52 protein-coding genes, 1 tRNA gene and 1 pseudogene (1 of these 54 only partly in view) are annotated in these 57,671 nt (G+C 56.7%); 28 read left to right on the top strand and 26 right to left on the bottom strand.

Annotated elements, in window-relative coordinates:
- The 3 genes from GOV53_RS02520 to aspT (GOV53_RS02510) all read left to right on the top strand — a co-directional run.
- Positions 1-2,068, top strand: partial view of a DUF3772 domain-containing protein gene (locus tag GOV53_RS02520; protein ID WP_170464054.1) — the 3' portion only. It extends 362 nt beyond the left edge of the window; 2,068 of the gene's 2,430 nt are visible here — the last part of the coding sequence; its start codon lies beyond the left edge, outside the window; the stop codon is at positions 2,066-2,068.
- A gap of 90 nt (positions 2,069-2,158) precedes the next feature.
- Positions 2,159-2,248, top strand: a tRNA-Ser gene (locus GOV53_RS02515).
- Between the two features lie 226 nt (positions 2,249-2,474).
- A complete protein-coding gene (gene aspT / locus GOV53_RS02510; protein WP_170464053.1) occupies positions 2,475-4,175 on the top strand; it encodes an aspartate-alanine antiporter in 1,701 nt (566 codons plus the stop codon).
- A 3-nt stretch (positions 4,176-4,178) separates the two neighbouring features.
- Here aspT (GOV53_RS02510) and aspT (GOV53_RS02505) read toward each other — a convergent pair whose 3' ends face one another.
- The 3 genes from aspT (GOV53_RS02505) to GOV53_RS02495 form a co-directional block, all read right to left on the bottom strand.
- Positions 4,179-5,852 (bottom strand): aspartate-alanine antiporter, encoded by a 1,674-nt coding sequence (gene aspT / locus GOV53_RS02505; RefSeq protein WP_170464051.1) that lies wholly within the window; start codon positions 5,850-5,852, stop codon positions 4,179-4,181.
- A gap of 29 nt (positions 5,853-5,881) precedes the next feature.
- Positions 5,882-7,513 (bottom strand): bifunctional aspartate transaminase/aspartate 4-decarboxylase, encoded by a 1,632-nt coding sequence (locus tag GOV53_RS02500; protein ID WP_170464049.1) that lies wholly within the window; start codon positions 7,511-7,513, stop codon positions 5,882-5,884.
- Between the two features lie 152 nt (positions 7,514-7,665).
- Positions 7,666-8,742: an AbrB family transcriptional regulator gene (locus GOV53_RS02495; protein WP_170464046.1), complete on the bottom strand. Its 1,077-nt coding sequence runs from the start codon at positions 8,740-8,742 to the stop codon at positions 7,666-7,668.
- 248 nt (positions 8,743-8,990) lie between these two features.
- Here GOV53_RS02495 and GOV53_RS02490 point away from each other — a divergent pair, with 248 nt between their 5' ends.
- Both GOV53_RS02490 and GOV53_RS02485 read left to right on the top strand, forming a co-directional pair.
- Complete coding sequence (locus GOV53_RS02490; RefSeq protein ID WP_170464044.1) at positions 8,991-9,596, top strand: YrbL family protein; 606 nt, start codon at positions 8,991-8,993, stop codon at positions 9,594-9,596.
- A 73-nt stretch (positions 9,597-9,669) separates the two neighbouring features.
- A complete protein-coding gene (locus GOV53_RS02485) occupies positions 9,670-10,674 on the top strand; it encodes a GlxA family transcriptional regulator (RefSeq protein ID WP_170464042.1) in 1,005 nt (334 codons plus the stop codon).
- Positions 10,675-10,682: 8 nt separating this feature from the next.
- Here GOV53_RS02485 and GOV53_RS02480 read toward each other — a convergent pair whose 3' ends face one another.
- The 5 genes from GOV53_RS02480 to GOV53_RS02460 all read right to left on the bottom strand — a co-directional run bounded on the left by GOV53_RS02480 (position 10,683) and on the right by GOV53_RS02460 (position 16,670).
- Positions 10,683-11,243, bottom strand: a complete 561-nt coding sequence (locus GOV53_RS02480) for a sarcosine oxidase subunit gamma (RefSeq protein WP_170464040.1) — start codon at positions 11,241-11,243, stop codon at positions 10,683-10,685.
- A complete protein-coding gene (locus tag GOV53_RS02475) occupies positions 11,236-14,181 on the bottom strand; it encodes a sarcosine oxidase subunit alpha family protein (RefSeq protein ID WP_170464038.1) in 2,946 nt (981 codons plus the stop codon). Before GOV53_RS02475 ends, GOV53_RS02480 begins: the two co-directional genes overlap by 8 nt.
- Positions 14,178-14,465 (bottom strand): sarcosine oxidase subunit delta, encoded by a 288-nt coding sequence (locus GOV53_RS02470; RefSeq protein ID WP_170464036.1) that lies wholly within the window; start codon positions 14,463-14,465, stop codon positions 14,178-14,180. The genes GOV53_RS02475 and GOV53_RS02470 overlap by 4 nt, the downstream gene beginning before the upstream one ends.
- 13 nt (positions 14,466-14,478) lie before the next feature.
- Positions 14,479-15,729, bottom strand: a complete 1,251-nt coding sequence (locus tag GOV53_RS02465; RefSeq protein ID WP_170464035.1) for a sarcosine oxidase subunit beta family protein — start codon at positions 15,727-15,729, stop codon at positions 14,479-14,481.
- 77 nt (positions 15,730-15,806) lie between these two features.
- A complete protein-coding gene (locus GOV53_RS02460; protein ID WP_170464033.1) occupies positions 15,807-16,670 on the bottom strand; it encodes a LysR family transcriptional regulator in 864 nt (287 codons plus the stop codon).
- A gap of 107 nt (positions 16,671-16,777) precedes the next feature.
- On the opposite strand from GOV53_RS02460, the gene GOV53_RS02455 reads away from it, so the two are divergent.
- The 6 genes from GOV53_RS02455 to GOV53_RS02430 are packed head-to-tail and all read left to right on the top strand — an operon-like array spanning position 16,778 to position 22,477.
- Positions 16,778-17,377, top strand: coding sequence for an amino acid synthesis family protein (locus GOV53_RS02455; protein WP_170464031.1), 600 nt, complete (start codon positions 16,778-16,780; stop codon positions 17,375-17,377).
- A complete protein-coding gene (locus tag GOV53_RS02450) occupies positions 17,349-18,128 on the top strand; it encodes an alpha/beta fold hydrolase (protein ID WP_170464029.1) in 780 nt (259 codons plus the stop codon). Before GOV53_RS02455 ends, GOV53_RS02450 begins: the two co-directional genes overlap by 29 nt.
- Positions 18,125-19,033 (top strand): flavin reductase family protein, encoded by a 909-nt coding sequence (locus tag GOV53_RS02445; protein ID WP_170464028.1) that lies wholly within the window; start codon positions 18,125-18,127, stop codon positions 19,031-19,033. Before GOV53_RS02450 ends, GOV53_RS02445 begins: the two co-directional genes overlap by 4 nt.
- 12 nt (positions 19,034-19,045) lie before the next feature.
- The gene (locus GOV53_RS02440) at positions 19,046-20,080 is read left to right on the top strand and encodes an LLM class flavin-dependent oxidoreductase (protein WP_170464026.1); all 1,035 of its coding nucleotides are present in this window, start codon (positions 19,046-19,048) and stop codon (positions 20,078-20,080) included.
- An 8-nt stretch (positions 20,081-20,088) separates the two neighbouring features.
- Positions 20,089-21,567: an aldehyde dehydrogenase gene (locus GOV53_RS02435; protein WP_170464024.1), complete on the top strand. Its 1,479-nt coding sequence runs from the start codon at positions 20,089-20,091 to the stop codon at positions 21,565-21,567.
- A gap of 43 nt (positions 21,568-21,610) precedes the next feature.
- Entirely contained in the window at positions 21,611-22,477 is an 867-nt protein-coding gene (locus GOV53_RS02430; protein ID WP_170464022.1) for an urea carboxylase-associated family protein, read from the top strand.
- Here the strand turns inward: GOV53_RS02430 and argE are convergent.
- Positions 22,474-23,631, bottom strand: a complete 1,158-nt coding sequence (gene argE / locus GOV53_RS02425) for an acetylornithine deacetylase (RefSeq protein ID WP_170464020.1) — start codon at positions 23,629-23,631, stop codon at positions 22,474-22,476. The two genes, GOV53_RS02430 and argE, sit on opposite strands and share 4 nt — an antisense overlap.
- On the bottom strand, positions 23,628-24,812 hold the full coding sequence (locus GOV53_RS02420) for a M24 family metallopeptidase (protein ID WP_170464018.1): 1,185 nt from the start codon (positions 24,810-24,812) through the stop codon (positions 23,628-23,630). Before GOV53_RS02420 ends, argE begins: the two co-directional genes overlap by 4 nt.
- An 85-nt stretch (positions 24,813-24,897) precedes the next feature.
- On the opposite strand from GOV53_RS02420, the gene GOV53_RS02415 reads away from it, so the two are divergent.
- From GOV53_RS02415 to GOV53_RS02380, 8 genes are all read left to right on the top strand, one after another.
- A complete protein-coding gene (locus GOV53_RS02415) occupies positions 24,898-25,941 on the top strand; it encodes a pyridoxal-phosphate dependent enzyme (protein WP_170464524.1) in 1,044 nt (347 codons plus the stop codon).
- Complete coding sequence (locus GOV53_RS02410) at positions 25,938-27,083, top strand: M24 family metallopeptidase (RefSeq protein ID WP_170464016.1); 1,146 nt, start codon at positions 25,938-25,940, stop codon at positions 27,081-27,083. Before GOV53_RS02415 ends, GOV53_RS02410 begins: the two co-directional genes overlap by 4 nt.
- Positions 27,084-27,382: 299 nt before the next feature.
- Complete coding sequence (locus GOV53_RS21580; RefSeq protein ID WP_437436784.1) at positions 27,383-27,787, top strand: hypothetical protein; 405 nt, start codon at positions 27,383-27,385, stop codon at positions 27,785-27,787.
- A gap of 149 nt (positions 27,788-27,936) precedes the next feature.
- Entirely contained in the window at positions 27,937-29,028 is a 1,092-nt protein-coding gene (locus GOV53_RS02400; RefSeq protein ID WP_170464011.1) for an ABC transporter ATP-binding protein, read from the top strand.
- Positions 29,029-29,142: 114 nt separating this feature from the next.
- Entirely contained in the window at positions 29,143-30,234 is a 1,092-nt protein-coding gene (locus GOV53_RS02395) for an extracellular solute-binding protein (RefSeq protein WP_170464009.1), read from the top strand.
- A gap of 70 nt (positions 30,235-30,304) precedes the next feature.
- Positions 30,305-31,582 (top strand): ABC transporter permease, encoded by a 1,278-nt coding sequence (locus GOV53_RS02390; RefSeq protein ID WP_170464007.1) that lies wholly within the window; start codon positions 30,305-30,307, stop codon positions 31,580-31,582.
- 4 nt (positions 31,583-31,586) lie between these two features.
- Positions 31,587-32,798, top strand: a complete 1,212-nt coding sequence (locus GOV53_RS02385) for an ABC transporter permease (protein WP_170464005.1) — start codon at positions 31,587-31,589, stop codon at positions 32,796-32,798.
- Between the two features lie 160 nt (positions 32,799-32,958).
- Positions 32,959-34,179, top strand: coding sequence for an aminopeptidase P family protein (locus GOV53_RS02380; protein ID WP_170464003.1), 1,221 nt, complete (start codon positions 32,959-32,961; stop codon positions 34,177-34,179).
- Positions 34,180-34,200: 21 nt separating this feature from the next.
- Here the strand turns inward: GOV53_RS02380 and speB are convergent, their stop codons facing one another.
- Positions 34,201-35,175 (bottom strand): agmatinase, encoded by a 975-nt coding sequence (speB, locus tag GOV53_RS02375; protein ID WP_170464001.1) that lies wholly within the window; start codon positions 35,173-35,175, stop codon positions 34,201-34,203.
- Positions 35,176-35,309: 134 nt separating this feature from the next.
- Between speB and GOV53_RS02370 the strand changes: the two genes are divergently transcribed.
- The 3 genes from GOV53_RS02370 (at position 35,310) to GOV53_RS02360 (ending at position 37,682) form a co-directional block, all read left to right on the top strand.
- Entirely contained in the window at positions 35,310-36,167 is an 858-nt protein-coding gene (locus GOV53_RS02370; RefSeq protein ID WP_170463999.1) for a glycosyltransferase family 25 protein, read from the top strand.
- A gap of 91 nt (positions 36,168-36,258) precedes the next feature.
- Entirely contained in the window at positions 36,259-36,627 is a 369-nt protein-coding gene (locus tag GOV53_RS02365) for a group I truncated hemoglobin (RefSeq protein WP_170425423.1), read from the top strand.
- Positions 36,624-37,682 carry an adenylate/guanylate cyclase domain-containing protein gene (locus GOV53_RS02360; protein WP_170425420.1) on the top strand — a complete coding sequence of 353 codons (1,059 nt, stop codon included), beginning with the start codon at positions 36,624-36,626 and terminating at the stop codon, positions 37,680-37,682. The genes GOV53_RS02365 and GOV53_RS02360 overlap by 4 nt, the downstream gene beginning before the upstream one ends.
- Positions 37,683-37,689: 7 nt before the next feature.
- Here the strand turns inward: GOV53_RS02360 and GOV53_RS02355 are convergent, their stop codons facing one another.
- From GOV53_RS02355 to guaA, 11 genes are all read right to left on the bottom strand, one after another.
- Positions 37,690-38,304 (bottom strand): TetR/AcrR family transcriptional regulator, encoded by a 615-nt coding sequence (locus tag GOV53_RS02355; RefSeq protein ID WP_170425417.1) that lies wholly within the window; start codon positions 38,302-38,304, stop codon positions 37,690-37,692.
- Between the two features lie 104 nt (positions 38,305-38,408).
- Positions 38,409-39,278, bottom strand: coding sequence for a polyphosphate kinase 2 (ppk2, locus tag GOV53_RS02350; protein ID WP_170463997.1), 870 nt, complete (start codon positions 39,276-39,278; stop codon positions 38,409-38,411).
- Positions 39,279-39,327: 49 nt separating this feature from the next.
- Entirely contained in the window at positions 39,328-40,281 is a 954-nt protein-coding gene (locus GOV53_RS02345) for an alpha/beta fold hydrolase (protein WP_254439145.1), read from the bottom strand.
- Positions 40,271-41,188, bottom strand: a complete 918-nt coding sequence (gene metA / locus GOV53_RS02340) for a homoserine O-acetyltransferase MetA (protein ID WP_170463993.1) — start codon at positions 41,186-41,188, stop codon at positions 40,271-40,273. The genes GOV53_RS02345 and metA overlap by 11 nt, the downstream gene beginning before the upstream one ends.
- A 39-nt stretch (positions 41,189-41,227) precedes the next feature.
- Positions 41,228-42,100, bottom strand: coding sequence for an ATPase (locus GOV53_RS02335; RefSeq protein WP_170463991.1), 873 nt, complete (start codon positions 42,098-42,100; stop codon positions 41,228-41,230).
- Between the two features lie 49 nt (positions 42,101-42,149).
- The gene (locus GOV53_RS02330; protein ID WP_170463989.1) at positions 42,150-43,046 is read right to left on the bottom strand and encodes a DMT family transporter; all 897 of its coding nucleotides are present in this window, start codon (positions 43,044-43,046) and stop codon (positions 42,150-42,152) included.
- A gap of 101 nt (positions 43,047-43,147) precedes the next feature.
- On the bottom strand, positions 43,148-44,272 hold the full coding sequence (locus GOV53_RS02325; RefSeq protein WP_170463988.1) for an OmpP1/FadL family transporter: 1,125 nt from the start codon (positions 44,270-44,272) through the stop codon (positions 43,148-43,150).
- A 121-nt stretch (positions 44,273-44,393) separates the two neighbouring features.
- Positions 44,394-45,299 carry a DMT family transporter gene (locus GOV53_RS02320; RefSeq protein ID WP_302477673.1) on the bottom strand — a complete coding sequence of 302 codons (906 nt, stop codon included), beginning with the start codon at positions 45,297-45,299 and terminating at the stop codon, positions 44,394-44,396.
- A gap of 90 nt (positions 45,300-45,389) precedes the next feature.
- Positions 45,390-46,091, bottom strand: a complete 702-nt coding sequence (locus GOV53_RS02315) for an FkbM family methyltransferase (RefSeq protein WP_170463984.1) — start codon at positions 46,089-46,091, stop codon at positions 45,390-45,392.
- A 45-nt stretch (positions 46,092-46,136) separates the two neighbouring features.
- Positions 46,137-46,847 (bottom strand): hypothetical protein, encoded by a 711-nt coding sequence (locus GOV53_RS02310; RefSeq protein ID WP_170463983.1) that lies wholly within the window; start codon positions 46,845-46,847, stop codon positions 46,137-46,139.
- Between the two features lie 68 nt (positions 46,848-46,915).
- Positions 46,916-48,475, bottom strand: coding sequence for a glutamine-hydrolyzing GMP synthase (gene guaA, locus GOV53_RS02305; protein ID WP_170463980.1), 1,560 nt, complete (start codon positions 48,473-48,475; stop codon positions 46,916-46,918).
- Between the two features lie 160 nt (positions 48,476-48,635).
- Here guaA and GOV53_RS02300 point away from each other — a divergent pair, with 160 nt between their 5' ends.
- Together GOV53_RS02300 and GOV53_RS02295 are read left to right on the top strand one after the other, a co-directional pair.
- Positions 48,636-49,331 (top strand): MgtC/SapB family protein, encoded by a 696-nt coding sequence (locus GOV53_RS02300; protein ID WP_170463979.1) that lies wholly within the window; start codon positions 48,636-48,638, stop codon positions 49,329-49,331.
- A gap of 137 nt (positions 49,332-49,468) precedes the next feature.
- Complete coding sequence (locus GOV53_RS02295) at positions 49,469-51,013, top strand: trimethylamine methyltransferase family protein (protein WP_170463976.1); 1,545 nt, start codon at positions 49,469-49,471, stop codon at positions 51,011-51,013.
- Here the strand turns inward: GOV53_RS02295 and GOV53_RS02290 are convergent.
- Positions 51,014-51,295, bottom strand: a pseudogene (locus tag GOV53_RS02290) (DUF6477 family protein).
- 258 nt (positions 51,296-51,553) lie between these two features.
- On the opposite strand from GOV53_RS02290, the gene GOV53_RS02285 reads away from it, so the two are divergent.
- Together GOV53_RS02285 and GOV53_RS02280 are read left to right on the top strand one after the other, a co-directional pair.
- The gene (locus tag GOV53_RS02285) at positions 51,554-52,657 is read left to right on the top strand and encodes a DUF6456 domain-containing protein (protein ID WP_170463974.1); all 1,104 of its coding nucleotides are present in this window, start codon (positions 51,554-51,556) and stop codon (positions 52,655-52,657) included.
- A gap of 53 nt (positions 52,658-52,710) precedes the next feature.
- Positions 52,711-53,634 (top strand): hydrogen peroxide-inducible genes activator, encoded by a 924-nt coding sequence (locus GOV53_RS02280; RefSeq protein WP_170463972.1) that lies wholly within the window; start codon positions 52,711-52,713, stop codon positions 53,632-53,634.
- Positions 53,635-53,682: 48 nt separating this feature from the next.
- Here the strand turns inward: GOV53_RS02280 and GOV53_RS02275 are convergent, their stop codons facing one another.
- Complete coding sequence (locus GOV53_RS02275) at positions 53,683-54,231, bottom strand: peroxiredoxin (protein WP_170463970.1); 549 nt, start codon at positions 54,229-54,231, stop codon at positions 53,683-53,685.
- A 265-nt stretch (positions 54,232-54,496) separates the two neighbouring features.
- Here GOV53_RS02275 and lipA point away from each other — a divergent pair, with 265 nt between their 5' ends.
- On the top strand, positions 54,497-55,447 hold the full coding sequence (lipA, locus tag GOV53_RS02270; protein WP_170463968.1) for a lipoyl synthase: 951 nt from the start codon (positions 54,497-54,499) through the stop codon (positions 55,445-55,447).
- Positions 55,444-56,586 carry an amidohydrolase gene (locus GOV53_RS02265; protein ID WP_170463966.1) on the top strand — a complete coding sequence of 381 codons (1,143 nt, stop codon included), beginning with the start codon at positions 55,444-55,446 and terminating at the stop codon, positions 56,584-56,586. Before lipA ends, GOV53_RS02265 begins: the two co-directional genes overlap by 4 nt.
- Before the next feature lie 4 nt (positions 56,587-56,590).
- Here the strand turns inward: GOV53_RS02265 and GOV53_RS02260 are convergent, their stop codons facing one another.
- Together GOV53_RS02260 and hpt are read right to left on the bottom strand one after the other, a co-directional pair.
- Positions 56,591-56,950: a hypothetical protein gene (locus GOV53_RS02260; protein WP_170463964.1), complete on the bottom strand. Its 360-nt coding sequence runs from the start codon at positions 56,948-56,950 to the stop codon at positions 56,591-56,593.
- A 131-nt stretch (positions 56,951-57,081) separates the two neighbouring features.
- Entirely contained in the window at positions 57,082-57,624 is a 543-nt protein-coding gene (hpt, locus tag GOV53_RS02255; RefSeq protein WP_170425365.1) for a hypoxanthine phosphoribosyltransferase, read from the bottom strand.
- Positions 57,625-57,671: the final 47 nt, after the last annotated feature.

The raw sequence follows: 57,671 nt of genomic DNA, 5'->3' as shown, positions 1-57,671 counted from the left end.
TTTGCGTGTTCCGCAGATCATCTCGGAAGAGGCATTCAGCCGTGCAAACGGTTTGATCTTTGAAATCGATAAGCTGATCCGCGACCGTCAAGCAAAAGAGCTGTTGGAACGTGGCCCGTCGCCCTTGAACCCTGCCCATTGGGGACCAGCCTGGGTCGACGTGAATGAAGCCGCGCAGGCGTTGTTCAATGAAGCCCGGCGCAACCTAAGAACTGACGTTGTTCACGAACGTTTGCGTACCCGAGGTTTGGGTATTCTGGCTTTGGTGGTCGTTGCCGGTATCCTTCTGTTCTATGGCAAACGTTGGTCCGAAGCGGCTGGCGAGCGCATGCGTTCTCTGGGAGGGCAGGGCAGCGGTGTCTGGGCGTTTCTGACGTCACTTCTGCGTATTATTCTTCCCTGGATCGGTGTGTGGATTCTGGTACAGGCCGTTGTGATGACCGGGGTCCTTGGGCTGCGTGGAACGCTGCTGATGGAGAACGTGCCGTATTGGGCCGCGATCATATTGTACTACGACTGGATCGGCCGACAGGTTTATGTGCTGCAAGAGGCGCAGGGTTTCCAAAAGCTCTCACGGCAAAAAGTTACCGAGCTGCGCGTCTATCTGGACCTTCTTGCGGCGTTTCTGATCCTGCATGAATTGGTGAACCTGTTCGAGCAGATCGAAAATATCTCGGACGCAACACGCGCCGTTGTTGCCTTTCCGGTCATCGTCGCCACCGCACTGGTGTTGCTGCGGGTCCGCCGGGTTCGCAGTGTCGATGTGCCGGTCGATGCTGATGAGCCTTCGGCCACGGCGCGCGCTGCCGGGTTCAGCCAGTTGGTCGAGTTCATTCGGCGGGCGCTGTTCCTGCTGGGCATCGCCAGTCCGATCCTGGCCATTCTTGGGTACACCAACGCCGCGGAAGCCATTGTTTTCCCCGCCGTACGTTCGCTGGTTCTGATTGCTGCTCTGGTTATCGTTCAGCGATTCCTGACGTCTGTTTACGGTTGGATCAGCGGACAGGGCGACAAAGCAAAAGACTCGCTGTTTGCAGTACTTATTGGGTTTGCGATGGCCATTCTGGCCATGCCGGTCCTGGCCCTTTACTGGGGCGCGCGTGAAACCGACCTGCAAGAGGTCTGGTCGCGCCTGCTGCAAGGGTTCGATATTGGCGGGGTCACAATCTCCCCTAGCAACTTTTTCACCTTCCTCGTCATCTTTGCCGTTGGTTATGGCCTGACGCGAATGTTGCAAAGCGGGCTGCGCAACTCTCTGCTGCCTAAAACCAGCATTGATCCGGGCGGGCAGAACGCGATTGTGTCGGGCACTGGCTATGTTGGGATTTTCCTTGCTGCTCTGATCGCGATCACTATCGCCGGGTTCAACCTCTCATCACTGGCGATTGTCGCGGGCGCTCTGTCAGTCGGGATCGGCTTCGGTTTGCAGACGATCGTGTCCAACTTTGTGTCGGGCATTATTCTTTTGGTCGAGCGCCCGATCTCAAAAGGTGACTGGATCGACGTGAATGGGATGATGGGCTACGTGCGCGACATTTCCGTCCGGTCCACACGGATTGAGACTTTTGACCGAACAGATGTGATCGTTCCGAACTCGGACCTGATCAGCGGAGTGGTCACAAACTATACCCGCGGCAATACAATTGGTCGCGTGATTGTTCCGGTGGGCGTCGCATATGGCACAGACACGCGGAAAGTCGAAAAGATCCTGGGCGAAATTGCGAATGCGCATCCGATGGTTCTGGCTGTCCCTGCACCGAGCGTGGTGTTTCAGGGGTTCGGCGCGGACTCGCTCGACTTTGAGATCCGCGCGATTCTGCGGGACGTGAACTGGGTCTTGTCGGTCAAGTCTGACATGAACCATGAAATCAACCGCCGCTTTGTCGAAGAAGGGATCGAAATTCCGTTTGCTCAGCGCGATGTCTGGCTGCGTAATCCCGAGACCTTGCAATCAGGCAAGGGACAACCCGCGATCACCCCGATCGATCCGTCCGAGACTCGGCCGTCAACCGAACCTGTTGAGATGACCGAAGGCGATTTGCCGGATGGTGACGGGGACGAGGTTTAGCGGCCTTAACAGGGCTTTCGATCAGAGGTGAAAATTCGCTCTAATCGGGCCTTGCAAATCCCCCGGCGATAGTCCAAATATCCCGCTCACGGAGAGGTGGCCGAGTGGTCGAAGGCGCACGCCTGGAAAGTGTGTAGGCGGGAAACCGTCTCCAGGGTTCGAATCCCTGTCTCTCCGCCACAATCCCCTTTGTTGCATCAGAGCTATCCCGGAAGGCCGATGCCAGACAGGCTGAATCCACAAACACGGATTCAACTATCGAGCATGTCCAAGATTGACTAAATCAAAAATCTAATTGTTTACTTGTTATTGAAATGCTGAGACATGCCCCGGCTTTTTCCGTCGGGTTCTGATTTTTTCTCTTTTGTCGTGTGGCTTACACGACGAACAGGCAAGGGATTTGAATATGGAACTTCTCGCTGATCAATTGCGGACCTATCCGATCATGGCTTTGTTTTTGTGTTTGGGCCTCGGGTACGGGGTCGGCAAATTCAGGGTCGGGAAGTTCGAACTTGGTGGCATTGCGGGGACGCTGCTTGTCGCCGTGTTCGTGGGTCAGATAGGCGGAATCAACCTCAGTACTGATGTTCAGAATGTTTTCTTTTCGCTGTTCATTTTCATGGTCGGCTATAATGGCGGGCCACAGTTTTTTGCGGCCCTGAACCGAACGGCGCTGACGAAGCTGCTGGCGGCCTTCATGATGACCCTGTGGGGGCTGTTCTTCGTGATTGTCGTCGCCAGATGGGCAGGGCTGGATAAGGGGCTGGCGGCCGGGCTTGCGGCCGGAGGGCTTACGCAGTCGGCTATCATCGGAACCGCCGGGAACGCTATCGATTTGCTTGGGTTGGCAGCTGACGAGGCAGAGAAGCTGAAAACCAACATCGCAGTCGGGTACTCGGTGACGTATATCTTTGGCTCGATTGGCCCAATTCTGGCGGTCAGTGTTATTCCGATCATCATGAAATGGAACCTTCGGGAAGAGGCGTTGAAACTTGCCCAAAAACTCAGCGGTGGCGGGCGTAATCTGGAAGAGGGTGAGTTCCTGCCGATGAACCGCTTTGACGCACGGGCTTATCGTGTTCAGGACGGAGCCCAGATCGTCGGTCAGTCGGTCAAAGAGATCGAGGCGGGGTTTGATGAGGACATACTGGTCGAACGTCTTCTGCAGGATGGCGTGGCCGTGGATGCGGCCCCTGATACGAAGGTCAATGCCGGTGATCTGGTTGTTGTTTCAGGCCTCGTTTCCGGGCTGGCCAAGTTCGAAAGCTCGGCCGGAAGCGAGGTCGGAGAAATACCGCCCGAAATGGTCATCGTCGAAGAACGGCGCAATGTTGTTATTACCAACCCCAAACTGGCAGGCAAAACCCTGATCCAACTGCGCGAGGCGATTTCAGCCGATCAGCGTCGTGGCGTCTACATCTCAAAAATCACGCGCATGGGTCATGATGTCCCGGTGTTGCACAACACCCAGATTCATGCGGGTGACGAGGTCAGCATTGTGGGCCACAAGGACGATTTGAACCGGGCCGCCAAGTTTGCTGGCTATGTTCCGCCCTCGGCATCGGTCACGAATTTCATCGCCCTGGGGATTGGCGTTGCCGTGGGGTATCTGGTCGGCGAGATCAGTTTTGTCATAGCGGGAACGAAGGTTGCCCTGGGGTCGGGACTTGGGTGCCTGGTGACTGGCTTGATCATCGGTTACCTGCGGACGCGTCGTCCCAAGATCGGAGGCATCAACCGCGGTGCGGCCAACTTCTTGCAGAGCTTTGGCTTGGCGGTCTTTGTCGGAGTGGTCGGCCTGAATGCCGGACAGCCCGCGCTGCAGGCTATTCAGGAATACGGGATCACCTTGCTGCTTCTTGGCGTTGTCGTGACACTGATGCCGATGATCGTCCAGTTTCCGATCAATTACATCGCGCTGCGCATTCGCAATCCGATTGAGGCTTGTGCCGTCGTGACGGGGTCACGGTCGGGCAATCCAGGCTTTGCAACATTGTTGGAAAAGGCGGGGAACTCGACCCCGACGCCTGCGTTCACGATGACCTACGCTGTCGCAAACATCTTCCTGACGCTTTGGGGGCCGCTGGTCGTGGCTTTTGTCCCGTAAGGGTCAGATCAACAGTATAACGATGACAGAGCCCCATAGGGCTAACAACACGTTGCCGACAGCGTAACCCAACCCATAGCCAAGCGTGGGCACCTGGCTTTGCGCGGCTTCCTGAACGGCCGCCAGGGCGGGGGCAGAGGTTCCCGCTCCACAACAGGTTCCGGCCAGAACGCCTTCGTTGATCTTGAAGACTTTGCGACCGACAAAAATGGCCGTTCCATGGGCCAAAATGACGATGGCCAATGATCCGATAATCAGGGACGGCCCACTTTCCAGCACACCGGTGACGAAACTTGTCCCTGACGTGATCCCGACGCAGGCCACGAAGACGCACAAGCCGACCGAGTCGAATATCCATAGCGTTGCCTCGGGCACAAATCCGAATGTCCTGCGTACAGAGCGCAGCCAGCCCGCAACCAGACCGCCCAATAGAACACCGACCGATGTTCCGAGGCCCAGTTCGATTGCACCGTACTTCAGCGCCGGGATGCCAATCAGTCCGCCGAGCAAAATGAAGAATGCGACAAAGACCATGTCGGTCTTGCTTGTTGCCCGGTCCAGATAGCCCAGCGCAGCAGCGGCGTCTTCGATATGGCTTCGGGTGCCAGAGACGGTCACCACGTCGCCTTTATGCAAAGTCACACCGCGGAAGATTGGCAACCGTTCGCCACTGCGCATGATACCGCGCAGAAAGACCGTGCGGGCCTCGGGCCGGGTCGATAATTCGCCCAGTGTTTGATTAACAACCGCGTTGTTGGTGACAACGATATCTTCGGTTTCAACCGGCAGATCCAGCAATTCGGGGTCTTCGACCTCTTCTCCGATCTGGTCCGAGTGGTCGATCAAAAATGAGCGCATCCCGGCAATGGCGGCTATGTCCCCATCTTTCAGAACCATCTCCCGAGAGGTCTGCAGGATTTTGTCGTCACGCCGCACCCTGTCGATGTAGGCCCGGACATGCCTGGGCACCCGGGCTTCGACTTCGGCAACAGTATGACCCGCGAATTCATGGGCAATGCGGTATGCCCGCGCCTCAAAGTCTCGATGCTGCGGCACCATGGGGGCCGAGTCATCGTCCAGCTTTGCCTCGTATTCTGCACAGGCTTCTTGCAAAGACCGGCCATAGAACCGCGGCGCAAGCTGCGTGTGAAAGAAGATCGTCGCGATGACGCCGACAAAATAGGCAACTGCAAACCCAGTCGCGATTTCGGCGTCAAAAATCTCCTGGGCCGTTTCATCCGCTCCGGTTTTGGCAAAAGCATCGATTGCAACACCAAGCGTGGCGCTTTCCGTTGCACCGCCTGCCAAAAGCCCGGCAGCTATTCCCACCGAAAGACCCATCAAAGGTGCCAGCAGAACTGCAACCAACAATGCCACGACGCAAAGCAGCGCGGTGACGGCGATCTGGGGAAGCGCGCTTAGATTTAGCGACCGGAAGAACTGTGGCCCGGTTCTGTACCCAATCGAAAAGAGGAACAGTAAGAAGAACGCCTGTTTGAGGTCATCGGACACGACCACCCCTGTCTGGCCGACAAGGACGCCGGCCAGAAGACAGCCCGCCACCGATCCGACGGTGAACGAGCCTATGGTGATTTTTCCAATCGAATAGCCAAGGGCAAGGCTGCAAAACAACGCCAGTTCCGGGTGATCGATAAAGATCGAGCCGATCAGTTCCATAAAGCCGTGCCCTTTGACTGCAGTTGTTCTCAGCCGTGCAAGGGCAGCCCTTTTGAGGCGCGATAGGCTTGCACATATCCCGTGGCGACGGCGCGAACAGCCCGACCGATCTGCCGATAGGCGCTGTCATCCAGATTGGCAAAGGATACCCGAGCGGACCAATTCGGCGCATCGAACCCCGATCCGTTCAGCAACACGATCCCGTGGTCCTGCGCCAGTTTGAACGAGATATCCAGCGGATGGACGTTTTCCTTGATCCATTCCACCACATCTTCGCCGACGTATTTCCGCAGCCAGAATTCAAAGTCGATGATGCCATAGTACTTGTCGAACAGCGGATTGTCCGGCACCTCAATCCCCAGACCTTCGACCAATTCGTCAAAACGATGCTTGAGGATACCCCAGCAGAACGCCTGATAGTGTTTCTCTTCATCCATCAACTCGACCAGCGAGAACAGCGTCATCATCACCTGTTGCGGCACCGAAAGGCCTGCCGTGTGGTTCAAGGCCACATCGCGGCTATCAGCCACGATCCGGTCGATGAACTTGAACGAGGACGGGTCGGGTGTCAGCGTCTCGTACCGGGCATTCACGACGGCTTTGACGTCCTCGGAGGCCTCGGCAATCATCTTGTCAAAGATGTTGTTCTGAGACACCAGAATCGCACCCAACCGCCAGCCTGTGCAGCCGAAGTACTTTGAGTATGAATAAACGCCGATGGTGTTCTCGGGCAGGTGGCCCATTACGGACTCAAAGTTCGGAACGAAAGTTCCGTAAACGTCGTCTGTCAGGATAATCAGATCAGGACGGCGCGTTTTTACGAATTCGACCAATCGCACCATCACTTCGGGGCTAATTGCAACCGAGGACGGGTTGCCCGGGTTGACCAGAAACAGCGCCTTGACCTTTGGGTCGGCCAGTTGCTCTAGATCGTCGTCGGTAAGCTGGAAATGGTCTTCTTCTTCCGATGAGACATCCACAACATTCAGCCCGTAATCCTCAAGCACAGGCATTTCGAGGTAAGGCGTGAAGATCGGAGTGCCCAGGGCGATTGTGTCACCGGCATTGAGCAGCCTCTGGTTTTTGAGCGCTTTGAAGATATAACACATCGCCGCAGTTCCGCCTTCGACCGCGTAGATGTCGAACTTGGCGTCGGGCCTGTGCCCCGAGCACATGGCCCACATCACGTATTCATGGACGATCGCCTCGTTGTGCTGCAGGCAGCGGTCAGGTATTGGATAATGGTCGCCGATGATGCCGTCGGTCAGTTCCAGTACGAAATCGTCAGGTGTGAAGCCGAACTTTTCAATTGCGAAATCGACCACGGCGGTCAGCGTGTCCGCGCCCGGAGGGCCGTTCCTGTCTTGCGATGCCTGGCAATAGGCCTTGAGCCGGTCGTAGCAGCCCGGTCCCTGTGGCATGCCCGCCAGGCCGACCTCGGGTTCATTGCGATGCCGCTGCGCCTCTGTCATGGCGAACTGGCCAAGCAGGAAAAACGCCTCACGTGCTTTGGTGGCGATCCAGTTGGGGTTGCCGCGCCCTGCGTTCAGATAGGGCAGTGCCATCTGGCGCGACTCTTTTTGCGCCAGTTTGATGAGTTCGTCTTTGATTTGAAATGGGCTGAGATTTTCGAACTTGTGAAGATCAAGTGTGTCAGACATCGCGTCACATCCATGATTTAAAGATCGGAATAAAGTGATTTGATACTAAGGACCTGCGCCTTCGCCTGTAAACAAAAAGGATTGATCGGTCCGCCGGGTCTTCAACTGGAAAGAGTGAAGGCCAACCAGCCAGAAACACTGGAGGCTTACGCCTACTTCCCCGATCTTGACCAGCGCACAAGAAGGCTGGCCGCAATTGGTGCGCCAATGATTACCACGACGATCCGAGTCAGGTGGTGCGTGACCACGTATCCCAGATCTGCGCCTGACACGATGGCCAGCACCGTCATCTCAGCCTGACCGCCCGGAGCAAAGGCCAGGAACGCTTCGACCGGTTGGCCCAACCCTATTGCCGTGACAACGAATGTGAAAGCTGCGGCCAGAACGGCTAGTAGGATTACGTAGGTGAATCCTGCTGCCACAACGCGCCGGAGCTCCGACCAGGTGACGCCTACGAATTTTACGCCAATCCCACAGCCGATGAAGAACTGCGCGAACAAGATCGCCTCGCGCGGGGGGCGCGTATGGATAAAATCCCCGAGTGACAGCGCCGCGGTCAGGATCAATGGCCCAAGGATGGAGGCGCCGAACAAGCCGATCTTCTCTCCGCCCTTCCAGCCAATGAAAGCCGCAATGACCATAAGGATCAGTTCGTGCGGGGGCAGGGCCGAGGCAGGTTCGCCTAACGGATTGGTCAACTCGGCTCCGTAAAACACCGTCAGGAAGATGGGCGCCAACGTGACAATGATCAGAACCCGCGTCCCGTGTACCAATGACAGCACGCGCGGATTTGCACCGGCCTCTGTGCCAAAGATGACCATGTCCTGAAAGCCACCGGGCATTGCCGCGTAGAACGCAGTTTTGTCGTCAAATCCCCAGAACTTGCGGAAGAACGGGACGCCGACCAGCGCGATCAGTAGGATAAAGACCGGGACCAGCAAGAGCGATGTCGCCATCTTGGGCAGTTCGGCAAACAGGCTGGGCGTAATGGATGCGCCAACGGCGACGCCAAGGATCGTTCTGGCCGCAACCGAGACCTGACCGAAATCCCGTATCGGTGCATGCGCTAGAGCCGCGATAAGACAGGCCGACATGGGGCCGAACAGGAAAGGCAGCGGTAGGTTCAAAAACCAGAACACCGCAGTGCCCAATCCGGCAATCAGAAGCGTGTTCAGTTTCTGAAACACCGCTGGATAATGTGGATTTGCAGAGAGCAAATTGGATTCCATCTGGGTTAAGCTCGTTCTGTATGCAATTGTATACATTTAGGTGCAAAGTGCAAGATCAGGGCCGAAGAATGGGATTTTAACTAACATTGGTATTTTCGTTGAACGCTCAAAACACGGTATGTTGCCTTGGTTTGAATTCGTTTGTCCCGATAACCCCTTGAATATGACCCCAAACAACATGTAGCGTCACTAGCCTGAAACGTAACGCAATATTCTGCAATTTGCTGGGCGAAGGGTAGACCTCAAGAATGATTGAACTGAAAAATATTGAGCCTCTGTGCAGCAGCCGCAATTATAAGATATTTCAGCATCCGCTCGATAAGTTGTCCATATTAAAGGTGCGGGTGGACAAACCTGTCCGCAATCACTTGATCCCACGCTATGCAGAGCGCCGCTATGGCAACCTTCGCCAGTGGAACCGCGAAGCTAACGAATACCTTGCTGCACTCAATCGCAACGTCCCGGAAATTGAACGTTTGGCGCAATTTAAAGGTTTTGCAGTAACCACGCTTGGGCCTGCTTTGGTTGTGGAAAAACTGACTGGGCCGGATGGTCAGCTTGCCCCGACCCTAGAAACCGAGCGGGTTGCGGCCATTGGCAACTTGCACAAGTCCAAAGAACTGCGTGATGAGTTAATGGAACTTTTGGACGAACTTGAACGCGGCAGAATCATTGTTGGCGATTTGACCTTTGATAACGTTGTGCGTGCCGAAGAACGTGGCGGAAAACTAGCGATCATTGACGGTTTGGGTGAGCGCGTTCTGATTCCGCTGACCCTGCTCTCGGACTGGGCATTCCGCCAGTCGATTAAACGCCGGCGAAAGCGTATGGCGCTAGGTTTCGGGTTGGGATAACTGAGCACGCGGCGCAACGGGTATTGTTATAGTTGTATTGGTTCTGATGAGGGACTCTTTTTAGGACGGCTTAATGCGCAAGGAAGACAAAATCGAAATAGGTTTTTTGCTGTTTGACGGCTTTCCAATGGCCTGTCTGACCTCGGTGATCGAGCCGTTGCGGGCGGCCAATGAAATTGCCGGGCAAGAGGCGTTCAGTTGGTCCTTGCTGTCCGAGCATGGCCAAAAGGTAAAATCCAGCGCCGGGGTCCGGTTTGAAGCTGAGCGGTCGCTGACCGAATGCAGGGGCATCGACATCCTTTTTCTACTCAGCAGTCCAACATCGGGGTTTGATGATGCAACCTTGGGCAACGGTGCTCTGCGAAACCTTGGGCGTCACGGTTCTGTGCTGGGTGGGATCAGCGGTGGAGTTTTTCCGTTAGTGCGGTCCGGTGTGATGGGAGGGCAGCCCGTTTCGGTCCACTGGTGCTATGAAGCTGCGTTTTTGGCTGAGTTTCCTGAAGTTGACGCTCGTAGTGAGGTGATCGTCAAGACCTCGACGCGCTACACTGCAGCCGGCGCGGCGGCAGGGTTCGACCTGGCCCTGCATCTGATCGAGGACCGGTTGGGCGGTGATGTCGCTCATGAGGTCGCTTGCTGGTTTCAGCACCCGATGATGCGCGGGGCAGGAGTGCGTCAACAGGTTCCGACCGCGACCATGCCGGATACGGGCGACAGTCTTCCGCCACTGGTGTCACGCTGCGTCGACCTGTTTGCCGGGAATATGAGCGAGCCGATTTCGATTGCGGAAGTGGCCGAGAAGATTGGCGTCACACCGCGTCAGGTAGAGCGTGCGTTCAAGCAGGCGACGGGGCAAAGCCCCAGCCATTATTACCGGGCCATGCGGATGAAGGCGGCGCGGCAGATGGTTGTTTATACAAAAGACCCGATCGCAGAGATTGCCGCGGCCATAGGATACGGATCCGTCGCGCCATTGGTCACGCACTATCGGTCAGCCTTTGGGTTAAGCCCCAGCGAAGATCGACGCAGAATCAATCGATTCCGCGTCGAAGACAATGCGCCCTTGCCGTCGGTCTGAGGCGGGGCCTAAAGCGCCGACCGCATTGCTGTGACAATTGCATGGTGCAGTGAGCCTGCCGAAGATCGCGGGCCGTAGATGCTGAACTCTTCCGGTGACCGGCACAGGACAAAGCAGCCGACATGGTGGATCGAACAGCACGCGACGCTGCCCGCGCTGATCTTGCGCAGATCGAGGATACACAAAAGCTCTAACACGGACGCCAATGGGTCGCCTGTAAGGTCAAACCGGGTCCATGCGTCCGTCTGCTCGGTTACCGAGGCGCTGTCGCCCATGGCTGAATTGACTTGATCGGCAAGATCTTCGTGGCTCTCGAAAGGTGCCTCGATCATCCATTGATCCGGGGTAGACCAGAAGGCGGCGATTGTCCCCCCGGCATGTTGTCCAACATCAGGCGCAGAAGCATCGATCAGTTTGGCCAGGGCCTTCTGAGCCTTGGCTTCCTGTCCCAGACGCGCCGCGACGGACGCAAGCGCAACGGCGGGATTTTCCGTGCAGGTGACCCCGGCAACAGTGTCGACACGCGGCGTTGTCCCGCCCAAAGCGGTTATTGCAATTAGATCATGCACGCAGACGCTCTCCTTCAGGGTCAACGAAATGGGCCGACACGATTTCGACCTCGACGGTCAAATCGGTCAGGGGAGACACAAGCCTCATTTTCTCACCCAACCGATTTGCGCCGTCCTTCAAAAGTGCCAGCCCGATATTGCTGTTCAGAATGGGTGAGTACGCAGCCGAGGTGGCGTAGCCTTGGTCATTTGCCGCATCGACCGGACCGGCGGCGTTCATCAGATGACCGCCGGGGGTGATTTTGTCTTCCGGGGATACGGGTTTCAGGCCCACCAGCCGCAAAACGTCCGGTTCCACCAAAGCCTCGCGTTCAGACAGGATCGAGCCGATACTGTCCTTCTTCTTGGACACCATCTTGCCCATGCCCAGATTCAGCGCCGTGGTGGTCCCGTTCAGTTCGTTGCCTGCCGCGTGGCCCTTTTCGATCCGCATCACGCCCAGCGCTTCGGTACCATAGGGAACAACATCAAACTCTTCTCCTTCGGACATCAAGCGCCGCATCAGGGCGTCGCCATACCGCGCGGGAACGGCGATTTCGAACGCCAGCTCGCCTGAGAAGGAGATGCGGAACAACCGTGCGCGCAGCCCGCCGCAAACGGTGATGTTTCCGCAGGCCATGAATGGGAAAGCCTCGTTCGAGATGTCGAACTCGGGGTCGACGATCTTTTGCAGAAGCTTGCGCGAGTTTGGCCCGGCAACCGCATATTGCGCCCACGAATCGGTGGTCGAGATCAGCTGTACGTCCATATCCGGGAACAGGCATTGGCGCACGAATTCCATGTGTCGATAGACACTTACGGCATTGGCTGTGGTGGTTGTGACGACAAAATGATCCTCGGCCATACGTGCGGCAGTGCCGTCATCCATCACCATGCCGTCTTCGCGCAGCATCAGGCCATAGCGAGTTTTGCCCACGGCCAGTTTGGCGAAGCCGTTGGCGTAAACGCGGTTCAGGAATTCGGCTGCATCGGTGCCCTGAACATCGATCTTGCCCAGCGTCGTACAATCGCAGACGCCGACCGACGCACGGGTTTGCCGCACCTCTCGATCCACGGACTCCCGCCAATGGGTCTCGCCGGGCAGGGGAAACCACTGCGCGCGCAACCAGTTGCCAGCCTCGACAAACACAGCGCCGCGTTCCTTGGCCCAGTGATGTGATGGCGTCAGGCGGGTCGGGTGGAATTCCTGTCCTTTCATCCGGCCTGCGAAGGTGCTGATCGGAACGGGGGTATATGGCGGACGAAAGATCGTCGTTCCCGTTTCAGGGATCGACTTTCCGGCAACCTCGGCCATGATCGCCAATCCGGTGATGTTCGAGGTTTTGCCCTGATCAGTCGCCATGCCCAGCGTCGTATACCGCTTGAGGTGCTCGACGGAGCGGAACCCTTCCTGGTAGCTCAGCTTGACGTCTTTGACGGTCACATCATTCTGCTGATCTACCCAGGCGCGTTTGCACCCTTCGACATACCAGAACGGTTTCTGTGCAACCGGGGCGTCTTCGGCCTCGGGTAGTTTGGGCGGGGCACCTTTCAGGTCCAATGCCGCCGCAGCACCCTCGGCCCCGGATTGCAGCGCACCAAAGGTCGACATCCGGCCGTTCGCAGCCCCAGCGACGGTCAGACCAACAGGCAGGTTCGAACCGGGTACAAAAGCTGCCAGAGCCTCGTTCCAGACCGGGCGTCCCCGTTGATGACAGGTCAGGTGAACGTTCGGGTTCCAGCCACCGGACACGCCCAGCGCGCCACAATCCAGCGTTCGGGTCGAGCCGTCGGGCAGGGCGACCTCGACGAAGGTCAATCCCAAGCGCCCCTTGGTATCAATGACTTTCGCGCCGCTGAGGACTTCGTAGTCGTAGTTAACCGGAGCATCCTCGCGCACGTCGACAACGGCGCAGATGTGAACACCTTTGGCGTGTAGATCTGCAGCCGTACGGTGACCGTCATCGTTGTTGGTAAAGATCGCGACACGGGATGACGCAGTGACGGCAAACCGGTTGGCATAGGTCCGCAGCGCACTGGCCATCATGACGCCGGGACGGTCGTTGTTCTCGAACGCGATAGGCCGTTCGGTTGCGCCCGCGCAAAGAAGTGCCTTCTTGGTATAGATACGCCACAAGATCTGGCGGGGCTTACCGGCGGGCAGAGAGGGCAGGTGGTCGCCAGTCCGCTCGACCGCGCCGTAGATACCATGATCGAACGCGCCGATGACGGTGGTTCTGGGCATCAGCCGGACGTTGGGTATAGAACTCAGCTCGGCTACGGCCTGCGCGGCCCAATCGCTGGCGTTTTGATCGCCGACCGAGAGTGTCTCGCTGTTCAAACGTCCGCCAAACTGGAAATCCTCGTCGGCCAGAATGACGTCCGCTCCGGCGCGTCCTGCGGTCAGCGCGGCCATCAAACCGGATGGACCCGCGCCAATGATCAGCAGATCGCAGTGGCGGAAACCTTTGTCATATTCGTCCGGATCATCTTCCATCGACAGTGAGCCAAGGCCCGCGGCACGGCGGATGATCGGCTCGTAAACCTTTTCCCAAAAGGCCGCCGGCCACATGAAGGTCTTGTAATAGAACCCGGCAGACAGGAAGTTCGAAAACAGATCGTTCACGCCCAAGGCGTCAAACTTCAGGCTCGGCCAGCGGTTCTGCGAGGTTGCCTCCAGCCCGTCGAACATCTCGATTGTCGTGGCGCGGGTGTTTGGTTCTTTGCGGGCACCTGTGCGCAGCTCGACGATGCCATTCGGTTCCTCCGACCCCGCAGTCAGCAGCCCGCGCGGACGGTGATACTTGAACGACCGCCCGATCAGCCGCACGTCATTTGCCAGCAGCGCCGAGGCCAGCGTATCGCCGGGATGGGCGGTATAGCTGCGATTGTCGAACCGGAAGTTTACAGTGGTGTTGCGGTCGATCTGGCCGCCGCTCAGTCGGTTGCTTTGGGTCATTTGGATCTCCCCCGCGCGCGGGCCACGTCGCGGGCCAGTTCTACCTTGGAAATCTCGTGTGTGGTGGTGTCGCGCGTGACAACCAGCCATGATCGGTCGCCCGCCTCGTGATACCAAAGCTCTCTGTGCTCGCCTGCAAGGTTGTCGCGCAGATAGGCGTAGTCATAGAACGCCTCGGCCGCGTCCTCGGCTTGCCAGTCGGGGCGGTCGATCATGGAGGCGTCGCCCAAATAGGTGAATTCAGCGGCGTCGCGCGGGCCCAAAAGGGGGTGGTTGATAATCATACTCGTGCTCCCCTCAGTGCAGGTTGGGCTGATTGCCCACGCCTTTTTCGTCAATCAGACGACCGGTGCGGAAGCGGTCCAAACGGTAAGCCGTGGCGACGGGATGCGGTTCGTCCTTTGCCAGCAGATGCGCAAAGCAATGGCCAGAGGCCGGGGTCGCCTTGAACCCGCCATAACACCAGCCGCCGTTGAAATAGAGCCCCTCGACCGGAGTGCGGTCGATGATCGGCGAGCCGTCCATCGACATATCCATCACACCGCCCCACATGCGCAGCAGGCGCGCACGACCAATCATCGGCATCAGGGCGATCCCGCCCTCACAAACGTCTTCGACCACAGGCAGATTTCCGCGTTGGGCGTAGGTGTTGTAGCCGTCGATATCGCCGCCAAAGACCAGCCCACCCTTGTCGGACTGGCTGACATAGAAATGCCCGGCCCCAAATGTAATGACGCTGGGCAGGACAGGTTTCAGACCTTCAGACACAAACGCCTGCAATACGTGACTTTCGATGGGCAGACGCATTCCGGCCATCCCCATCACGCGGCCCGAGTTGCCGGCAACCGCGCAGCCGACCTTGTTGGCCCCGATAAAGCCTTTTGAGGTCTCAACGCCCAGACACTTGCCGTTTTCAATGCGCAGGCCCGTGACCTCACAATTCTGGATAATGTCCACGCCGTGGCTGTCGGCGGATCGGGCAAAACCCCAGGCGACCGCGTCATGACGCGCCGTTCCGGCGCGGCGCTGAACCAACCCTCCCTTGATCGGAAAGCGCGCGTCGTCAAAATTCAGATAGGGATGTTCCTTGCGCACCTGATCGGCATCCAGCAGTTCGGCATCCGCGCCGTGCAGGATCATGGCGTTGCCGCGGCGGGTGTAAGCATCACGTTGCGCATCCGAGTGGAACAGGTTGAGGATCCCGCGTTGGCTCATCATCGCGTTGTAGTTCAGGTCTTGCTCAAGACCTTCCCACAGCTTCATCGAGAACTCATAGAACGGTTCGTTCCCATCGAGCATATAGTTCGAGCGGACGATAGTCGTGTTCCGCCCGACATTGCCGCCGCCGATCCAACCCTTTTCGACCACGGCCACATTGCGCTGACCATAGACTTTGGACAGGTAGTGCGCAGTCGCCAGTCCATGACCACCGCCGCCAATGACGATGATGTCGTAATGGGCCTTGGGTTGTGGGTCACGCCAGACCGGTTTCCACCCTTTGTGGCCGGTAAGCGCCTCTTTGATGACTCGAAAGCCGGAATATCGCATGAATCGGACCTTTTTTGCCAGAATTCACTATTTTTTTGCAGGGTGATATCCTCAGATGCGACATCGACATGTCTGAATCAGACCCTTTCGGGTGCTGTTTCAGGTATCAATTGTAAAAACCAAGATACGAATGCATCAACCTCGGGCGTCGTGTCTTGCTTAGCAAGAAAATACCCCTCGGTTGCTGTCGCGGATGCATCGAAAATGCGCTCAACCTGGCCTGAATTCAGGGCGTGTTCAGCGATCAAAGAATTTACAAGTGCCACCCCGCTACCGGTCGAGGCCAATTGCAGAGCCAAGCCATAGGAATCGACGAAAAACGCCGGTGCGTGGATCGCGTGACCTGTGGCTTCGGACCAAGAGGTCCAGTTGTCGGATGTTCCTACGGCTTCGATCAACGGCAGGTCCTTGAATTCTCCGCTCAGGCCGGGAGCCTTAACAGCGATAAGGTGGTTAGGCTTCAAAGGAAGCGCGTCACGCCCGACCTGTTTTTCCGACCCGAACCGAATCTCGACGTTCGCCCGAAGTGCAGAATACTCATCCGGCCAGATTGTACTGACGAAACGCACTGACGTGTTTGGGTGTTGTTCCTGGAACCTGGGCAGGGCCGGAGAGATTACCCACTCAATGACACTAATCGAGGCCGCCACAGTGACGTGTCGCGCGCGTTCTTCGGTCAGATAAGGCGAGGCCGCGTTTTGCAACATCTCAAGTGCGGCTTCGACCTGCGGTAGCAGTTTGCGACCCTCATCCGTCAGCGACAGGCCGCGCGGATGCCGATGAAACAAAACAACACCAAGGCGCGATTCCAGCGATCTGATCTGCTGACTTACAGCGGATTGGGTCAACCCGATTTCATCCGCGGCAGCGGTTGAACTGAGCCTCCGCGCCGCAGCTTCGAAGGATCGGAACCATGTAAGGGGGGGCAGGGTTTTGGGCATCTGCAAGTTACCTAGTAGTGTTGTTTATACCTAAGACCCAACTTCTTTCGTTTGTCAAAGAGCAGGCCGGCAAATGATATTTCCTAAACTCAAGATTGGGGGAAACCGTGCAGCCGAAAATTCGAAAAATAGTGACATTCGATGAGGAAGTTTTTGTCGAAGGGTACCGCAAAGCTGACCGTCCGTGGCGTATGTTCGCTGTGGCGGCGGTTGTCGCCAACCCTTGGGCCGGTCGGTACGTCGCGGACCTGCGTCCGGAAATTCTGGCTTATGGCCCGATCTTGGGCAAAGAACTGTCCAGTCGGGTGATCGCACTTGCCGGAGATGGCAAGGCAATCGAAGCCTATGGAAAAGCCGCAGTTGTGGGATTGGACGGAGAGGTCGAACATGCCTCGGGACTGATCCACACGTTGCACTTCGGGAACATCTTCCGGCAAGCCGTTGGCGCAAAGTCTTACCTGTCGTTCACAAACACCCGGGGTGCCGCCAACGCACCGATCATGGTGCCGCTGATGGACAAGAACGACGTGGGCCGCCGGTCACATTACCTAACGCTGCAATTTGCCATTCCCGATGCTCCGCGTGCCGATGAGATTGTCGTGGTTCTGGGGGGCGCGACCACGGGCCGCCCGCATCACCGTATCGGAGACCGTTATCAGGACTTGAAGGATTTGGGCCATGACGTGGACAACCCGGCCTCGGTCTGACTTCGGCGATCTGGCCGCAATTGAGGCGGGCCAGGGTCCGCTTGTGGTGCTGCTCCACGGAGTTGGGCTGCGGGCCGAAGCCTGGGGCGCGCAGATCGATGCACTGTGCGGGGCCGGGTATCGCGTTTTGTGCCCCGACATGCCCGGGCATGGGGAATCTAAGTTTTGCAATTCCATCGGGTTGGAAGGGTATGCTGGTCTGGTCACGGGCATAATGAACGAACCGGTCGTTCTGGTTGGCCATTCGATGGGCGCATTGATTGCGCTGGATATCGCAGCGTCCGGCCACGAACAGGTGAAAGGTGTGGCGGCGCTGAACGCTGTCTACCGACGTTCGCCGGAAGCCCAAAAGGCTGTGTTGTCACGCGCCGCTGCGTTGGATGAAACGAGAACGAATGACCCGACTGCGACCTTGCAGCGCTGGTTCGGCGGCAATCCGTCGGAGGAATTTGCTGCCTGTTTGCGTTGGCTCCAAGAGGTCAATCCGGCTGCGTACAAGGCGGCTTATACTGTCTTTGCCGAAAGTGATGGGCCAGCCGACACGCAACTGGCGCAAACTAACTGTCCTGCTCTTTTTCTAACGGGCGAGGAAGAGCCCAATTCGACACCCCGGATGTCGCGCGACATGGCCCTTTTGGCACCAAAAGGGCAGGTAGAAGTCATCGCGAATGCGGCGCACATGATGCCCATGACACATCCGTTCGAGGTCAATTCCAGTTTGCTGAGTTTTGTTCGGAGGTGCCTGCCGTGACAGAAATCGATACCCGAGCCCTGCGCGATGCGTTCGGCAGTTTCATGACAGGCGTAACGGTCGTTACGACCCGCGATAAATCCGGAGCGCCAGTTGGATTTACCGCCAACTCTTTCTCGTCCGTGTCCCTAGATCCACCGTTGTTACTTGTGTGTCCCGGCAAATTTTTGTCGAGCCACGACAATTTTGCGGAATGCGAGCATTTCGCCGTGAATATACTGGCAGACGGACAGCAAGACATCTCGAACACTTTTGCGGGTTTCAAAGGCGATCGTTTCGCGAAGGCTGCAAATAGCGAGGGCCATCACGGGTTGCCCTTGATTGATGGCGCATTGGCTCAGTTTTGCTGTGAAACGCATCAGGCAATACCAGCCGGAGATCACACGGTCCTGATCGGTAAGGTCAATGCATTCACTCACGCCAAGGGGAACGGTCTTGGCTACGTGAATGGATCCTATTTCAGCCTTGGCCTAGAACGCGAGATGGACGCCAAAGTGCCAACAGTCTGCGGGGCGATTATCGAGGCCAACGGCAAGGTGCTGCTGGAACGAAACGATGGAGCGCTGCGACCGGTCCAAATCGCCAGCGTCGAACCCGGCGGGCAACGCAACCGACTGGCTGAGGGTTTATCCGGACGCGGCATCAACGCGCAGATCGAACAGGTCTATTCTTCGTTCAACGATATCGAAACGAACCTGCACTACACGTTCTTTCTGGCCTCTTCCGATCGGAACACTCCGACGGATGATGCCGAGTGGATCAGCGTCAGCGACCTGCCTGATCTGACCTATGCCAGCCGGGGTATCCACCACATGATGACCCGCTATGCCGTTGAAGCCCGCGAAGGCGTTTTCGGGCTTTATCTTGGCGACGCCGAACGCGGCGAAATTCACAGTTTTCGGTAAAGGAGCCATTTGATGGAGTTTTCACTGTTTGCCCATGTGGAACGTCTGACGCCGGACCAGCCGCACGATGTGCTGTACGATGAGTTCGTCAGACTGGTGAAAATGGCCGACGATGGGGGAATGCGCGCGGTCTGGACGGGCGAGCATCATGGGATGGAGTTCACAATCGCACCGAACCCTTTTCTTTCGCTGGTCGATCTTTCGCATCACACACGCAACGTGCGGCTGGGGACGGGCACTGTTATCGCTCCGTTTTGGCACCCCATCAAACTTGCAGGCGAGGCAGCCGCAGCGGATCAGATGACAAAGGGGCGCATTGAGCTGGGAGTGGCCCGTGGCGCTTACTCCTTTGAGTACGAACGCCTGATGCCGGGGATGGATGCTTGGGAAGCCGGGCAGAGAATGCGCGAATCTACCCCTTTGTTGCCAAAGATCTGGCAGGGTGATTGTGCCCATGAAGGTGAGTTTTATGCTTTCCCGGCCGCGACTTCAGCGCCGAAACCCTATCAGGATGATGGTCCGCCGATCTGGATTGCGGCGCGTGACCCAAACAGCCATGAGTTCGGGGTCCACAACGGGTTCAATATTCAGGTCACACCGTTGTGGCAGGGTATGGAAGAAATCGAAACCCTTATGGGTCGGTTCAATGATGCGTGCGACAGCTACTCGGGTCCCCGCCCGAAGATCATGCTGCTGCATCACACCTATGTCGGAAAAGACGATGAGGACGTAGCACAGGGCGTGAACGACCTGCGCCGGTACTACAACTATTTCGGCGCGTGGTTCCTGAACAAGCGACCGATCCAACAGGGTCTGATCGAACCGATTTCCGAGACCGAAATGGACGGGAACCCAGTTTATACCAACGAGAAACTGGCGCAGGACTTGACCGTCGGAACCGCTCAGCAGGTGATAGACCGGATCAAACGGTACGAGGATCTGGGCTATGATGAATTCTCGTTCTGGGTCGACAGCGGTATGACCAACGAACGCAAGCGCGCCTCGCTGGCGCGGTTCATCGACGACGTTATGCCGGCATTTCAGTGAGGACCATCATGGGAAACCTACCGCATTTTCAGCTTTTCATCGATGGTGAGTGGACCGAAGGATCTGAGGCGCAGGTCATGATGTCCGAAAACCCGGCGACCGGTCAGGAATGGGCCACGTTCGCCTGTGCCGCGCCTCAGGATGTCGATCGGGCCATTGCAGCCGCAAAACGCGTTCTGAACGATCCGGAATGGCGGGATATGACGCAAACCCAGCGGGGAAAACTGCTGTACCGGCTCGCGGATCTGGTGGCTGAGAACGCCGCTCGTTTGGGTGAGTTGGAGACGACTGACAGCGGCAAATTGTTGGCGGAGACGGCGGCGCAAACCGGCTATGTCGCCGACTACTACCGCTATTATGCCGGGCTTGCCGACAAAGTCGAAGGGACAGTTTTGCCCATCGATAAACCCGATATGCATGTCTTTACCACGCGCGAACCGATTGGCGTTGTCGCTGCGATCGTGCCGTGGAACGCCCAGATGTTCCTGACCGCGACCAAGCTGGGTCCGGCGCTGGCAGCTGGATGTTCTGTTGTGTTGAAGGCGTCTGAAGTCGCGCCAGCTCCGATGCTGGAATTCGCTAAGCTGATCGAACAGGCGGGGTTTCCGCCCGGCGTTGTGTCCGTCATCGCCGGGGACGCTGAGAACTGCGCCATCCCGTTGACCCGACATCCAGATGTCGACCGTATCGCCTTTACCGGTGGGCCGGAAACTGCGCGTCACGTGGTGCGCAACTCGGCCGAGAATTTCGCCGTCACGTCGCTGGAGCTAGGAGGGAAGTCGCCGGTCCTTGTGTTCGACGATGCCGATTTGGATGGCGCGGCCAATGGCTTGATCGCAGGAAACTTTGGCGCGTCAGGCCAAAGTTGCGTGGCGGGTACACGCGGGTTGGTGCATCGGTCTATCCTAAAGCCGCTTATCGAACGGATCGCAGAAAAAGCCGGTGCCATCCGTTTAGGTGATCCTTTGCACGCCGAAACCCATGTCGGACCGCTTTGCACGGCGGCGCAGGTCCGCAAGATCGAAGACACTTTGAGCAAGGCGCAAGGGCAGGGCGCCGTGATCCATTTTGGCGGAGAAGTTGCCGATCGTCCCGGGAACTACATGAACCCAACTCTGGTAGAATGTACGTCGCCCGAGACCGAAACGCTGAAAATTGAAATGTTCGGGCCGGTGATGTCGCTACTGCCATTCGACACCGAAGAAGAGGCCGTCGCCCTGGCCAACAAAACGCCTTATGGGTTGGGGTCCGGAGTTTTCACTCAAAACCTTGCGCGGGCGCATCGAGTGTCGAAACGGATCAAGGCCGGGATCTGCTGGGTGAACACTTATCGTGCGATCTCTCCGATCGCGCCGTTTGGCGGGTTCAATCAGTCCGGATATGGTCGCGAAGCAGGGGTCGAGGCGATACTGGATTACACCAGAACCAAGACGACCTGGATCAGCACGGCGCAAGAGCCGATGGCGAACCCTTTTGTAATGCGCTAGAGATGCGCAAAAGCAGGGCTATAGGGCGGGAAGGGAGGCGCTTATGAAACTTGCAAAACCAAACTTCCCGCCGCCGCAAGACGCTTCGGAACGCAAAGCGATCACGCCGGTTATCTGCTATCCGCCGGACACACTGAAGCAGCCCGATCTGGCCGCTTTGCAAAAGCTTCGCGAGGGGGCGACCAAATCTGCGGAAGCCACTGCGGCGCCCCGCGACGCGGCGTGTATCGAGGTTCCGGCTGGTGCTTTTATCCGAGTGGTTTCGGTGGATGGCCCGCAGGTCGGTGACCTGAACATTTGGAACAAACATGACCTGACTGAGCGGTTTTACTCTGGCAAAACCCGGGCTTTGCATGGCACGCATCTGTCGACCGGTGACCGAATGTGGTCGAGCTTTCCCAACATGCGGCCCATGGCAACTATCGTTGCAGATACGTTGGATTGGTATGGGTTTGATGCCTATGGTGGTTCGGTCCATGACGTGATCGGGACGCGGTGTGATCCGTATACGGGGCGTCTGCTCTCTGGGGATGACTATCACCACTGTTGCCATTCGAACCTGACGCGCGCATTGGCAGATCACTGCGACTTGCCGCTGCAAGAGGCTGAAATGCTGGTGCATGATGTGCTGAACGTATTCATGTGCACCGGTTTCACCCGAGACACCGGCCAGTACTTCATGAAGGCCAGCCCGGTTCGGCCCGGCGATTACCTTGAGTTCTACGCCGAGATTGACCTAATTGTCGGGCTTTCGGCTTGTCCGGGCGGGGATTGTTCTTCGGAGCACTCCTCGGACGTAGCGGCCTGCTATCCGCTGTTGATGGAGGTCTATGACCCCGGCAAAGACGCACGCGCCGCTCATGTGCAACCGGATCGATCAAAGTACGACCGCTCGCACGGGACCACTTAGCCCATCAGGCGGCGTCCCAACCGGTTCAGCATTCGGCAACACAACTCCAACTGTTCGATTTCTAGAAATTCGTCGGCCTTGTGCGCCTGTGCAATTGAGCCCGGTCCGCACACTATCGCGTGGACGCCCAGTTTTTGGAAAAGCCCAGCTTCGGTGGCAAAGGCGACAACACCGGTTCCATTTGCGCCCGTCAGTTCTGCAACCAGATCACGGGCCTCGTTGTCCTCCATGGTTTCAAGGCCTTCGACCTTGGCGACGGCTTCTTGCGTGATGCTTGCCTCGTTGTGAACTGCCTGCATCGCGGGCAATAGAGAATGCTCGACGTAGTGGTCGAGCGTACTTTTGACGAGATCCGCATCGCTGGCCTGCACGGGGCGCATCTCCCACGCGACCTCTGCCTTACTTGCGATGACATTGTGCGCAACGCCGCCTGAGATTCGTCCGATATTGACTGTTGTCCAGGGCGGTTCGAACCTGCTTTCGGCTGGGGCGCGCGACTTGAGAATATGGCGCAGCTCCAACAGTTTTCCGATATAGCGCGCAGCGTACTCCGCAGCATTCACGCCGTCATCGGGGGCCGAGCTGTGCCCCTCCAAACCAGTGAACCGCGTCGTGTACTCAAAGCAACCTTTGTGACCCTCGATCACCCGCATTTCTGTCGGTTCGCCGATGATGGCGATGTCTGGAACTATGCCACGCTCGGACAGATCATTGACGAGGGTTTGCGCGCCAAGACAGCCGACTTCTTCGTCATAGGTAAAGGCAAAGTGTAGCGGTTGGGTTAGTTTGCTGGTGTCTAACGTTTCGCCAAAGGCCAGAGCAGCAGCGACAAAACCCTTCATGTCGCAAGTGCCGCGACCGTAGAGCTTGCCGTCGCGCTCGGTCATCTGAAAGGGATCGGAGGTCCAGTCCTGATCGGCCACCGGAACCACATCCGTATGGCCGGACAAAAGGATGCCGCCCGGCATGTCGGGCCCTAACGTGGCAAACACATTGGCCTTTGCGCCGGTTTCATCACGGGTCTCGATACAGCGCGCACCCAGCGTTTCCAACCGTTGGGTCAGATAAACGATCATGTCCAGGTTCGAGTCCGCCGACACTGTTTCAAAGGCGATTAGGTTGGCGAGCAATTCTTTGGATCTTTGTACGCTCATGGCTTAACGAACAGCTTTCTGGGGCGATTGCAGAAACACTCGGCAGGCCCGGTTTCAGTGATCAGGATCGACTCGGTGATTTCAAGACCCCAATCGTCCATCCAGAGGCCGGGCATAAAGTGAAAGGTCATGCCGGGCTCCAATACAGTCTCATCCTCGGGGCGTAGGGAAATCGTGCGTTCACCCCAGTCCGGTGGATAGCTGAGGCCAACCGGATACCCGCACCGCGCGCCGCGTTCGATACCGGCCCGCTCCAGTGGTGCAGCCAGCGCTAACGCAATATCGCGTGCCTGATTTCCGGCGCGAGCGGCGTCCAGACCGGCCTCCAGCCCCTCGACCAAAGCAGCTTCGGCCCGCAACAGATGTTCGGGCGGATCACCCAGAAACACGGAGCGGCAGAACGGTGTGTGATACCGGCGATAGCAGCCGGACAGCTCAAAAAACGTGCATTCACCCGATTTGAACGGCGCTCCATCCCATGTCATATGTGGGGCGGCAGCGTCAGCACCGGACGGGAGCAGGGGAACGATGGCCGCGTAATCGCCCCAATCGCTACCAACCCCGGTGATCGCATCATGGTAGATTTGCGCGACAATGTCATTCTTGCGCATGCCCGGTTCTATGCGGTCCAGAACACCATCGATCACATGTTCGGAAATCCGAGCGGCCTTTCGCATCAGGGCGATTTCTTCGTCGGATTTTACTGTGCGCTGCCAATTCACCAGCGCGTTTGCATCGATCAACTCCGCCTCTGGGAGTTCCGCTAGCAGCGTCAGATGCGCCTTGGCTGAATAGTAATAATTGTCCAGTTCAACGCCGATACGGCCTTTTGCCAAACCTAATTCTGCAATCAGTGTGGCGAGGTCCTGCATCGGGTGGCGAACCGTCGATTGTACATATTCGTCCGCATAGCAATGGATGCGCTCGTCCGACATCCAAACCGTTCTGCGTGCCCCGTTGGCATCTTGATTTCGCCCCCACCAGATCGGGTCGGCATCGTGCAGGATCAGAACCCCTTGGTGCACATAGAACGACCAGCCTTCATAACCGGTCAGCCACGCCATGTTCGACGGATCCTCGACAAACATCGCGTCGAGTCCTGCGGCAGACATGGCAGCGCGCGTCTTGGCCAATCTGCGGTCGTACTCGGCGCGGCTAAAGGCCGGATCAGCATGGGGCATTATGGGTTCCTGTCTGGGGCGAGTTCTGTTGACAGAACTTGACGAATACGTTCACGTCAATGGGCATCACAGGGAAGACCCCAAATTGAAAATCTCATCCAACCCCTATCGCGGCGGTCCCAAGCTGATCGACTGCGCTCCGTGTCCTTCAATCAATGTCGCAAGAGCATCGGAGTTGATGGCGCGTTGTTTGCCCTCTGACGAAACCCCTTTGGTGCAGGTCGACGGACTGGCTGAGGTAGCTGACCTGTGGGTCAAGGATGAACGTGGTCGGATGGGGCTGGGGTCGTTCAAGGCGTTGGGCGCGGCTTATGTTATCGCACGTCACGCCGCAGATTTGGCCGTGGCACCGAATGACACCACTCTGTCCGGTCGTACATACGTGACCGCCAGTGCGGGCAACCACGGCTTGAGCGTCGCGGCGGGCTCAAAGAAGTTCGGCGCAAAAGCCGTCGTCTACATTGCGGAATCTGTTCCGGAGAGTTTTGCTGATCGCCTTCGGGCGCAATGTGCTGAAGTTGTGCGAAGCGGCGCGGATTACGCCGCCAGCATGGATGCGGCTAGCCAGGCTGGACAGGAAAATGGATGGACCTTGCTGTCTGACAGTTCATGGGACGGCTACTATGAACTGCCGCATACGTTGATGGAAGGCTATCTGAAGATGGCCGCCGAAGCTGCCGAGCAATGTCCGGAAACTCCAACACATATCATGCTGCAGGCCGGTGTCGGCGGTATGGCCGGAGCAGTGGCTGCTTATGCGCGCAAAGTCTGGGGGGATGAACCTCAGATCATCGTGGTTGAGCCCGACTCAGCACCCGCGCTGCAGGCGAGTATCGATGCAGGCGCTTGCGTCTTTGCGGATGGTCCCGACAGCATTATGGGGCGTTTGGACTGCAAGGAACCATCGTTGATCGCGTTGAACGGGTTGGCGCGCGATGCGGACCGCTTCCTGACGCTGAGAGATGACGAGGTTGCGCGTGCGTTGCCGGCTATGGCGAACGCGGGCATTGCCACAACGGCGTCCGGAGCGGCAGGCGTTGCCGCCGTTATGAATGCCGATGTGCGCTCCGCTTTGGGAATTGGCCCGGATGCGCGGGTTTTGTGTATTCTCTCCGAGGTCCCTGAATGAGGGGGTTTGACGCGTCAGAATTTGCGATGCGCATGGAACGCGCGCAGAATATGATGCGCGACGCCGGCCCGTCAGCGTTGTTGCTGACCACGGAACCCGAAATCCGATATTTCACCGGCTACTTGACCCGTTTCTGGGAAAGCCCGACGCGCCCGTGGTTTTTGATCGTACCCGCCAGTGGCAAGCCAATCGCAGTGATCCCGTCGATCGGGGCCGCGCTTATGGCAGAAACCTGGATAGACGACATCCGAACTTGGGCCGCTCCGGACCTGACAGATGATGGCGTCAACCTTTTGGCCGATACCCTTCGCGAGGTCACTCCAACTGGCGCCAGAATTGGGTTGCCCGACGGACATGAAACGCATGTGAGAATGCCGTTGGCGGATTTTCGGCAATTGCAGGAAGCGGTCGGTAAGCGCGATCTGTGCAGTGATGAGGGAATCGTGCGGGCGCTTAGAATGGTCAAGTCTCCCGCAGAAATCGCCAAAATCGAAACGGCCTGTTCCATTGCCGGGCGCGCATTTCATCGCGTTCCCGAAATTGCTGGTGTGGGTGTTGGGCTGGATACAGTTTTTCGCCGGTTCCAGATGTTGTGTCTCGAGGAAGGCGCGGACTGGGTGCCTTATCTGGCCGGCGGCGCGGAACAGGGCGGGTACACGGACGTGATTTCTCCGGCAGCCGATACGCTGTTGCAGCAAGGTGACGTTCTGATGCTGGACACCGGTTTGGTCTGGGACGGATATTTCAGCGACTACGACCGCAACTGGTCGATCGGCCCGACCAGTGCACAGGTTCGCAGCGCTTATTCTGCACTCATTGAGGCCTCGGACGCCGCATTTGACATCGCCCGTCCGGGTGCGACTGCCGCAGACCTGTTTCAGGCAATGAACTCGGTCCTTTCGCGCCACGATGCCGATACCGGAGCAGGGCGGTTGGGGCATGGTTTGGGTATGTCGCTTACCGAATGGCCATCTTTGATTCCAACCGATCACACGGTGCTGAAACCCGGTATGGTTCTGACCCTCGAACCAGGGATTGCTGTTGGTGGAAAGATACTTGTTCACGAAGAAAACATTGTCATCACCGATGGGGCACCTCGCTATATCAGCCCTCGGGCATGTCAGGAGTTGCCCGAGATATGACGCGCCTGGCTTATTCAATTGATGCCGACGACCTGACCGCATCCCCGATGGGGCTGATCGTTTTGCAGACCGACGAAACGCTAGAACCCGAGTTCTCCGCGTATTTTTCGGACCGGACTTGCCCGATTTACGTGTCCAGAATTCCCAGCGGCAAAGAGGTGACGACCAACACTTTGGCGGAAATGGAAACTGCGCTTCCGGTTGCTGCCGACCTACTGCCCAAAACCCGGCCTTTCCGGGTCGTTGGGTATGGTTGCACTTCTGCCAGTTCGGTCATTGGGTCAGAGCAGGTCGAGAGAATGGTGCAGAAAACCTGCGATGTTGCGATTGTCACGAACCCATTGCGGGCGGCGGCAGCCTGCGCGCACGACCTCGGTGTCGGAAAGTTCGCCCTATTGTCTCCATACATTGAAGAAGTGAACGATCCCATCCGCGAGGCCTTTGCGCGAAACGGTATTTTGATGGATGTTTTTGGCACATTCGGCGAAGCTGAAGAGGCCAGGGTTGCCAGGATATCCCGGCAGTCCCTGATCGATGCAGCGACGAAGCTTGGACGGGAAAAATCGGTTGAAGCTGTTTTCATAAGCTGCACCAATTTAAGAACTTTTGATATTATTGATGAGATTGAAGAACGGTTGCAAAAACCTGTCTTGACCAGCAATCAAAGCCTTGCGTGGCACATGCGCAAGTTGAACTGTGACTGAGATTTACGCATTGGCATACTCAATCGTTACACGAGTGACATATTTTGGTTGCGTGCTGCGCCCCGCATGTCCTTAAATGGGGCGGACAGGTCCTTGAGATCCGGATGAACCGGGCAGGCAAGGACCGCACAGGGGAGACAATTCGGTAAATGTCAGATGACGCAGCGTTCGTCGAGTTTCAGCATGTCCAGAAATCATATGATGGTGAGATCCTCGTTGTAAAAGACCTCAACCTTTCCTTGCCGAAGGGTGAGTTTCTTACAATGCTTGGGCCTTCGGGGTCGGGTAAAACGACTTGCCTGATGATGCTGGCAGGGTTTGAAACGGCCACTCATGGCGAAATCATGTTGGACGGACGTCCAATCAACAACATCCCACCGCATAAACGTGGCATCGGCATGGTTTTTCAGAACTACGCCTTGTTTCCGCACATGACGGTGGCCGAAAACCTGTCCTTCCCTCTGGAAGTGCGGAAAATCGGTAAGGACGAGCGGGAAGAAAAAGTCAGGCGCGCGCTGGACATGGTTCAGATGGGGGCCTTTGGCAGTCGCCGACCGGCGCAGTTGTCGGGCGGTCAGCAGCAGCGGATCGCGCTGGCACGTGCGCTTGTTTTCGAACCCGAGCTGGTTCTCATGGACGAACCTCTGGGCGCGCTCGACAAGCAACTGCGGGAACATATGCAGTTTGAGATCACGCGCCTGGCGCACGATTTGGGGATCACGACCGTATACGTGACGCATGACCAGACCGAAGCACTGACGATGTCGGATCGGGTGGCGGTATTCGATGACGGACGCATTCAGCAGCTTGCGCCACCGGATTTGCTGTACGAAGAGCCGGAAAACAGCTTTGTCGCGCAGTTTATCGGTGAAAACAACACGTTGGAGGGTGTGGTTAAATCTATTGACGGTGACACCTGTGTTGTGGCTCTGGACGATGGATCCGAAATTGACGCCAAGCCAGTCAATGTGCATTCGGCTGGTGAGCGGACCAAAGTGTCGATCCGGCCTGAGCGGGTCGAGTTCAATAAGGACCGCCTGCATGCGGATGCGCACACACTGAAGGCGACCGTGAAAGAGTTCATTTACATGGGCGACGTATTCCGTTTCCGTCTGTCGGTTGCGGGTAACGACGACTTTATCATCAAGACACGAAATGCTCCGGATGCGGTCAGGCTTTCACCGGGGCAGGAAGTCGAAATCGGCTGGTTGGCGCAGGACTGTCGCGCGCTCGACGCCTGAGACCGAGAAACGACCCGCGTCGTCCGCCCGGGCACGTGGGACAATCAGATGATCGGGTTGCCCCGTGACCCGGTCTTCAAAGTTAAAATTAACGGGTATAACAGGGAGTTAACAATGAAAGTTACTAAAACCACTCTTTTGGCAAGTGCGGTTGCCGCTATTGCCGGTGGCGCAATGGCCGAAGAGATGACGATCGTCTCGTGGGGCGGAGCTTATTCCAAGTCGCAGCTCAAAGCGTATCACGAGCCCTATTCGGAAAAGACAGGCGTTACCATCCTGAACGATGACAGCTCGGCCGAAGCGGTTGCCAAGCTGCGAGCGATGAACGAAGCGGGCAACATCACCTGGGATGTTGTGGATGTGGTTGCTGCGGACGCCATCCGTCTATGCGACGAAGGTCTAGCGATGGAGATCGACCCGGACACCATGTTGGCCCCGGCACCCGATGGGACATCCGCAGCTGATGATTTCGGCGACCTGCTGGTTAGCGACTGCTTTATCCCGCAAATCGTCTATTCAACCACGTTCGGCTATCGTACCGATCTGGTTGGTGACACGCCGCCGACCGATGTTTGCGCCGTGTTCGATCTAGAAGCTTACCCGGGCAAACGCTCGCTGGAAAAGCGTCCGATCAACAACATGGAATGGGCTCTGCTGTGCGACGGCGTTGCAAAAGATGACGTCTATGATGTTCTGGCCACACCGGAAGGTCAGGATCAGGCCTTGGCCAAGCTCGACACCATCAAGGACAGCGTCGTCTGGTGGTCTGCCGGTGCCGACACGCCTCAGCTTTTGGCAGATGGCGAGGTCATCATGGGCTCGACCTACAATGGTCGACTGTTCAGTGTGATCGAAGAGCAGAAGCAGCCCGTTGCTATGCTGTGGGATGCACAGGTCTTCGATCTTGATGGCTGGATCATTCCCGCAGGTCTGAGCGAAGAACGTCAGAAACGCGCGCTGGACTACATCATGTTCGCGACCGACACACAGCGCCTGGCCGATCAGGCAAAGTGGATTTCGTATGGTCCTGCACGTGCGTCCTCGGCCCCGTTGGTCGGTCAGCACGCTGAACTGGGTATCGACATGGCACCGCATATGCCGACCGACCCGGAAAACGCCAAGAACACGTTCCTGTATAACTATGAGTTCTGGGCAGACTACCGCGACGATATCGACGCCAAGTTCCAGGCCTGGCTCGCGCAATAAGCGTTTGCTCTCATGAGACTGTCGGGGGCGGCTCATCGCCCCCGACCCAAAGAGTACCCAAGGGGCACTGATGACTGACGCCACCCACCAAAACACCGGTCCAATGCTGGCCGCTGATGGAACGCCGCTCAAGCAATCTCTGGCGCGGTCGCTGCGACGACAAAAGCTACGAGCCCTTATGCTGATAGCACCGTTGCTCCTGTTCGTTATGTTTTCCTTCATCATACCGATTGCCTCAATGCTATTTCGGTCGGTGGAAAACGGCATCGTGCAAGAGATTCTGCCCCTGACAGTCGAGGCGTTGCAAAGCTGGGATGAAAACAGCGGTGAACTGCCGGATGAGGCTGTGTTTGATGCCTTTGTTCGCGACATGGTGGTTGCAGTTGATAACAAGACCCACACCCGCTTGGGCTCGCGTCTGAACTACGAAGAAACCGGAATGTCTTCGATGTTCCGCCGCTCGGGTCGTAAGGTCGGCAAACTTGACCCTGAAACCGACGGGCCGTTCAAAGACCAGTTGATCGAGATTCATGATGGCTGGGGCGACCCAAAGACATGGGCCGTCATCAAGACCCATTCGCCCGCCATCACCAACGGTTATTTCCTGAACGCTGTCGACATGCGCCGTACCCCTGAAGGGGCGGAGGCTCAACCCGAAGATAAGCAGATTTTGATCAAGCTGTTCGGTCGGACGTTGTTCATGTCTCTGGTCATTACCGGGTCATGCATATTGCTGGCCTATCCGATCTCTTATCTGCTGGCGAACTTACCGATGCGTGTTTCTAACATGCTTATGATATTGGTTTTGTTGCCATTCTGGACATCCTTGCTGGTGCGGACGTCGGCGTGGAAAGTGATGCTGCAACAACAGGGGGTGATCAATGACACACTGGTTTGGCTGGGGCTTGTGGCAGATGACGCGCGGCTTGTGATCATCAACAACCAAATCGGCACGATCATTGCAATGACGCATATCCTGCTGCCGTTCATGATCCTGCCGATGTATTCGGTGATGCAGACGATCCCGCCGTCTTACACGCGCGCTGCCAAATCTATGGGGGCCACGAACTGGACGACTTTCTGGCGGATTTACTTCCCGCAATCGATACCAGGTATCGGGGCAGGGTCGATCCTCGTGTTCATTCTGGCGATTGGCTACTACATCACACCCGAGATCGTCGGCGGCACCAAGGGCGTCTTCATCTCGAACCGGATTGCGTACCACATCTCGTCCTCGCTTAACTGGGGACTGGCTGCGGCGCTGGGGACGATCCTGCTTGCGGTCGTTCTGCTTCTCTACTGGTGCTACGACAAGATCGTGGGCATTGATAACGTCAAGCTGGGATAAAAACATGGCTGCACTTACTCCTATATCCCGCAAACCGTTGTCAGTGGTCCTACCAGCTGTCGCCATCGCAGGAGGCTTTGTCGGCATGTTCGTCGGTGCCGGGCAGGGCAACGTCCTGCTTGGCATTCTGATCGGCGGTGCTCTGATGGCAGGGCTTGCCTGGCTCTACATCACAATTCTCGACAACGAGCGGATCGCGCGCTGGATCACAATACTGGGCATTGGCGCGATCGGCTTTTTCTTTGCCGGAATGACGGGGCTGATCGTCGGGCTTTTGGTGGGGTGGTTCTTTGCCTTCTTCATCTTTTGGCTTTACGAGGGGCGGTACCGTCAAAAGCTGCTGCCCTACATGACTGGTGGTCAGGTCCTCTGGCACTATACCTTCCGGGTGATCTGCGGGGCGATTTTCGTGTTCCTGATCACCCCTATCCTTGTGGTTCTGCCGCTGTCCTTCAACGCCCAGGACTTTTTCACCTTCACGCCGGAGATGTTGCGGCTGGACCCTGAGGGGTATTCGCTGAAGCACTATCGTGATTTCTTCACCAACAATGAATGGCAACGCAGCTTCAAAAATTCGCTGATAATCGCTCCGATTGCGACCGTCATCTCCGTGACACTGGGTACCCTCGCTGCGATCGGGCTCAGCCAGTCCCACGTTCCGGGGCGTCGGGCCATCATGGGCATCTTGATCTCGCCAATGATCGTACCCCTAATTATCTCAGCCACCGGAATGTTCTTCTTTTACAGCGACATCGGGCGTTTTCTTGAAGGCACGCTGGGGATGGATAAGAACTTTGTCGGCTATATCAAGGTCATCCTTGCGCATGCAGTGCTGGGTATCCCCTTCGTGATCATTACCGTGACGGCCACTCTGGTCGGCTTCGATCAATCGCTGACGCGGGCCGCCGCAAACATGGGGGCCGGTCCGGTCCGGACATTCTTCAAGATCCAGATGCCGCTGATCCTGCCCGGTGTGATATCAGGCGGGCTGTTCGCCTTCATCACGTCTTTCGACGAGGTTGTCGTGGTGTTGTTCGTTGGCTCAGCCAGTCAGAAAACACTGCCGTGGCAGATGTTCACCGGCTTGCGCGAGCAGATCAGCCCGACAATTCTTGCGGTTGCGACCATCCTTGTCGTGATCTCGATTGCCTTGCTGACAACCGTCGAGTTGTTGCGTCGTCGGTCGGAACGTTTGCGGGGTCTCAGCCCGGCTTGACGCGACTCGAAAGCTGATTTAGCGATTTTATCATGCACCTCGGTCACGATGGCGTCGTGACGCAAAGCGGGGGGCATGGCTCTCGGTTCCCGAGGCCGCTTGTCCTGAACGCCGGGACTTGTGGCCGGGCGATGCCTGTCCGGCATTGAGGAGAGACCAAATGACTGATTTGCAAAATCGCCCCGAGTTTTTCATCAGCCACAATGGCGACAAAGCCCCGCTGCCATTCAGTAAGGCGGAATATGCCCGCCGTCTGGCCAGTTTGCGTGCGACGATGGCAGCGCGTGATATCCCCGTTGTGCTTCTGACGTCGATGCACAACATCGCGTATTATTCGGGTTTTCTGTATTGTTCGTTTGGCCGCCCGTATGGGTGTGTCGTGACACAGGATGCCTGTACGACCGTGTCCGCCAATATCGACGCGGGGCAGCCGTGGCGGCGTTCGGTTGAAGAGAACGTGATCTATACCGACTGGAAGCGGAACAATTACTGGCGCGCAGTGGCGAGCCTGATTGGTTCGGTGGGCCGGATCGGTATTGAAGGTGATCACATGACGCTTGCCATGCGTGACACCGCGCTGGACATTCTGGGTGTGCCGGAACTGATAGATATCGCACCAGATACGATGGCCGCGCGTATGGTGAAATCCGCTGAAGAGATCGAGCTGATCAAGGGCGGCGCGCGTACGGCGGATGTGGGTGGCGCGGCCATTCACGCAGCCATCCGCGAAGGAGCAACCGAGATCGAGATTGCAATGGCCGGTCGTGACGCGATGGAGGCGGAAATCGCGCGTGCCTATCCGGACGCAGAATACCGGGACACCTGGGTTTGGTTCCAATCCGGCCTGAACACCGATGGAGCGCACAACCCCGTCACCAAACGCGCGCTGGAGAAAGGCGATATCCTTTCTCTGAACACTTTCCCGATGATCTCGGGCTATTACACCGCACTGGAACGCACCCTGTTCCTGGGCGAGCCTGATGCGGACAGCCTGCGCATCTGGAAGGCCAACGTTGCAGCACATGAGCTGGGTTTGAGCCTGATCAAACCCGGCGCGACCTGCTCTGGCATCTGTGAAGAAATCAACCGGTTCTTTGCCGACGAGGGCCTGCTGCAATACCGATCGTTCGGCTACGGGCACTCCTTTGGTATCCTCAGTCATTACTATGGCCGTGAGGCAGGTTTGGAACTGCGCGAGGACATCGACACTGTTCTGGAACCCGGTATGGTCGTTTCGATCGAACCAATGCTGTGGATTCCGGAAGGTCAAAAGGGCGCCGGCGGATATCGCGAGCATGACATTCTGGTGGTCGAGGAAACCGGCGCTGAGAATATCACCGGCTTCCCGTACGGGCCAGAACACAACACGATTAGCGCGTAATAGATCCGGCAAGAAGGGCGTTCAGCTCTTCTTGCCACGCTCGTGGAAGATGAACCCGATAAAATTCAGTAGCACTTGAGCGGCCAGAATCTGGGTACTTTCTGTCGGGTCGTAATTCGGCGCCACTTCAACGAGATCAATGCCGACCACGTCTCCGCGTTTTGCCAACCCCTGCAAGATTTCCAGCACGTCATAGTAAAGAAAACCGCCGTGGCTAGGGGTTCCGGTGCCAGACGCAATGGAGGGGCAAAATGCATCTATATCAATAGTCACATAGTATCGCGCGCTTTCTGGTATGCGATCCAATACCCCTTCGGTACCAAGCTTGCGCACTTGCCGCACAGACAGGATGTCTGATCCTCGGGCCCGGGCGTCTTCGTAGCCTTCTTTGGCGGTCGAAGATACGTTTCGAATGCCCAATTGGGTCATGCCGGAAACATAAGATTTCTCGATCGCGCGCCGCATTGGGTTCCCATGCCCGGCAGTTACACCGTGCCGTTCGTCCACGAAATCCAGGTGTGCGTCAATTTGGACGATGTGGATTGGCCCGCTCTTTTTACAGTCCTCCTGGAAGGCGTTTATGCAAGGGATGTTGACCGAGTGGTCTCCGCCGATTGTGATGGGCAGGGCGCCCGCGCTCAGCATCTTTTCGACACCGAACTGGATGTTTGCGTGGCTTTCGTCGGTCTTGGTGTGGATGATATCTGCGTCGCCTATGTCGACCATCCGAACGGAGGCATCCAGGTAAGTGGCGTCATCTTCGTGGTCATAGGCCCCTGCATGTCCAAAACTGAATAGGGTCGACGCTTCGCGCACGGCACGAGGTCCAAACCGGGCACCGGAACGCCATTGAGTGCCGAAATCAAATGGCGCACCCATGATGGCCACATCGGCGTCGATTTGGTCCCAATCCTCGACATACGGCGATTTTCCGAACGTCGAAATCCCCACGAATGGTAGGTTTAGGCGACCACTGGCATAGCCATGAGATGTCATTACATGATTCCCGTTTTTGAATTGCCTTCTCAACTTAGACGGCAGACCTACAGTTGGATAGGAAATCGCAAATACCCGTCGATCATGCGCGGGGTTGATCGCAAGCATCGGCGGTGTGTATCTGGCGAGGCCGCTTGAAAGGAAACGCTTTGGGACGTTACGAATTGCCAGCAGATACCGGTGCTTGTTACATCAACCTGGATCGGGTCCCGGCACGCCGAGCCTTCATGGAGGCGCAGTTTGCACACTCCGGATTGACGAGCGCCACTCGGTTCAGCGCGATCGACGCGCAGGATCCCGACGCGCTGATCGCTAATGGCTATGTCCCCGGAACCGGCAGCCGGTGGGGGCTGAAAACAAGTGAGATCGCCTGTTTCGAAAGCCACCGTTCCGTTTGGAAGGCGGCTGTGGACCAAAATCTGCAGGCCGTGGCGGTCTTTGAGGATGACGTCGAAATGTCCGCACAGGCAGGTGCAGTTATTTCGGCGCTGCTGGCTGATGCCGGGGCCTATGACATGGTTAAGCTGGATTATTCTCCACGACTGCTCCGTTTTGGGTCCGAGACAAACATCGCAGGCGTGCCCGTCCGTCCTATGCTGGAAATGGCCCCTAGCGCCGCTGCATATGTGCTGTCCCATGAAGGGTGCCGTATGCTATTGTCTTGGTCTGAACGTTTCTCAGATCATCTGGATGACTTCATATCGATCCCCCGGCCTAACTGGCGGATGTATCAGTGTTTCCCTGCCGTCGGCGTTCAGATGATCTGGTCCAAACAGCAGGATCACACGGTCGAAGAGGTCAAGGTCAGCGAACGGTCGCAGGACCGCAAGATCAACAGCGGTTTGGACAAGGGGCCGGCTTGGTTTCGCATCCGGCGCGAACTGTTGGCCGCTCAGCGCAAACTGTATTGGCGTATGGGCGGACAGAAACGTTTGCTGCAGAGCGGTGGATTTGTGGGCTTCATCCCCTGCGCTGAGGATCTGCAGGTCTGAAACTGCGCGCGATTCCGTCATAAGCGTTAACAAAACTGTCAATATGATATAACCTTGTGACGTTAGTGCTGGGTAACGCTTGGGTTTCGGTGTGGGGCAAACGATTTACGAACGGTATGGCGGGTTCAAAACGATCAGTCGGGTCGTGATGACATTCTATGAAATGGCCTTGGACTCGGAACAGATCGGCGGCCATTTCGAAGACATAGACATGCCGCGCCTCATCGACCATCAGACCAAGTTTGTCTCATCTCTGGTAGGGGGGCCAGCCTCTTTCAGCGACGACAGGATTGAGGCGGTCCATCGACATCTGAACATATCGCACGAGGATTTTGATGAAATGGCGGCGCTGTTCAGCGAAGCGCTTTCAATGCACGGAATGGAAGACGCGCATATCAAAGTTGCCTTGGATGCCATTGAATCCAAAAGATCAATCATTGTCACACGGGATGCCGCATGAGCATTCTGGCCATAAACGAACAACTGCTGCGCGCGATAGGCGTTGGTGTTGCGGTTGTGCGTGCCTCGGATTTGACATTTGTGTTTCACAACGGGCCTTTTGCAGAGTGGTTTGGTGCGCCCAGCGATGAGCAGACCCTGATGGACTATTTTCCCGGCCTCGACGCAAAAGAGCTTGAGGACGTTAAACAGTCAGGACTGCGCTATTCGGTCGAGTTACAGGTCAAACCCAAGCGCCGAACGCTGATCTTTGCAGTTGCGGTGTCTTTGGCAAAAGGGATTACCGAACAGCTGCTGGTGGTCGAGTTCCAGAACATCACCCGTATTCGCGAACTGGAGAGTATGATCGACAGCTACTCGACCATGGTCGAGCGCAACACGCGCGAGTTGGAACGTGAAAAAGAACGGGTCGAGCGGCTGTTGCTGAACCTGATGCCGCGGGCCGTGTATGAAGAGTTCAAGACCTTTGGCGTCGTGACACCACAGCTATTTGATCAGGTCTCGGTTGTGATGCTGGATTTCGTTGGTTTCACGGATTTCGCGGCCAAAACCGATCCGACGGTTACGCTCAGCGAGCTCAATGACATATTCACCGCCTTTGACCGGATCGTTGAACAGTTCGGGTGCGAGCGGATCAAGACCATAGGCGACGCCTATCTGGCGGTCTCAGGGATGCCTGATCCCACTCCGGATCATGCCACGGCGGTGGCTCATTGTGCGGTCCGGTTCTTGAGGTACCTGGAACGGCGCAACGAAAGCCATCCGCACAAGTGGCAGGCGCGCGTGGGTCTGGGTATGGGGGCGGCCGTGGGATCGGTCGTTGGTATTCAGAAATACGTTTATGACGTGTTTGGACCGGCGGTTAACATTGCCTCTCGGCTGCAAGTCTTTGCAAACCCAATGAATATCGTGGCCCCGGAAGAAATGAAATATGCTCTGATCGACGAGTTTCAGGTGTCGGACCTGGGGCCTGTCGATATCAAGGGCATGGGCGAAATGGATTTGATTAACGTCACATCCGGGCTCAGCATGCCGTCGCCCAGACCGATAATTTAACCAACGCTCATTCGTCCTGCGGGACCAGGCCAAGCCCGCGCAGATAGATACCGATTCCACTCTCTAGCAAGTCCTCTGGCGAGAAGGGCGAGCTTGCACCGGTATTTCGCGCATAAAGCTCGACTACGCCGTGGCTCATGGCCCAGATATGTGCGCTGAACATCGAGGCAGGCGGGCGTTTTTCCGGCGGAATATGTTGCGACAGATCCGCAGCGGCTTTTTCCAACACATTGCGCGCCCGGTTCGCAGCCAGCGACAGTTCCGGCGTTCGGTTGACCGAGATACCGCTTTCGAACATCGCGATGTAGTGCCCGGGATGTTTTCGGGCAAAGGCCAGATAGGCGCGGCCCGTTGCCTCGAAGGCTGCCAGTGCCGAGGGCTGGCCCTTGTCATAGGCGTATTGCATCAGATCCGCGAACATCTCGAACCCCTGACGTGCCGCTTCGGCGATCAGATCCTCGCGACCGTGGAAGTGGCGATACACGGCAGCCGGAGTGACGCCCGCGGTTTTTGCAGCCTCGGACAGGGTAAAGCCGGTCGGCCCCTTTTCTTCGATCAGCGACAGCGCGGCCTCGATCAGGGCTTGTTTGAGATTGCCGTGGTGATACCCGCGTTTGGTCATGCCTGTGTCACGAGCCCTTTTTGTTTAAGCCTTGGAGAGCCAAGAGATAATTCACGCTGCGCCATTCGTCCAATGCTCAGCAGGGATGGGGCACGGAAATGTCATCACGCCTCCCAAATTTCGGGGCCACCACAGATCAGAGGATCGTTCTTGCCAATCGCCTTCTTGTCCTTCTCGTCATAGTCCAGCGCGTGCAGGACGGTTCGAATGGCGGCAAGCCGGGCGCGCTTTTTGTCGTCCGAGCGAACAATGGTCCACGGGCAGTGATCCGAATGGCTGCGCGTCAAAGTCTCTGAGATGGACTGCGTGTACTCATCCCACTTGCTAAGGCCCGCAACGTCAATTGGGCTGAGTTTCCATTGCTTTAGCGGGTCTGTCTCACGTGCCAGAAAACGGTTCAACTGTTCCGCGCGCCCGACGTTGAGCCAAAACTTGAACAGCTTGATCCCGTCATTCACCAATCCGGTCTCTAGCGGCAGGACCTGTCGGAAAAACCTTTCACGCTCATCTGTTTCGCAAAAGCCGAAAACGTTTTCCACTACACCGCGATTGTACCAGCTGCGGTCGAAAAACACGATTTCACCGGCAGCCGGCAGGTGTGGAATGTACCGTTGGAAATACCACTGACTGCGTTCAGTATCGGACGGTTTGCTTAGTGCCACATTGCGGGCGCCTCGAGGGTTAAGGTTTTCGCGAAAGCGTTTGATCGTACCGCCTTTTCCTGCTGCGTCACGCCCTTCAAAGATGATTGCCACGCGGTGGTCGGTCTCTTTGACCCAGGATTGCATTTTGACCAGCTCGATCTGCAGCAATTCCATCTCTTGCTCATAGTCCTTACGCTTCATGCGTTCGTCGTAAGGATAAGATGGGTTCAGGATGTCGTCCTTACCCGCCTTTTCGATGGCTGATCGCACCTCTTTTGGCGCTTCTTTTCGAAAATACTTTTCAATGGAACCTTTTTCGGAACGGGTCATGGTCTACCTCGCGATAAAATCCAGTTCCAACTATGGATTAGCCGCAGGTTTAACGCAAACCCGCTCGTTCAGCCGCGCGTTCGATTGCCGCCGCAACTTCGGGGGCAGCAACAACCTGCGGCATATGGCCGATCCCCGGAAGCTCGATCAGTTCAGCGTTGGGGATCTGTTCGACCAATTGTTCTGCGTGCCAACCAAAGCTTACGGTCGTGTCCGCGGTTCCATGGACAACCTCGGTTGGAACAGAAATCTCACCATAGCGGGGTTGTAGGGCACGGACCTCGTCCAACAGGTTTGCCCGCTGCTTAGCATTGGCATGCATTGACGCGCGTCGCATGGTCAGGCCAGGACCGAAGTGGTCCGAATAGCCATCGGGTGCAGTCTGAGGGGCAAAGACCCGATCCAGCGCCTGCTCGACATACCATTCAGGTACAAAAGCCGTGATCAGCGGCAGGGCCAGCGCGTTCCCGGTTGGCGTGGACGCAAGCTTGTTGAACCCATCCAAAGGCGTTTCCCAAGGGATCGCCGCAGGCGCGATGAGCACCAAGGCCGAAATATTCTCGGGCCGCGTCACAGCCCAAGCCAAAGACACAGACCCACCATAGCTTTGACCCGCCACAATAGGCTTGTCCGCGCCCAGTTGCGCAGCAGCTTTTTGTAGGATCAGTGCTTGCTCTTCAATGGTTTCCCCGGTGGGATTGAAGCTGTCGCTATACCCTAGACCCGGGCGATCAAAGACGATCACCCGGAAGTTTTCTGCCAGGATCGGGGCCAGAGCAAATGTCATGTCGCGGGTGTTTCCGCTGGACCCGTGAATCAGAACCACATCCGGCCCTTCGCCCATGATCTCGGCGTGTACTGCGACGCCGTCGACCACAACGATCTCGCCCTCAGGCGGAAAACTGGCCTCGGCCGCAGCTTCGTTTTGTGCGGCCCGCCAAGCGGTCAGCACGATCAGACCCGTCACAACCAGGCCGAGGGCTATGAGAACTTTAACGGCCAATGTTATCCATGTTGAACGGTGTGGACTGATAGATCTCGTTGATCCAGTTGCCATAAAGCAGGTGCGCATGGCTGCGCCACCGGTTTTGCGGCGGCTGCGAAGGATCGTCGTCGGGGTAGTAGTTCATCGGAACATTGATCGGCGTCCCATTGGCGACGTCGCGGTCATATTCCTGCTTCAACGTATCGCTGTCATATTCGAAGTGATTGAAGATGTAGATCGCGCGATGCTTGGAATCTTCGACCAGACAGGGGCCGACTTCATCACTGCCCAGCAATGTGGTCAGACCATCAGCTGCGTCGATCTCATCCTGTTTCATCTCTGTCCAGCGGCTGACCGGAATCACACAATCGTCAGAAAACCCGCGCAAAAACGGAGACGCCGGGACCTGATTCTGATGGCGGAAACACCCGAACGCCTTTGCATCCAGCATGTGTTTTTGGACGCCGTGGAAATGGTTGATCATCGCCATCCCACCCCAGCAGACGCCGAATGTGGAATGAACGTTAGTCTGGGTCCACTCGAACACTTCGGTCATCTCGTCCCAATAGGTGACGTCATCGAATTCCAGATGCTCGATGGGCGCACCGGTGATGATCAGACCGTCGAATTTCTGATCCTTCACATCCTGGAAAGGCTGATAGAACTCGGCCATGTGATCGGCAGCTGTGTTCTTAGTGCGATGCTCGGTCATGCGGATCAAAGACAGGTCAATCTGCAGCGGAGTCGCTCCGATCAGGCGTGCGAACTGGTTTTCGGTCTGAATCTTTTTTGGCATCAGATTCAGCAGGCCGATCCGCAAAGGCCGGATGTCCTGACGCATCGCCTGATCCTCAGCCATGACCATGACGCCCTCTTTGGTGAGAACGTCATATGCAGGAAGGTCGGAAGGAATCTTGATCGGCATCAGGTGCAAGCCTTTGGAGTTTCAGTGTAGAGGCGGTAATTAAGCGCGGTTTGTCCGCGTCTCAAGGGTGCGTTCGATCAACTCATCGAAATCAGCGGCGTCCCGGACCTTGTGCATGTCTTCGGCGGTGACGGTCACGCCCCAGTTTTCAGCCATTGCTTCATAGCGGGGTTGGCGATGCGCCAGCGCCCGCGCATAGGTCCATCGGATGAAAGCATCCGGGTCGACCGCGTCTGCGGCGCAATCGTGTTCGGCCAGGTATTCCTCCCAGACGCGGGTCAAAAATTCGGGTTGGTAGGACATCGGCTTTGGAGCCTTGTCAAAGCGCCGGATCAGTTCTGCGGTGTGTTCGTCATCCCCCTTGATCCAGATCATCAGGGTCTGGCGAGACAATTCGGAAAGAACGTGATCAGCAGGGTCGTTGGGGTCGACCCATTCACAGATCGATCCACCGGTATCACACATAAAGTTCGGGTACTGATACAGACGTTCTGCCCGGTCGATGAAATACTGGGTATCCAGCAGGGCATGGATTTCAGCCTGGCGAAACTGTTCCTGCCTGCGGCGATACTCGGTCAGGTCCAGGCCACCTAGATCCGGGTTGCCGGGTTTGCCCAGATAAGCGGCGACCGGTGTCAGGTTTTCGAATGAGATGTTTGACCCGATATAGATCGAATCCGTCAGCAGCAATTCGCGCAGGAACGGGACTTTCATCGCCTCTGCCTTGGCGTTGTCGATGATGTACTCGCCCATGTAACGGGTGCCGATGCGATAATCGATCGAATAGTGGAACCAATCGCCGGATTCGCGCAACACATTGGACACGTAGGTTTTGCCCAGCCCCGACATGCCGAAAAACAGCACCTTTTTTCGCGCTGCATCGCGCCAGTCTTTTGCCGAGCTGTAGATCATCGTCCGCTGTCCCTTTTTGTGACCTAGCTAAAACGGGCAGGGGGCGGCGTCAATCACGTGGTCGGGCGCGGTTGAGGATCACCAGCCCTATGGCAAGTACTGCAAATCCCAAGAAGGCTTGTGGTGGCAGGGCTTCATTGCGCAAGACGGCACCTAGGATGATCGCCACGGGCGGGATGATGAGCGTGACCAGCATCAGGTTGCCAGCCCCGGCCATCGCCAAAACGCGGTAGTACAAAAGATACGCGCCCGCGGTCGCGAACAGGGCATAGTATGCGATCGCTGCCCAGGTGATCGCTGGCAGGTTCAGGGACGAGATGCCGTCGATCATCAAAGTGATCGGCAGCATCAAAAGGGTCGAGGCGGTCAGCATACCGGCTGCGGCAACAATCGGGGACAGGCCCGTCAAATTGGCTCGGGCCCAGGCGCTGGCCAGAGCGTAGGACACGGTGCCCGCCAGAATCGCGAGTTGTGCGGCGCTTTGCAGGTTGAACGTGGTGAAATTCTGCAGGCCGATTGCCATGGCCACGCCCAGAAAACCCAAACCCACTCCGATTCCGCGTGCGGGTGTCAGGCGCTCGTCCTTGAAAAAGATGGCTGCTATCAACACGCCGAACACCGCTGTGGCGGCATTCAGGATCGAGGTCAGGCCTGTCTCGATGTACAACTGCCCCCAGGCCATAAGGGAAAACGGGACGGCATTGTTCAAAAGTCCCATAACCAGGAACGCGCCCCAGATTCTGGGGCTGCGTGGAACGTTAAGGCGTTTGACCCAGACAACCAGCCAAAGCGCCAGCATTGCCCAGAAGACCCGGTGCAGGACCGAGGTCATTACCGGAATCGTGTCCAGCGCGACGCGGATCGAGATAAATGATGCGCCCCAGATCAGGCCCAGCAGCAGAAGTTCAGCCCAAGCCCTTGGAGAAAGGTGTTTTTGCGTTTCCATAAGGTGTTGTTGCACTCTCTGGCGTGGCGTTCGACCCGAAACCTGCGCAAAGAAAAACCCCGCCTTAATGGCGGGGTTTCAAAAGTCTTGAGCTGTGCTGCTTACTGCAGGAAGTAAGTCAGCTGCAGACCGACGCTCCAGGCCGAGTTGCCCGAGAACTGGCCGCCGGTTGTGGTGGTCGCGTCGCCGATGTCGGTGTAGCGGATACCGCCCGACAGCTGTGCCTGCTCGAACGAGTAGGTGCCGCCGACGCCCAGGCTCCAGAAGCCATCAGTCGGGCCAAGGTTCGATACGGTGGTGTCGCCGGAGGTTTCGTAACCTGCAGTGATCGCGCCCGAAAACTCTTCCGAGAACTTATAACCCACACCAAGCGAGTAGGTGAAAGTGTCGTCGTCGTAGTCGACCAGGTTCTGGTTTGCAGCGCTGAGATATACCGGCGGGGCCAGTACGGTCTGCGGCCAGTCAACCCAGCGGATCGAACCGAACAGCAGCGTGTTGGGCGCAACGCCTGTCTGGAAGTCCAGGTTAACCGACTGGGGTGTTACAACTTCGGTCTGAGTCTGTGCCGTCACCAGCGCGGCCGGGATCGGCGGAACGCGGTTGATGGATTCGGTCGAGTCGAACTTGTGAGTGATTTTCGAGTTGTAGGTCAGTGCAACGCGTGCCGCGATTTCCGGGCGTTCCCATGCGACACCTACAACATAGCCGAAATCAATCTCGGCACCGGATTCAAATTCATATCCGGCTACGATGGGTACAGCGACATTCGCATCGGCGCGCTGTGCGCGGATACCACCAATGGCGCTGAATCCACCATCGAACTTGTAACGCAGCAGAGCTGTGATCGCATCAACATCTGCCTTTGCACGCAGAACGTCCGTGCGTCCACCCACGGCTGCAGTCGGGTTCCGCGACAGCGGATAGTTCGACGGATAGCGGACATCGGCGCCAAAAGGCTCGTCATAGATCAGTGCAAAATCCAGCTGGTCTGTGAACGCGTGTTTATATGCCAGGTGCGGGGTGAAGAAGCTGTTGGCGACGTTCCCTGACGGAACCCCGTTTTGCTCACCGCTGACGCTGGGGTTTGTGTAGCTGAAACGGAACTGTACAACAGATCCTTCCTCGAACAGGATGTTGACGCCCTGGCCACTACGGTCCAGACCGCCAGCGTATGCCCCAGTTGCGCCAATGCACACCGCGCACGCCTGTAGAAGCGCTTTTTTCATTATTTCCTCCCTCTAGGTCTCCTGAAGGTCAGTGCCTGTAATGTTGTGGTGCGGACTGACCTGTAATGCGGTGCTCGATACTTTTCTAAGCTTTACTTTATCGTCAACTGGTGACCGTGCGTTACTTGCGTTGAGTGTCGCCGGAGAGTGTTGCCAAACTGTTACGATTCTCGGCCTGGACGTTCAAAAAGATACCTGAGAAGATCACGGCAGCACCAAGAAGCGTCCAGTGATCCAAGGGTTCGTGATACAAAACCATGCCCACCACCGCGATGGTCGGAAGGCGAGCAAAGTCAAAGGGGACCACAACAGTTGCCGGCGCAATGGCGAGCGCATTGGTAATGCAGTAATGCGCCAAAAGCCCGGCCAGCCCCACCAACAGCAAGAACGGAGCGGTGCTGGCCGAAGGTAGCGTGATCTGACCGTCGATCCCGGACGCAATCAACCCCAACGCGGCTTGCATGACCGTCAGCCAGAACATGATGCACCCAATGCTGGCAAAGCGGGTGAGGGACTTGGTCGATATGGTTGTCAAAGCAAAGAAAACGGCGGACAGGGCGGCCGTTAACACACCCGCGCTGAGGGGTACGGCACCCGGGCGCGCTACCATCAGGATGCCCGCAAAACCAATCAATGCCGACATCATGCGTACGGTTGTCAGACGCTCTTTCAACAGCAAGGGCGACAGTAGGATGACCCAGATGGGCTGTGTGAACTCCAACGCGAAAACCTGCGCCAGCGGGATGACACTTACGGCATAAAACCAGAGGTTTTGGCCAGTGAAATGCAGCAAGTTGCGAACGCCGTGCAAGCCAATCCGTTTGGTCGAGACCTGATGCCATTTCCCTGTTGCCGTCAGGACCAGAGCGACGACGCAAATACCCACGAGGCTGCGATAGAACATGATCTCGAACGTGTCATGGGTAACGCTCAACTCGCGTCCCGCGACTGCCATGGAGGAAAATGAGGCAATCGCCCCGGTCATCCAGAGCGCTGCCTTGCCAAGATGACTAGGTGCACGCTTCAAAGCGAGGACAACTCAACACAAAGAAGCAAGACTGCGAAGTAGGTGTTCGAAACGGGCCAATTCCACTTGGGTCTTCTTAGCATGAACGAACTAAGCCTGTCGGTTGTTGCGGAAAAGATAGTCGTGCCGAGTGAGGGCGGTTTCAAGTTCGTATTCAACTGTGCTCAGATATTTCTGCAACCGGCCAAGATCGCGGCACTCGATCAATAAAAAGTCAAAGCGAAACTGGTCGTGATCAATCCCCTTTAGCACACTCAGTTCTGCTCCCTCGACATCCAATGAGAGAAGGTTTATGTTTTTTGGTGAATGTGCCTCGATGAGAAGATCATTGAGCGGGCGGGCGACCGCGCCGAACGAGAAACTGACCTCGGTGTCTTTCATGTGTAGTTGAGCAATCCTTAGATGCTCGTCTCGATCCGAAAGGTCCAATTCCTGTCCGACACCTACGCTCATCAGGTTTGCGTAGTCCATCTCGATTAAGCGATCAGGAAAACCGAAGTCGACGCAGGCATTGCAAAACACTTTGCTCCGGCTTCCCCGTGTTGAGACACATTTGAGAAAGTTATGCGGTACCGGCTCGACCAGAACACCCTGCCATCCCCTATCTTTTTCCAAATAGTAGGTGTTGGATTGTGTGACGCCGTCATTTGCCCCGAGTTCCACAAAGAAACCGTTGTCGAAATCCAGATAGGGCTCAATCTTTTGATCGAGAGCGTTCAAACCGTAATATTTGGTATTTGGTGGACTGAGCCGCTTTGAAATCGACCTTTTTATTCTGCTAAGTAGTTTCAAAGCGCCCGTCCTATCAAGTGTCGGTGGCATCGCGTCCGCTGGGTCCTAACTGTCGTCTGCACTCACGTCACCCAGCCCGCCTATTGGGGCCAAACGATTCTTTCTGGACAGTTGCCGCGATGGGTTGAGATAGACCGACGTGGTCCATGTGTAAGAATTGATCGGACCGAAGCCGTTGAAATCGCATCTGTTCCAGCCCGTGGCCTCATCCAGCAAGGCAATGCAGTCCGGGTGCCTGTCCGAATTGTCGAAGACAATCATAACCGGATCGATCCGTTTCTGTTGGAGCCGTTTCCGCATAAATCTGGCGCAGGCGTTGCGATAGCGCCCGTCGATTACGACGATATCGGCATTTTGTATTTCATCGCGCTCGACGTATTGCGCTTCGTCCTGTTCGAAGAAATAGGTGAAATACGGTTTGTCAGCGAGAGAAGCAGAAATCTTGTCAAACCAGCCTTTGTCGTTTTCGATCGATGTTACCTCTGCGCCTGCATTCAGGTAGAAGATCGAGGAGTTCCCACTGCCATATTCCAGAACGCGTATGCCGTTCAGATCAAAGCTGTCAAGATATTCTATCGCCGGATAAGTGTACCAAGGGATTTCACGGCCTTCGCCATCGCGACAGTCCCAGTTTTCCATGGAGTCGTACTGCCCATAGGTTTCACCCAAAATCCGGTAGGTTTTGACCTGTTCCAATGACGCCTTAGACGCACGTTTCAGGATCTTTCGCAATATCCAGAAATGCGTGTTCTTCATGAATGGCCTCATTCCAAGGAAGGTGATTAGTGTACTTTAGATCGTGTAAAAAAAACATAATCGGGTACTTATTCCCACTCAATCGTTCCGGGTGGTTTTGAGGTAATGTCGTAGGTGCACCTGTTGATGCCCTTGACCTCATTGATGATCCGCGTGGCTGTTTCACCAAGGAATTCGTGGCTGAACGGGTAGTAGTCCGCGGTCATGCCGTCCACTGACGTCACGGCACGAAGCGCGCAGGCGTAGTCATAGGTGCGTCCGTCGCCCATGACACCCACGGTGCGTACGGGCAGAATGGCCACAAAAGCCTGCCAGATGTCGTCATAGAGCCCGTGCTTGCGGATTTGGTCGATATAAACAGCATCTGCCTCGCGCAGGATGTCCAGCTTTTCGCGGGTGATTTCACCGGGGCAGCGGATCGCTAGGCCAGGGCCGGGGAAGGGGTGACGGCCAATAAAGCTCTGCGGAAGACCCAGTTCGCGACCCAAGGCGCGAACCTCGTCCTTGAACAATTCACGCAGGGGTTCGACCAGTTTCAGGCCCATCTTTTCGGGCAGACCGCCGACATTGTGGTGCGACTTGATCGTGACCGATGGGCCGCCCGAGAACGAAACTGATTCAATGACGTCCGGATACAGCGTGCCTTGCGCTAGGAATTCGGCTCCGTCGATTGTGTCGGCGTGTTTCTGGAACACGTCGATGAACAGTTTACCAATGATCTTGCGCTTGGTCTCGGGGTCACTCTGACCCTCTAGCTCGCCCAGGAACAGATCGCTTTCGTCCGCGTGGATCAGCTGAATGTTGTAGTTGTCGCGGAACATGCCCACGACTTCTTCGGCCTCGTTTTTGCGCAGCAATCCGTGGTCGACAAAGACGCATGTCAGCTGATCGCCGATCGCCTCGTGGATCAGAATAGCCGCGACCGAGCTGTCTACACCGCCGGAAAGCCCGCAGATGACTTTCTTGTCGCCAACTTGCTCGCGGATCTTGCGGATCATCTCGTCGCGATAAGCGCCCATGGTCCAATCGCCCTGGAACCCTGCTAGCTTAACGAAATTCTCATACAGCTTTGCGCCCTTGGGGGTGTGGTGCACCTCGGGGTGGAACTGCACCGCATAGAAGTGACGGTTGGTATCCGCCGTAATCGCGAAAGGCGCGTTGGGCGAGGTGCCGTAAACGTCGAAGCCGGGGGCGATTTCACTGACGTGATCGCCGTGGCTCATCCAGACCTGCTCGTCCCCATCAGCAAACCAACCGTCCAGAATGTCCAGCTGTTCCTTCGGTGTTACAAACGCGCGCCCGAATTCCGCCGTGCCATGCCCGCTTTCAACCTTGCCGCCCAACTGGTGCATCATCACCTGTTGGCCGTAGCAGATGCCCAAAATCGGCACGCCGTAGTCAAAGATCTCTTGCGGCGCACGAGGCGACCCTTCGCGCGTCACACTGTCTGGACCGCCCGAGAAAATCACGGCTTTCGGAGCCATTTCCCGAACGAAGTCCATCGTGACGTTCTGATAGGGGTGGATTTCGCAATAGACATTCAACTCGCGCAGGCGGCGGGCAATAAGCTGCGTAACCTGGCTGCCGAAGTCGATGATCAGAAGGCGGTCATGGGTGTCTTGGGTCATGGTTGCGCCATATGGCAAGACAGGTGCTTTCGCAAGAGGAAGCTCTTGAATCACCGCCGAAGTGGGGGAAACAAAAAAACCAATTGTAAAAGTTTTGTAACAAAAATATGACGGTCCGGGTGCCGCGGCGCGAAGACACTAGAAAGACGGGAAAAACGCGATGCCAATTGCTATTGAAATTGCGGCTTTGAATTTGGCACTCGCAATGTTCTGCGGCGCGTTGATTGGGTCGGAAAGGCAAGTTCGCCAGCGTATGGCGGGGCTGCGCACAAATGCATTGGTTGCACTAAGTGCGGGGGCGTTTGTTGTTTTTTCGGCGCTTTTTCCAGAAGAAGTAAGTCCCACGCGGGTCGCTGCGCAAGTGGTGTCAGGAATTGGCTTCCTTGGGGCAGGGATCATTTTTCGCAACGGATTTACGATCCATGGGCTGAATACCGCCGCGACGCTTTGGTGTTCGGCTGCAGTGGGAATGATGGCAGGCGCTGGAGCTTGGTACTTTGCCGTTATGATGACCGGGTTCGTTATCTTTGTGAATCTCGGGCTAAGACCGCTGGTAAAATGGCTCAAACGCACGACTCGAGCTGGTGTTCCGTTGACGCAGGAGTTTCGAATTTTGTTGCGTTGTCACGAAAACACGCAGGCAGATGCGCGCATGTCAGTGCTTAAAGCTCTTGCACAGAATGACGTACGGATCGTCGGGTTCGACAAAAGTGATATCTCCAACGGGCTTCAAACGATTGAAATCATCGTTTCAATGGAGGATCAGCCCGAAGCCGTGCAGCACAAAATCGTTGCTCCGCTTATGCTCGAACCGAGCATCGAAAGTGTCGAGTGGGATGTTGTGTCCGAGGCTTGAGTTGACACTGGCTGATCTGTTGTTTGCGACGACCGTCAATGTCGCTTTTTCCCCCAGAGCGCCGCAATCCTGATGCTGAGGCAGTTAAGGCTGCTATAACAAGTTGATCAATCAAATCAACCAGACGGGATCTTCTCATGGCAGAGGCAAATACCCGGCGCAGGGCACGAGGTGGCGGTGGCGCCGCTCGCCGGGCCGAACGCACCGCAGTTCGTATCGAAACCGCGAAGTATATCGAACGGAATATTCCGAACTTCGAAATTCTCAATGAAGAGGCGTTGGAGATCATCGAAACCAACGCGGAAACCATTCTTGCCGAAGTCGGTGTTAACTTCGTCGATAATCCAGGCGCGTTGCAGCGCTGGAAAGACGCCGGTGCCGACGTGGACGGCGAGCGTGTGCGCATTCCGCGTGGTCTGGCTCGCGAGCTGATCAAGACAGCGCCCAGCCAGTTCACCCAGCACGCCCGCAACCCCGAAAAATCGGTGGTCATCGGCGGCCGCAACATGGTTCTTGCCCCGGTCTATGGCCCTCCGTTCGTGCGGGATGCACAGGGTGGCCGTCGCTATGCGACCATGGACGATTTCAACAAGTTCGTGAAACTGGCCTATATGTCCAAGTGGCTGCACCACTCGGGCGGTACGGTTTGTGAGCCGACGGATATTCCGGTGAACAAGCGTCACCTGGACATGCTGATGGCGCACATGACCCTGTCGGACAAGCCATTCATGGGCTCGGTGACTGACCCGGCGCGTGCGCAGGATTCGGTTGAAATGTGCGAAATTCTGTTCGGCAAAGAGTTCGTGCAGGAAAACACCGTCATGACCTCGCTGACCAACATCAACTCGCCGATGACCTTCGACGATGTAATGATGGGCTCGCTCGAAGTTTATGCGCGCAACAATCAGGCCTGCATCATCTCGCCGTTCATCGTGGGCGGAGCGATGGCACCGGTTTCGGTTGCCGGTACGCTGACACAGGTTCTGGCCGAAGTTCTGGCCGGGGTCGCATACAGCCAGATCATCCGTCCGGGCGCACCCGCGATTTTTGGTGCGTTTGTGACATCGATCGACATGAACTCGGGCGCGCCGACTTTTGGAACGCCAGAAGCCGCGCACATCACGTATGGCGCAGGGCAACTGGCACGGCGTCTGAACCTGCCGTACCGGTCTGCGGGGTCTTTCTGTGGCTCGAAGTTGCCTGATGCGCAGGCGGCGTACGAGACTGCAAACTCGCTGAACATGGGTCTGATGGCTGGTGTGAACTTCATGCTGCATTCCTGCGGCTGGCTGGAAGGCGGTCTGGTCGCCGACTTCGAAAAATTCGTGATGGACGCGGATCAACTGGGCGTTCTGCACGGTCTGGCAAAAGGCGTGGCTTATGACGAGAACGCGCAGGCCATGGACGCGATCCGCGAGGTAGGACCCGGTGGTCACTATCTTGGATGTGCCCATACGCAGGCGAACTTCAAAGAGGCCTTCTGGAAATCCGATCTGCTGGACTACAAACCCTACGAGACCTGGGAAGATGAAGGCGCGCGCGATACGCGGCAACTCGCCTCGGCGCGGGTCGAGCATTTGCTGGCCAACTATCAGCAACCGCAACTCGACCCGTCAATCAACGCTGCGTTGAATGAGTATATTGCGGAGAAGAAAGCATCCATGCCGGATGCCTTTACCTGATCACTGATACTGCGAGGCGCGGCTGGCTTTGAACAGTTGCGCCTCGCCCAAAAGCGCAATCAACAGATCCAGATGGCGAACCAGCGAATAGGCGGCATCTTCGGCCTGTCTTTGGGCGTTAACCTCTCGTTCCATTTCCATTAGCCGTACCAAGGCAGCACCTGTTCCGGGCAAGGACCCGTACCCCAGGATACGCTGCAGGTGCCGTTCCCGATCTTAATCCTGCGCTCCGTGTTTAGCGGCCCGGGCCAGCAGAGGAGGGCGGCGGAGCGTTGTAATCATGGTCATCAGGTCCTGCATTTCAGTGTTCCCTTGGTTGAACAGAAGATGCGCATTTCTCACACAATCTAAGCGGGTGTAGCCTTGTTTGGGCTCTCTCCGAACTCTGACTTAATGAGTGTTTATGATTTTGAATCAAATCTGGCTCTTGTCTCCTCCGGTTAACGAACGAGTAACGAAAGCAACTCTAGTTAGGATTGGTTAACAAATTTTCCGGGGGCGATTGAGAACAGATTGGATTGTCGACGAGGGCAAGTAACTATGGAAGATAGCATGGCTTTCACCATTCCGGCTTGGGTACCTGAGGGGGCGCAAAGATACCTGGCGCACACCGAAACCGGCCAGTCGATCCGCGACATAGCGCGGTCTGTTGGGTGCCATGCGTCAACCATACTCAGACAAATTCGGCGCATCGAAATGCGTCGCGACGACCCGCTTGTGGATGCCGCGCTGCAATCGCTTGCGGAAACTCATTTCTCGGATCTCGAAGGGCAATCTAGGGCCGCTTCTGAAGCGTTGGGCCTGCAGCCAGAAGACGTAGCGGCCAAGGACGAAGAGTTCAACCGCGAGGCCCTGCGGATCCTGCGCAGATTGTGCGAAACCGGCGCGGTGCTGGCGGTGGCGGAAGAGATGGACAAGGCCGTGGTCGTCCGTGACAGCGGTGACAATGCCGCTACCAGAACAGCCGTTGTAGATTGCCGGATCGCGCAGGCCTTGGCGCTAAAGGACTGGATTTCTTGCGGCAATCCGGGACGTATTTCGCGCTATCGTATCTCGTCCTCAGGGCGCGCTGCACTGAGCCAACTGATTGCCGAGGCCGAGAACAAGGCGCGTGCGAGAAACGAATTCGGTATGGCCGAGGCGCAAACGCCTTTTCAGGCGCAGGGTAGCAAAATCACGTCCTCACCCCGTGCTCGGCGCATTCGCTACAGCGCAGCCGAAAGCCCTTTGATCGCCCTGGCACGCCGACGGGATCGGGATGGCAAGCCGTTTCTGGACGAAGCCCTTGTCAGCGCGGGTGAGCGTCTGCGTGAGGACTTTGAGCTGGCGCAGATTGGCCCTCAGGTCACGCAGAACTGGGATCACTTTCTGACCGCTGGGAGGCGTGGCAGTTTTGGTGCCGGAGTTCATGCGGGGCAAGGGTCGTCTGATGCACGGGCACGGGTCGAACGTGCGCTGTCGGATCTTGGGCCGGGGCTCAGCGACGTTGCGCTGCGTTGCTGCTGTTATCTGGAAGGGTTGGAACTGGCCGAGAAACGCATGGGCTGGTCGGCGCGATCTGGAAAAATCGTTCTGCGCATCGCTCTGCAGCGTCTTAAGCGGCACTATGAAGATCAGGCCGAAAAAACACGTTTGATCGGGTGAAGTTTGCCATAGTTTCTGATTGAGCTTTTTGGTGGTGGTGATAGGTAATGCCTATGAATTTTACCCTCAGACAGCTTCAGTATTTCAGCGCGGTTGCTGATCAACGCAATTTTGGCCGGGCCGCGCAGGTGTGCCATGTGTCTCAGCCTGCGCTGTCCGTTCAGATCAAGTCGCTCGAGGAAACTTTGGGCGGTCCGCTGTTCGAACGGCAGGCGCGTGACATTCTGCTAACCCCGTTGGGTCGGGATGTTCTGGACTACGCGCGGCAAGTTCTGGGCGCTGCGGATCGGCTAGATCAATTCGCAAAGGATAACTCCAGCGGGCACAGGTCTTTGTCGATCGGGATCATACCGACAATTGCTCCTTACCTGCTGTCCGGCGTTTTGGCCGGTTTACGCACGACTGACGTCTCACTCCGGGTCCAGATCCGCGAGGCCCGGACCGAGCGGTTGCTGGCCATGTTGCGCGCCGGTGAGATCGACGCCGGTGTCATGGCCCTGCCATCAGGTGGAAGCGAGATGTTCGAACTGCCGCTTTTTGAAGATCGCTTTTTTCTGGCGGGCAGTGCAGGGCGGCTGCAAACTGTTCCGACCAACCCGGATGCATTGCGCCCTATTGATCTGCAAAAAGCGCAATTGATGTTGCTGGATGACGGTCACTGCCTGACGGATCAGGCGTTGGAGGTTTGCGGGCAGGACCGCAGCAGCGGTTTGATTAATATGGGCGCATCCTCGTTGGCGACACTGTCGCGATTGGTTGCTGACGGGTTCGGCCTGACACTTATGCCTGAACTTGCCGCGCGGTCAGAAACTGAGGCGGTCCCGGGGCTTAAGCTCATGCGATTTGGTGCGCCGCAACCGGCCCGAACGGTGGGTCTGGTGCGGCGGTTATCGACTGGCAGAGAGGACTGGTTTGACAGTCTGGCAGAGGTTATCCGACGCGTCGGCGAAGAAATCGTGACCGCGACACGCCAATAAAAAAGGCTCGCCAGTGGCGAGCCTAATTTGCTTTGAAATCGGACGGGCTTAAGCCAATTCAGGCTGCTTGGCTTCGTCCAGGTGCTTCATCAGAGTTTCCGGCGACGACACGCCATATGGGTCTTCGGGGCAGTTGTCAATCAGGCCGGGTTCTTCGAACCATGCCTCTACAACACCGTCGTTTACGATGGCAGCATAGCGCCACGAGCGCATACCGAAGCCCAGATTGTCCTTGTCGACCAGCATGCCCATCTTGCGAGTGAACTCGCCCGAACCATCTGGAATGACCTTGACGTTTTTCAGACCTTGATCCTGCGCCCATTTGTTCATGACAAAGCTGTCGTTCACCGACATGCAGTAGATTTCGTCGATGCCCTTAGCGGTGAAATCGGCATAGCCGTTTTCAAACCCGGGCAGCTGGTAGGTCGAGCATGTGGGCGTGAATGCGCCCGGCAGCGAAAACAGGATGACGCGCTTGCCTGCAAAGTAATCCGCAGTGGTTTTGTCTTCCCAGCGGAAAGGATTCGACCCCTCGATAGCTTCATCGCGAACGCGGGTGTGGAAGGTAACGGAGGGCAGTTTTGCGCCGGTTTTCATCTACAGGCTCCTGTGATTCAAATTGGAATTGAAAGGGATTTAAAACAGTTCTAAATGGCCTTCAATGTCAGAAATGCCGCAATTGCAATATGTGGGCAAGTGTCTAACAAAACGACATTTATCCCAGCGATCTGGCTAATCCTCTGGCCTGAGTTGCTGCGCATGCAATGCGGCCTTGCATGGCGGGTATGACCGGCTGGCATAGTCGCCGCAGGCGTACTATGTTACAGCTAAGCAAATTGACCCAAAGTCAGGAAAGCCAGCCGTGCGTGATCTGAAGATCCCAGAACAACGTCACCCCGAAAAAGCGCATCGTCCCGATAACGCGCAGCCTAAAAAGCCAAAGTGGATTCGCGTCAAAGCGCCCGGTGGGAAAGGCTATGCCGATACCCACAAGATCATGCGTGAAAACAATCTGGTCACTGTCTGCGAAGAGGCCGGGTGCCCCAACGTGGGCGAGTGTTGGAGCCAGGGCCACGCCACCATGATGATCATGGGCGAGATCTGTACCCGCGGCTGCACCTTCTGCAACATCGCCACCGGTCGCCCGGATGAACTGGACGCGTTCGAGCCCGGGCGCGTGGCGCATGCCGTCCAGAAACTGGGTCTGAACCACGTGGTGATTACCTCGGTGGACCGTGATGACCTCAAGGACGGCGGCGCGGAACATTTCGCGCAAACGATCCGAGCGGTTCGGCACCGGTCGCCGAAGACGACCATCGAAATCCTGACGCCGGACTTCCTGAAATGTGATCCCTCCGTATTGGAGACCGTGGTTGAGGCCAAACCGGACGTGTTCAACCACAATCTTGAGACCGTACCGGGCCTTTACCCTGAGGTTCGTCCAGGCGCGCGCTATTTCCACTCGCTGCGGCTGTTGCAACGGGTCAAGGAACTCGATCCGTCGATTTTCACGAAATCCGGCATCATGGTCGGGCTGGGTGAGAACGAACAACAGGTGCGTCAGGTCATGGACGACATGCGCGCTGCCGTTATCGATTTTCTCACCATCGGTCAGTACCTGCAGCCCACGCCAAAGCATCACGGCGTCGACCGGTTTGTGACCCCGGAAGAGTTCGCATCATATGAAAAGGCCGCCTATGGCAAAGGGTTCCTCATGGTGTCAGCGACGCCTCTGACCCGTTCGTCCTACCACGCGGGGGATGACTTTGCCCGGCTGCGCGACGCGCGCCAGAAAAAGCTGGAGCAAGGGTGACACCTGAAACCTGCGCCCGGTTAACCCGACTGCGCCACGAACTGCACGAATACCCCGAACTCTCAGGGCAGGAGCGTGAGACTGCTGCTCGCGTGGCCACCCTGTTGCAAGGGTACGGTGCCGATCAGGTGCTGACCGGTCTGGGCGGACACGGCGTTGCCGCGGTCTTTGACAGTGGGCACGCAGGACCAACTGTGGGGATCCGGTGCGAACTGGATGGGCTGCCAATCCAGGAGCTCAGTTCGAAGCCCTATGTGTCTAAGGTGCCCGGCAAAGGGCATCTGTGCGGCCACGACGGCCACATGACAATGGTGCTGGGCGTGGCCGAAGAGCTGGCGCGACAACAGCCCGCAAAGGGTCGGGTTGTTCTGATCTTTCAACCGGCCGAGGAAACCGGGCAAGGCGCGATTGCCTTTCGTGCAGACCCGAAGTTCGATCAGATCGCGCCGGACTACGTGTTTTCGCTTCACAACCTGCCGGGTTTGGCCCTTGGTACGGTTGAGCTGTGTAAGGGACCAGCAAACTGCGCATCGCGCGGGATGAAGATCGAATTGACCGGCAAGACTTCGCATGCTGCTGCACCTCAGGATGGGGTGTCCCCGGCGCGGGCCATGTCACATCTGATGGTCAAGCTTGCCGATCTGGGATCAGGCGGCGCGTTGGATGCCGATTTTGCGCTGACCACAGTGACCCATGCCCGGTTGGGCGAGCCCACATTTGGCGTCGCGCCGGGCCTAGCCCAGATTTGGGTAACGCTGAGAACCGTGTCCGATGCGCGGATGGAAAGCTTGATCGCCGGGGCCGAAGCGTTGGCAAAACAGGCCGCAGCCATGGATGGCTTGGATGTTTCTGTCAGCTATGACGATGTCTTCGAAGCCTGCACGAACGATGAACAGGCCGTCCAAACAATCGTTACGGCATGCGCTGAACGCGCGGTGCCATGCGAATTAACCGTGGTTCCGCAAAAATTCTCGGAAGACTTTGGTCAGTTCGGCAAGGGTGCAAAAACGGCGATGTTCTGGCTCGGGGCCGGCGTGGATCATTCACAGTTGCACAACCCGGACTACGATTTCCCTGACGCACTTATCCCGGTAGGAATGGATGTCTTTGTTGCCGCAATTCGATCTCTTACTGGCTGAAACTTCAGTTTGCGAGATCGCTCACTATTCCGACGGCATCAATGACTGTCCTAGTGTCCTCTGATATCGACAAGATTTCGTCATTCAAGCGAATATATCGCTGACCGGCGGGCAGGGGCTTCAATTTCCAGCCATCCAAGTTGTCAATATAGTCGAACGCCAGATCGTTTGGGAGTTTCTGCCCTCGCGTGTAACGCTTTATCTGTCCAGGCGGTACACCAACGCCTTTATTGGTTTTTATCGACTTTTCGATTTTCGACTTGTCTGGACCTTTACCCTTGCCCTTGTTGTCTTTTGCGTCTGCAAGACCAACCGTTGCGGTGACTGCGCAAGCCGCCAGAAGCCCAATAGACAATACTTTCATTAGAATAGACCTCCCGAGTTAATCGGAGGGTAATCCGGTATTGGGTAAATTGTCTAATAATATTCCATTTGGTGAATTCAAAGTTGTGTAGCCACTTTGATCATAGGAATCCGGGATCATTTTGGATCTGCTCAGCCTTCAACAAAGCGAACCTTGCCGATGAAGGGCAGGTTTCGGTTGCGCTGCGCGTAGTCGATCCCGTAGCCCACGACAAATTCATCCGGTATCTCAAAACCGATCCAGTCCGAACGGAAGTCGACCTCGCGCCGACTGGGCTTGTCCAGCAAGGCGATTGATTTCAGGCGGCTGGGTTTTCGGCTGCGCAACAGCTTGGTGACGTGGTTCAGGGTGTGACCGGTGTCGACGATATCCTCGACGACCAGAACATCGCGCCCTTCAATTGCACCACGCAAGTCCTTGAGAATACGCACCTCGCGGCTACTTTCCATCGAATCACCGTACGATGACGCCTCAAGGAAATCGACTTCGATCGGCAGGTCCAACTCCCGGACCAGGTCGGCGATGAAGACAAAGCTGCCGCGCAATAGGCCTACGACAACCAGCTTGTCCGTATCCCCAAATTCAGCGGTAATTTCCCGGCATAATTCCTCGATCCTTGCAGCGATGGCCTTGGCCGAGATCATCTCATCTATCACATAAGCGCGGTCAGTCATCGCAGCCCCCTTGATCTTTGGCGCGCAACATACGACATGACGCGCCA

It is taken from the genome of Ruegeria arenilitoris (assembly GCF_013035315.1).
Lineage (GTDB): Bacteria > Pseudomonadota > Alphaproteobacteria > Rhodobacterales > Rhodobacteraceae > Ruegeria > Ruegeria arenilitoris_D.
Note: the sequence above shows the minus strand (reverse complement) of the source record. Positions and strands in the feature narration are given on the sequence as shown.

Coding starts and splice junctions, on each gene's coding strand:
- guaA (WP_170463980.1), bottom strand. CDS start 48,475: ATGACCCAAGACACCCATGACCGCCTTCTGATCATCGACTTCGGCAGC.
- GOV53_RS02435 (WP_170464024.1), top strand. CDS start 20,089: ATGGGAAACCTACCGCATTTTCAGCTTTTCATCGATGGTGAGTGGACC.
- GOV53_RS02300 (WP_170463979.1), top strand. CDS start 48,636: ATGCCAATTGCTATTGAAATTGCGGCTTTGAATTTGGCACTCGCAATG.
- GOV53_RS02260 (WP_170463964.1), bottom strand. CDS start 56,950: ATGAAAGTATTGTCTATTGGGCTTCTGGCGGCTTGCGCAGTCACCGCA.
- GOV53_RS02420 (WP_170464018.1), bottom strand. CDS start 24,812: ATGCCCCATGCTGATCCGGCCTTTAGCCGCGCCGAGTACGACCGCAGA.
- speB (WP_170464001.1), bottom strand. CDS start 35,175: ATGACATCTCATGGCTATGCCAGTGGTCGCCTAAACCTACCATTCGTG.
- GOV53_RS02430 (WP_170464022.1), top strand. CDS start 21,611: ATGAAACTTGCAAAACCAAACTTCCCGCCGCCGCAAGACGCTTCGGAA.
- GOV53_RS02485 (WP_170464042.1), top strand. CDS start 9,670: ATGCGCAAGGAAGACAAAATCGAAATAGGTTTTTTGCTGTTTGACGGC.
- aspT (WP_170464053.1), top strand. CDS start 2,475: ATGGAACTTCTCGCTGATCAATTGCGGACCTATCCGATCATGGCTTTG.
- metA (WP_170463993.1), bottom strand. CDS start 41,188: ATGCCGATCAAGATTCCTTCCGACCTTCCTGCATATGACGTTCTCACC.
- ppk2 (WP_170463997.1), bottom strand. CDS start 39,278: ATGACCCGTTCCGAAAAAGGTTCCATTGAAAAGTATTTTCGAAAAGAA.
- GOV53_RS02285 (WP_170463974.1), top strand. CDS start 51,554: ATGGAAGATAGCATGGCTTTCACCATTCCGGCTTGGGTACCTGAGGGG.
- GOV53_RS02390 (WP_170464007.1), top strand. CDS start 30,305: ATGACTGACGCCACCCACCAAAACACCGGTCCAATGCTGGCCGCTGAT.
- GOV53_RS02385 (WP_170464005.1), top strand. CDS start 31,587: ATGGCTGCACTTACTCCTATATCCCGCAAACCGTTGTCAGTGGTCCTA.
- GOV53_RS02490 (WP_170464044.1), top strand. CDS start 8,991: ATGATTGAACTGAAAAATATTGAGCCTCTGTGCAGCAGCCGCAATTAT.
- GOV53_RS02465 (WP_170464035.1), bottom strand. CDS start 15,729: ATGCGATATTCCGGCTTTCGAGTCATCAAAGAGGCGCTTACCGGCCAC.
- GOV53_RS02360 (WP_170425420.1), top strand. CDS start 36,624: ATGAGCATTCTGGCCATAAACGAACAACTGCTGCGCGCGATAGGCGTT.
- hpt (WP_170425365.1), bottom strand. CDS start 57,624: ATGACTGACCGCGCTTATGTGATAGATGAGATGATCTCGGCCAAGGCC.
- argE (WP_170464020.1), bottom strand. CDS start 23,631: ATGAGCGTACAAAGATCCAAAGAATTGCTCGCCAACCTAATCGCCTTT.
- GOV53_RS02275 (WP_170463970.1), bottom strand. CDS start 54,231: ATGAAAACCGGCGCAAAACTGCCCTCCGTTACCTTCCACACCCGCGTT.
- GOV53_RS02310 (WP_170463983.1), bottom strand. CDS start 46,847: ATGAAGAACACGCATTTCTGGATATTGCGAAAGATCCTGAAACGTGCG.
- GOV53_RS02470 (WP_170464036.1), bottom strand. CDS start 14,465: ATGATTATCAACCACCCCCTTTTGGGCCCGCGCGACGCCGCTGAATTC.
- aspT (WP_170464051.1), bottom strand. CDS start 5,852: ATGGAACTGATCGGCTCGATCTTTATCGATCACCCGGAACTGGCGTTG.
- GOV53_RS21580 (WP_437436784.1), top strand. CDS start 27,383: ATGGTGCAGAAAACCTGCGATGTTGCGATTGTCACGAACCCATTGCGG.
- GOV53_RS02400 (WP_170464011.1), top strand. CDS start 27,937: ATGTCAGATGACGCAGCGTTCGTCGAGTTTCAGCATGTCCAGAAATCA.
- GOV53_RS02355 (WP_170425417.1), bottom strand. CDS start 38,304: ATGACCAAACGCGGGTATCACCACGGCAATCTCAAACAAGCCCTGATC.
- GOV53_RS02410 (WP_170464016.1), top strand. CDS start 25,938: ATGAGGGGGTTTGACGCGTCAGAATTTGCGATGCGCATGGAACGCGCG.
- GOV53_RS02325 (WP_170463988.1), bottom strand. CDS start 44,272: ATGAAAAAAGCGCTTCTACAGGCGTGCGCGGTGTGCATTGGCGCAACT.
- GOV53_RS02335 (WP_170463991.1), bottom strand. CDS start 42,100: ATGATCTACAGCTCGGCAAAAGACTGGCGCGATGCAGCGCGAAAAAAG.
- GOV53_RS02450 (WP_170464029.1), top strand. CDS start 17,349: ATGACGTGGACAACCCGGCCTCGGTCTGACTTCGGCGATCTGGCCGCA.
- GOV53_RS02330 (WP_170463989.1), bottom strand. CDS start 43,046: ATGGAAACGCAAAAACACCTTTCTCCAAGGGCTTGGGCTGAACTTCTG.
- GOV53_RS02475 (WP_170464038.1), bottom strand. CDS start 14,181: ATGACCCAAAGCAACCGACTGAGCGGCGGCCAGATCGACCGCAACACC.
- GOV53_RS02500 (WP_170464049.1), bottom strand. CDS start 7,513: ATGTCTGACACACTTGATCTTCACAAGTTCGAAAATCTCAGCCCATTT.
- GOV53_RS02295 (WP_170463976.1), top strand. CDS start 49,469: ATGGCAGAGGCAAATACCCGGCGCAGGGCACGAGGTGGCGGTGGCGCC.
- GOV53_RS02460 (WP_170464033.1), bottom strand. CDS start 16,670: ATGCCCAAAACCCTGCCCCCCCTTACATGGTTCCGATCCTTCGAAGCT.
- GOV53_RS02280 (WP_170463972.1), top strand. CDS start 52,711: ATGAATTTTACCCTCAGACAGCTTCAGTATTTCAGCGCGGTTGCTGAT.
- GOV53_RS02440 (WP_170464026.1), top strand. CDS start 19,046: ATGGAGTTTTCACTGTTTGCCCATGTGGAACGTCTGACGCCGGACCAG.
- GOV53_RS02395 (WP_170464009.1), top strand. CDS start 29,143: ATGAAAGTTACTAAAACCACTCTTTTGGCAAGTGCGGTTGCCGCTATT.
- GOV53_RS02495 (WP_170464046.1), bottom strand. CDS start 8,742: ATGGAATCCAATTTGCTCTCTGCAAATCCACATTATCCAGCGGTGTTT.
- GOV53_RS02380 (WP_170464003.1), top strand. CDS start 32,959: ATGACTGATTTGCAAAATCGCCCCGAGTTTTTCATCAGCCACAATGGC.